The sequence below is a fragment of the Sciscionella marina DSM 45152 genome, assembly GCF_000379465.1.
In the GTDB taxonomy this organism is placed as follows: Bacteria; Actinomycetota; Actinomycetes; order Mycobacteriales; family Pseudonocardiaceae; genus Sciscionella; species Sciscionella marina.
Genome location: NZ_KB905465.1, coordinates 56,930 through 114,600 on the forward strand (window position 1 = coordinate 56,930; position 57,671 = coordinate 114,600).

A 57,671-nucleotide genomic window follows, 5' to 3' on the forward strand; every position below is an offset into this window, starting at 1 on the left:
GTAGAACAACACCTCGATGAACAGCGTCCAGGCCACGGCCACGTACGAATCCAGCGGTTTGAGGGTGAAGTTGTAGAAGAACAGGTTGGCGAACACCTTCGACGGCGTCACCGGTTCCGGATTCCCGGTGACCAACGGCGAGAAACCGAGGAACACGGCCACGAGCGCGAGCACGAACGCGGCGATGAACAACGGATAGATCCGGAAGAACCGGTTCACCGCGAACCGCGCCCCACCCATCCGGATCGCGATCGGGGTGACCACGAGCCCGCTGGTCAGGAAGAAGGCGGGAACCGAGATCCCGCCGGGGCCCTGATCGCCGAAACCGAGCGGGACGAACAGCCAGTGATCCAGCCAGTCGAGCAGGCCGAGATGCAGTCCCCTGCCATGCAGGAACACCCATTCCAGGTGGGAGTACACGATCAGGATCGCCGCGATCGCGCGCATGATGTCGATGAACGCGACCCGTTTCTTCTCCTCGACCGGTCTGACGCGTCTGCGCAGCCAGCCGGGCATGCGAAAGCTCCACGTCGATTCGGCACTCGCGGGCTCGGCGCTGACGGGTTCCGCGCCATCGAGTTCCGCACCGTCGGGTGCTGCACTGGCTGGTTCAGTGCTCGCTGGTTCCGGACTGGCCGATTCCTCGACGGCTTGTCCTTCGGCGGCTTGTTCCTCGGCCGGCGCCGGCTCGGGTTCGGTGATGCGCTCGATCACCGCGGTCTCGGCACTGTCGGGTTCGGCGCGACTCCGCTCGGGCACCGCGTCGATGGGTGCCGTTTCGGCCGGGTCCGGCGCCGCGTGCCGTCCCCGTTGGCGCTCTCCCGCGCGCGCTCGCGGTGGTGACACCACGCCGACTCCAGCCCTTCACGATCCCGCCCGATAACCGGATTCCGCAGGACACAGTACCTCGTCACGCGGTCATCCCGCGCCGAAACCCGGAACAGCACGATCGGTCACCGGGCGAGCGCGATCAGCCCGAAAACCGGGCGGAACCACTCAGTCATACCTTCACCCGGACACGGAGCCGGGTCTGGCAGCGCGGGCAGAAGTAGGACGAGCGGTTCATGAACGGCTCCCTGCGGATCACCGTTCCACAACGAGAACAGTGTTCACCATCACGGCCATAGACCGAGAGCGAACGGTCGAAGTAGCCGGACTGGCCGTTGACGTTGACATAGAGCGCGTCGAAGGAGGTACCGCCGGCGCCCAGTGCCTCGCGCATCACCGCGGTCGCCGCCTCGAGTACCGCGCCGACCTGGGCGGACCGCAACCGTTCCGTCGGCCGCGACCAGTGCAACCGAGCCCGCCAAAGCGCCTCATCGGCGTAGATGTTGCCGATCCCGGACACCAAAGACTGGTCGAGCAGCGCGCGTTTGAGCTCGGTGCGTTTACGGCGCATCGCGGCGATCACGGCCTCCGGTATGAACCCCGGTTCGAGCGGATCGGCCGCGATGTGCGCGATCGGCTCGGGAACCCCATCGAGAAGTTCCTCGACCGAGAGCCCGCCGAAGGTGCGTTGGTCGACGAATCGCAGCTCGGGTCCTTCGTCGGCGAACCGGACCCGTACCCGCAGGTGCGCCTCTGCCGGTGCGTCCGGCGGCTGGATGAGCAGCTGCCCACTCATGCCGAGATGACCGAGCACCGCCTCGCCCGCGCTGGTCGGCAGCCACAAGTATTTGCCCCTGCGCCGGGCCTCGAGGAATCGGGTGCCCTGCAGCCGCGCGCCGAAATCGCCGGCGCCGGGCACATGCCTGCGCACGGCACGCGGATGCAGCACCTCGACGGCGGCGATCTCCCTGCCGAGTACATGCGCCTCGAGGCCGGTTCGGACGACCTCGACCTCGGGAAGTTCGGGCACTCGATCTTCTTCCGCTGAGTCTTGTCCGGCTGGGGTTTCTCCCGCTCAGCCTTCTTCGCCGTCGCCGGTGCCGAACTCGGCGGACAACGTGCGCCAGGCCGCCTCCGCCGCCTTCTGCTCGGCTTCCTTCTTCGTCTTGCCGATCCCGTTGCCGTGTGCGGTGGAGCGCACGAACACGGTCGCGGTGAACTCCTTGCGGTGGTCGGGCCCGTCCTCGGCGATCTGATATTCGGGCACGCCGAGCCCGTTGGCCGCGGTGAGTTCCTGCAGGCTGGTCTTCCAGTCGAGGCCCGCCCCCAGATTGGGTGCCTCGGCGAGCAGCGGATCGAACAGCCGGTGCACGCATCCGGTTGCGGTCTCGATCCCGTTCTGCAGATACACCGCGCCGATCATGGCTTCGAGGCCGTCGGCGAGAATGCTCGCCTTGTCCCGGCCTCCGGTGAGTTCCTCGCCCTTGCCGAGCAACAGGTGCGCACCGAGTCCACCGGGGCCGAGCTCGCGGGCCACCGAGGCGAGTGCGTGCATGTTCACCACGCTCGCCCGCAGTTTCGCGAGCTGGCCCTCCGGCAGATCCGGATGAGTGCGGTACAGGTGGTCGGTGACGACGAGACCGAGTACGGAGTCCCCGAGGAACTCCAACCGCTCGTTCGGCGGCAGACCACCGTGCTCGTACGCGTAGGAACGGTGCGTGAGCGCGAGCGTGAGCAGATCGTCGTCAATCGCCACGCCGAGCGCTTCGAGCAGTGGCCCCCGATCCGGGGACGCATTGCCCTGCTGGCGATCCGGCACGAGCGATGCCCTGGTCAGTTGGCGGGTTCGACGACCCGCCGACCGTCGTACTGGCCGCACGACGGGCAGGCGACGTGCTGGAGCTTCGGCTGACGGCAGGCGCGGTTCGAGCAAGCCACGAGGTTCGGCGCAGTCGTCTTCCACTGCGAACGGCGCGTACGCGTGTTCGAGCGCGACATCTTCCGCTTCGGGACGGCCACGAGGTTTCTCCTTGAGTCTGAGAACTAGTCTTGGTTCTGCTCGGGGCCACCGAAACGCTCGCGCAGCGCGGCCCACCGAGGATCAATTCTCTCATGCGTGTGTCCGGGCTCGAGATCGGCCCACTTCCTGCCGCAGTCCACGCACAGACCGGGGCAGTCCGGGGAGCACAGCGGCGCCTGGGGCAGCGCGAGCACCAGGGCGTCCCGCACGATCGGCTCCAGGTCGGCGAAGTCGTCGACCAGCCGGAACACCTCGTCGGACTCGGTGGTCTCCTCGGTGGTGCTCTCCGGGTACGCGAACAGCTCCATGATCTCGGCACCCGTCTCGCCGTGCACCGGATCCAGGCAGCGCATGCAGGCACCCGTGTAGTCCACGCTCGCTGTCCCACTCACCAGCACACCCTCCACGACCGCCTCGGCGAGCAAGTCCAGCCGGACGGGAGTGTTCTCGGCGATGGTGACCACATCCGGCACACCGAGCTCCATCCCGATCGGAGCCTCGTACTCATAGGTCCTGGACGTGCCGGGACGCCTGCCGAGCATGCGGGTGTCGAGCACCCACGGGTTCACCGAACCACGGCGCGTTTGCTGCTGCGACACTGTCATCCCTCGATCGGCACGGCTGCTTGTCGACCCCCGCCGTACAGGTTACGCGAGGTAATCGTGGAACGCGAAGAGAGTTCCTAGGCCGTGTAGTCGAAGGGCACGTCCAGGTCGTTGTGCTGCTGACGCTGCGGTTCCTGGTACTGCTCCTGGTACTGCTGTTGCTGATACTGCTGCTGGTACTGGGGCGACGGCTGCGGGGGCATCCCCTGCGGCCGCAGATGTGCCCGGCCGTTGTCGATGGTGCGCATCGTGTGGTGCAGCAGGTCCTCGAACTCGGCAAGTTTGGTGTCCACGTACACATCGCAGTCCGCGCGCACGCGATCGGTCTCGGCGTGCGCCGCCTCGACGATGCGCGTGCCCTCGGCTTGCGAGGCGCGCACCACCTCGGACTGGGAGACGAGCCGGTCCTGTTCGGCCTGCCCGGCAGCGACGGCCTGCTCGTAGCTGGCCTGGCCGGCGTCGCTGAGCCGCTCGTACTCGGCCCGGCCCGCCTCGATGGTCTGGTTCGCCTCCGTCTGCGCGGCCTCGAGCATCTCCTCGACCTTGCGCTGGGCTTCGGCGAGCGTCCGCTCGGCTTCCTCACGCGCGTTCCCGGTCGTCTCCTCGGCCTCGAGATTGGCCTTGGAGATCGTCTGCTCGGACTCGTGCTCGGCGGTGGCCACGATCTCATCCCGGCGATCGAGCACGTCCTGGGCGTCGTCGAGCTCGCTCGGCAGTGCATCCCGCACATCGTCGAGCAGCTCGAGCACATCGCCTCTCGGCACGACACAGTTCGCCGTCATCGGGACGCCGCGCGATTCCTCGAGGATGGTTACGACCTCATCGAGGGCTTCGAACACCCGGTACACGATCCACACTCCTGACCCAACGTCACCGCGTCGTTGTTTCCCCGACAGTGTGACTCGCGGATGCGGTCATTTCCCGGATGCCGAGCGCCCTGGCGTGTCCCCTACGTGCTCAGGCGCCCACATTGACGAGCGAGAACGACTTGTAGTGATCGTCTGTGTAGAAGTACTCGGAACCTTTTCCGGTGACGAACCGTCGCGCACCCCGGTCATCACTACCCGGAGTCTTCACGGTGAATTCGTGGTAGTACCCGGAATCACATTTCGGCAGAATTCCCTCACGGTTGCTGAACACCGTGCCGTCCTGCGGATACGGGTACGGCCCGCCCTTCTTGATCAGGTTCACCGTGTCGGTCGCCTCCTTCGGCAGCGTGGAGAGGTCGACCTTCTTGTAGCTCGAGGTGTCCCCGCAGTTCGGCTGTGCGGCGACGGTGTGACCGGTGTGCGTGGCCAGGCCCGGATCTCCGACGGCGGGTCCGGCGCAGCCGAGCAGCGCGGCGAACGCGAAGACACCGGCGAGCACCGGGGCGAGGAAGCGGTTGCGAATGTGGCCTGTGTTCGGTGTGCGCATGACCGGTGACCATAACCGCCCCAGGTGTCCTCGGGCTTTCCTCGCGGTGAAAGATTCTCCGCGTGAGTGACGACGAAGGAACCACCATCCGCAGGGCACGGCGCGCCGACGTCCCCGCGATCGTCGCGATGCTGTCCGACGACTTCCTCGGCGCGAAGCGGGAGTACGCCACCGACGATCCGCGCTACCTCGAGGCCTTCGATCGGATCGACACCGACCCGAGCGAGCTGCTCGTCGTGGCTGAGTCCGGTGGCGAACCGGTCGGCACATTACAGCTGAGCTGGCTGCTCGGACTGTCCAGGGGCGGAGCGCTGCGTGCGCAGATCGAAGCCGTCCGGGTGCGCTCCGATCAACGCGGGAACCGGCTCGGCGAGCGCCTCGTGCGCTGGGCGCTGGACACCGCCCGTACCGAAGGTGCGGTACTCGTACAGCTGACCTCGGACCTGAAACGTGCCGATGCGCACCGATTCTACGAGCGGCTCGGTTTCGCACACACTCACACCGGGATGAAGCTCACCCTCGGCTGAGTCAGCCCTGCGCGAGCCGCTCCAGTAGCAGCTCGTGCACGATGGGCGGGAGCAGCCCGTCCACCGGTCCCCCGTGCGCGGCGACCTCCTTGACCAGCGAGGAGGACAGGAAGGAGTAGCGCGGGCTGGTGGGCAGGAACAGCGTCTCGACCCCGGTGAGCCCGTGGTTCATCTGCGCCATCTGCAGCTCGTAGTCGAAATCCCCCGCCGCGCGGATCCCCTTGACGATCACGGGGGCCTGCTCGGCCCGGCAGTAGTCGACGAGCAGACCCTCATAGGAGTCGGCGCGCACATTGCCGAACTCCTCGCTGACCTGCGCGATCATCGCCAGGCGTTGGTCAGGAGTGAACAGGGTGCGCTTGTTCTTGTTGATTCCCACCGCGACGATGACCTCGTCGAACAGACCGCTGGCCCGTTCGATCACGTCGAGGTGCCCGTTGGTGATCGGATCGTAGGAACCTGGACAGACCGCTCTGCGCATGGCTGTGCAGCCTAACGGCCCGTGAACACCACCTGATGCACGGTGGTCTCCCCGTAGCGGCGTGCCCGCCCCGGTTCGAGCCCGTGCGGCCAGTCCGGTTCCGGGGCGCGAGCGGATGTCTCGAGCACGAGCACAGCGTCCTCGGCCAGCCAGCCTTCGGTCAGTTCCCGAAGCACGGTACTCAGCTGGGCGGCGGCGATGGCGTACGGCGGATCGGCGAGCACCAGGTCGAACGGGTCCGCCGGGGGCGTGGCGAGCACGGTCTCCGCTTTGCCGCGCACCACCCGTGAGCCGGTGAGGCCGAGCTCGGCGAGGTTGGCGCGCAGTACCCCGGCCGCCCGGCCGTCGGATTCAACGAACACGGCCTCGTGCGCACCACGGGAAAGTGCCTCGATACCGAGGGCGCCGGATCCGGCGTAGAGGTCGAGCACCCGGCCGGCCACTCGATCGTCGGATTCGAGCGCGGAGAACAGCGCCTCGCGAACCCGTTCCGCGGTCGGCCGCGTCCCCTTCGGCGGCACCCTGATCCGCCTGCCACCGACGCTGCCTGCGACGATCCTGGTCACCGCGCCTCCCGGCCGCGCGAATGCGGGTGCGCTGTCACGAGTTCGGAGTTTACGCGTCACCCGGACAGCCATATTCACCGACCAGGGGCGGACGTACGCGCGCACGCGACGTAAGCTCGAACGTCTGAGATTACCGGCCGGGGAGGCACGGCGGATGATCTCAGGCGTTCAGGAGCGGGTAGCTAGCGGAGCGATGGGTGTCCAGAACGACGACGGATGAGGGCCTGGCAGCGCAGGCCGCCGAGATCGCGATCGAGCAGCGCCACGTCGACCGGGTGTACGCCAGGGTCACCGAGCTGCGCACGCACGCGGAATCCATGCGAGACAAGGGTTTCGCGGTCGCGGACGGTGCACGCAACGAGGACGAGCTCGAAGCGGGACAGATGCTGCTACAGCGCGACATCATGGTCGCGCACGCCTCCAAGGTGCTGCAGTCGCTCGACGCAGAGCACGAGGGACTGGTGTTCGGCAGGCTGGACCTCGTCGATGGGGAGACCATTTACGTCGGACGGCTCGGCATCCGCGACGAGGAGTACAACAACCTGGTCACCGACTGGCGCGCCCCCGCGTCGGCCGCTTTCTACCAGGCCACCGCTGACCAGCCGATGGATGTGATCCGCCGCAGGGTGATCCGCTCGAGCGGGGGCACGGTCACCGATATCGACGACGACCTGCTCATGCCCGATCACCTCGGCGAGGGACTGCGGGTGGTCGGCGAGGGCGCGCTGATGGCCTCGCTGTCCCGGGCACGCGGCGAGCGGATGCACAACATCGTGGCCACCATCCAGAAGGAACAGGACGAGGCGATCCGCGCCCCGGCCAAGGGGGTCACCCAGATCACCGGCGGGCCGGGTACCGGGAAGACCGCGGTCGCCCTGCACCGCGCCGCCTACCTGCTCTACCGGGACCGCCGTGCGATGGCCGGTTCGGGACTGCTGGTCATCGGCCCCTCCCCGGTGTTCACCAACTACATCTCCCGCGTGCTGCCCTCGATCGGCGAGGACTCCGCGGAGCTGCGTTCGCTCGGCGAGGTGCTCGACGGGGTCCGCGCCGCTCGGCAGGACGAGGCGGAACTGGCCACGCTCAAGGGCGAGGAACGGATGCGCAAGGTGCTGCGCTCCGCGGTGCGGCTGGCCCCGGAGGACGCTCCCGGGGAACTGCGCACCACCTACAAGGGCCAGGTGCTGCGCCTCGAGGGGCGCGAGCTGGCCAGGCTGCGCCGCAAGGTGCACGCGCGCGGCGGACTGCCGAACGCATCCCGGGTGATCGCCGCGGAGATGCTGCTGGAAGCCTTGTGGGGCAAAGCTTCCACGCTCGCCGAGAGCTCTGGTGGTGAACTGTCCTTCGATCGCGCGCAGTTCCTCGACGACATGGCGGAGCGGCTCGATTTCCACCGCTTCGTGGTCCGGTTCTGGGTGCTCGCTTCTCCCGCCGATGTGCTGCGCGGGCTCGCCGATGAGCGCAAGCTCGCCCGCGCGGCGGGCAAGACCCTCACCGCGTCCGAGGTCCGGATACTCGCCGCCTCGTTCGCCGGGGTCGAGGAACAGGGGTTCACGGTCTCGGATATCCCGCTGCTCGATGAACTGCGGGTGCTGCTCGGTCATCCGCGCAAGCGCTCGGGCCGCAGCGCCGGGCTGTCGATGCCCCAGGTCTACGAGGAGTACGCGCATGTGGTCGTAGACGAGGCCCAGGACCTGTCCCCGATGCAGTGGCGCATGGTCGGGCGGCGTGGCCGGTTCGCGAGCTGGACGATCGTCGGCGACCCGGTGCAGTCCTCCCGGGCGCGCCCGGAGGAATCGGTCGCCGCGATGCGGACCGCGCTCGAACGCCAGAGCGCGTGGCGTGATTTCACGCTCGCCACGAACTACCGCAACTCCGCCGAGATCTTCGGCCTCGCCGCGCGCGTAATCGCCCCGTACACCGACAGCGCGCTGCTTCCGGACGCGGTGCGGGCCACCGGAATCGAACCGCGCATCCATTCCGGAGCCGCGCCGGAGGATGTGCGCGCGGCGGTGACCGAACTGCTCGATTCGGTGGCGGGCACGGTCGGCGTGATCACCGCGATGGACCGGGTCACCGAGGCCACCGGCTGGCTGGACGGGTTCACCGATGACCGGATCCGCGTGGTGGGCAGCCTGGACGCGAAGGGGCTCGAATACGACGCGGTCGTGCTTTACGAACCGGATGAGCTCATCGCCGAATCGGCCGCCGGACGACGCGGGCTCTACGTCGCGCTGACCCGGGCGACCCAGGAATTGATCGTGCTGACCAGCGGAATGAACTGGCTTCCGGATTGATTATCGCACTCAATTCGTTCCGGCACGAGGAATCATCTCCTTACAGAGCTGCTCTGTTTTTCAGGTTATCATCGGCCGGTAATGAGCGAATTCGCTGAATATAGACCGGTCGACTGTTGGCATGTCATCGCCCCTGCTGGCACACCGAACAGGGACGCGCGACGCGATGATCGTCGCGGAAGCGCCGACATCACCGATCCTGCCGAACGATGCGTCGTCCTCACTCGGATCCGCATCCAGTATATCGATCCTCGGTACCGGGAACAGTATTCGCGAAAATCTGTGGATAACCGGACGCACTGTGGACTATTTGGCATACACTCGCGCTACAACGTGCACCTCCTGGTCAGAGCAGCTTTACACGCACAATCACCATTGCCGATCAACTTACCTGGCTTTCACTACCGGGCGCTGTTATCGTGTGCTTCATGAACTCTGGGGAAAGCAATATTTCGCTGGTCGAAGCGATCTGTGTATGTGACCGTGAGCAGGCACGGCTGGACGCCGCGATTGTGGATCACGTATATGCCTTATATCACGAGCAGAAAGGGCGTACCGGTGAGTGTCCGCATACCTCGGTGACCGAAGAGCTTCGGTTGGCGCGGAATGTTTCGCGTGGCCAATCGATCGACACCGTGAAGACCGCGATATTCCTGCGGGAACGTATGCCCGGGCTCGTGCGATGTATGCGAGCAGGCCTGGTGGGGTTGGTTCACGCATCGAAGGTGCGGAAAGCCTTCGGATCCTTACCCGGTGATCTTGTGGACCTGGTGGATACCCGGATCGTCGAACGCCTCCGGGGGAAGGGACGGCCCCGAGATTGGACTGGTTATCTGCGGCGGTTGGCAGACGGGCTGGAGCCAGAGGCAAAAGCCATTCGCATCGCGGCAGCGCGCACCGCGAGACGCGTGTCGTTTCGAGATCGAGCGAACGGTACCGGTAACTTGTCCGCGCGCTTACCGAGCGAAGACCTCGCCGCTTGCGAAACACGAGTCGAGGCGATCACCCGATCTCTGCGCCGGGCTGGTGATCCGCGCACGCTGGATCAGTTGCGCGCCGACGTGGTCACCGACCTCCTCACCGGCCACGACCGGCACACTGGGGTACAGGCGGTGGTGAACGTGCACGTACCACTCGGTGTCGCCCTCGAAATCAGCGACGAGCACTGCCGCGTCAACGGTTACGGTGAGATTCCCGCGCACACGGCGCAGGCAATGCTGGCCGATCCGCGAAACGCGGTACGCAAGATCCTCACCGACCCTGATACCGGCGTGATACGGGGCCTCGGACGACACTGCTACCGGCCCAGTGCTCGGCAGCGCGACTACGTTCGATTACGTGACCAACGGTGCCGGGCTCACGGATGCTGTCGGCCCATCACCGAAATCGACCACATACAAGAACACGCCTCCAACGACAACACGAGTCCTGACAACCTCCAAGGGCTCTGCCGCCTGGACCACAGAATGAAATCGGTCCCCGGTTGGCACCATGCGCTCAACCATCGCACCGGCGAGCTCGAAATCACAACACCATCCGGACATACCTATCGCAACTGAGGACGAGGACTGAACGATTGGGCGCCTCGGTGTTCGATGGCGAACCCCACCGGCCTCACCCATAATGACCCGATGAATTTGCGCACCCTTGCCCGCGAGGAACGCACCGATCTCGCGGCGTTCCTGGAGACACTGAGCCCCGAGGACTGGGAGACCCCGAGCCTGTGCGAAGGTTGGCGGGTTCGGGACGTGATCGCGCACGCGATCAGTTTCGACGAGATCGGCCTGCGCGGGCACGTGGAACGGTTCGCGCGTGGGCGGCTGAATCCGAACCGTATCAACGCCATCGGACATGCCGAGTACGCCGGGCGCGAACCCGAGGAGCTGATCGCTATCCTGCGCAGCAACCTCGATCCGAGTGGGTTTCCTGCGGCCTTCGGCGGGATGATCGGCTTCGCCGACGGGCTCATCCACCACCAGGACATCCGGCGCCCGCTCGGCAGGCCGCGCGAGATTCCCGCCGAACGACTGCGGCCCGCGCTCTCAGTCGCCCTGTTCGCCCCGGTACTGCTCGGCGTGCTGCGGGTGCGCGGGCTGCGCATGGAAGCAGCCGATCTCGACTGGTCCTTCGGACGCGGGCCGGTCGTGCGCGGACCCGGCGAGGCGCTGCTGCTGACCATCGCGGGCCGCTCCGGAGTGGTCGAGGAACTCGAAGGGGAAGGCCAGCCGATACTCGCCGCGCGTGTGGGTTGATCCCAGTCCTGGGCCGGGCGCAGGCAGTTTTCGGTCGTGCTTGCCTGTCTGGTTCTCAATCTGGTCCTCGGCCAGGGGGCAGCATCGCTCCGGTCGCTCTGGATGTGGTGCGGATAGGCGAGGCGCTCTTCCTCCCCTACCTCGCCGTCACCACCTGGCGCAGCAGGGCTGACGGCTTTCTCGAACCCAGTCTCGGCACGGGTGGGTCGCTCGGCCGAACGGTTCCACCAGAGACCGTTCTGCTGGGCCTGCTGGTGGAACCGTCACCGCCCTGAGCTCGGGCGCCCTTTCCGCACTGCTGCACGCGAAACCCGCGATCAGACGCTGGATGAGCCGGACGCGGCCGGTGTGTTCGCCGGGCTCGGGATCCGTGTGCCGAGCGAGCCCGCCCCTGGTTAGCGCGAGGCGCCGCCGTTGAGCGGGAAAACCTGTCCGGTCAGGTGCCCCGCCCGTTCGCTTGCGAGGAATCCGGCGAGTGCGGCCACATCCTCGGGGTGGCCGGCCCGCTTGTTCGCGGTCTCGGCGATGAGCACCGCCTTGCGCTCGGTGGGCAGGCCGGGGCCGAAGAACTCGGTCTCCTCGATCAGCCCCGGGGCGATGGTGTTCACGGTGATCCCTCGTTCGCCGAGCTCCCCTGCCATCTGGGAGGTCCAGGTTTCGATCGCCGCTTTCGCGGCCCCGTAGCCGCTCGCTCCCCGGCGCGCGGCGATCGAGCCGATGCCGATCAGCCGCCCGTTGTCCGCGAGCCGGTCCCGCAATGCCTCGGTGACCAGCACCGTGGTGAGCACATTGGCGGTGAAGTTCGCCGTCCAGGATTCCTTGATCTCGGCCAGGGTGCGCGCAGGTTGCGCACCGAGGTCCGGGTTGCCTCCCGCGCTGTGCACCAGCACGTCGACCCGCTCGGGCAGGTTGGGCAGCGCCGCGGTGATCTGTTCGGGTTCGGCGGCGTCGAATGCGACCCAGTCCGCCCCGATCTCCCGTGCGGCCTTCTCCAATACATCCGCGCGCCTGCCGGTGAGCACGACCCGATGGCCCATGGCGAGTAGTTCTTGCGCGATCGCTTTGCCGATCCCGGTGCCGCCACCGGTCACAATGGAGTTCTTTAGATCTAAACTCATGTCTTCGAAGCTACCATGAGAGGCTCGGCTCATGCAGCAACCGGACACCGCCGCACAGATCCAGCGAGCATGGCAACGTGAACTCCCCGGGGTGCCGACCGGCTCCATCGGCATCATCACCCGGATCTGGCGCGGCGCGAAGCTGCTCTCCGATGAACGCAGGCGCACGCTGTCCCGGCTCGGCATCGACCGGGCGACCTTGGATCTGCTCTCGGTGCTGCGCCGCAGCGGTGCCCCCTATCGGCTCACCACCTCCGAGCTGGCGGCGCGCTCACTGGTCAGCGCGGGGGCGATCACCCAGCGGGTGGCGCGCGCCGAGGCGGCCGGGTTCGTCGAGGTGAGCCGGACCGCGAGCGGGGCACGCACGACCGGGGTGACGCTCACCGCGGAGGGGCATCGCTGGGTGGACCGTTCGGTGACCGAGCTACTCACCGCCGAGGAAACCTTGGTCGAGCATCTGAGCCCCGATGAGCTGGCCGAGCTGGCCCGGCTGCTGGAGTCGTTCCTGACCGGCTTGCACGTCCGCCTCGGTGTCCCGGACACCCCGGAGGCGGGGCATTGAGCGTCGATGGCCATCACCGGACCGGACCAAAGCGCCGCTGCACGCAGTCACCCGCGGGCCGCCGGGCGTTGGGCACAGGAGCATCGGAGCCTTCACTCTGACCTGCGTGAACGGTGAGCTCGGCCACGTCGGTAACGAACCGCCTATTACAACACGATAAACTCCTTCGTCCCCCACGCGGAGCAATCCTGCGCCGCGCACAGAGTCAGAGGGTGGCGAAAGGTGCTGATGGGCGCGATGACCCTCACCGTCGAACCGGAGTCCAGGACAGCCCGGACAGCGGCGCCGAACGAAACGACGAGGACAGCGGCCCGCGCCCAGTACGGGACCACCACCGCGGCGCCGGCGCGCACCCTGCATCAGGTGTTCGCCGCGACCGTGCGCACCCATCCGAACGCGCCCGCGATCGACGACGGCACCCGGGTGCTGAATTACCGGGCGCTCGCCGAGCGGGTGGAGACACTCGCGCACCGGCTCACCGAACACGGCATCGGGCGCGGCGACCGTGTCGGGATCCGGCTGACCTCGGGGAGCGCGGACCTCTACGTCGCTGTCCTCGCGGTGCTCACCTGCGGGGCGGCCTATGTCCCGGTCGATGCCGATGATCCGGCCGAGCGCGCCGAACTGGTGTTCACCGAGGCCGAGGTGTGCGCGGTGCTCACCGATGGGCACGCGCTCGAATCGCGCGGTGAACCGAAGGGTGCGCGCGGGCGACCGGTTCCTGCCGACGACGCCTGGATCATCTTCACCTCGGGATCGACCGGAAAACCCAAGGGTGTCGCGGTCACCCATCGCAGCGCGGCGGCGTTCGTGGACGCCGAGGCGGAGCTGTTCCTCACCGAGGAGCCGCTCGGCCCGGGTGACCGGGTGCTGGCCGGGCTCTCGGTCGCCTTCGACGCCTCCTGCGAGGAGATGTGGCTGGCCTGGCGCAACGGGGCCTGTCTGGTTCCCGCGCCACGTTCGCTGGTGCGCACCGGTGTGGACCTGGGTCCGTGGCTGCTCGAACGCGGGATCACCGCGGTGTCCACGGTTCCCACGCTCGCCGCACTGTGGCCGACCGAGGCGCTCGAAGACGTGCGGCTGCTGATCTTCGGCGGCGAGGCCTGCCCAGCCGAGCTCGGCGAACGGGTCGCGGTCGAGGGTCGCGAGGTGTGGAACACCTACGGTCCGACCGAGGCCACCGTCGTCGCCTGCGCCGCGCAGCTCACCGGGGAGGGCCCGGTGCGGATCGGGCTCCCATTGTGTGGCTGGGAGCTGGCCGTGGTGGATGCCGATGGATACCCGGTCGCCGATGGCGAGACCGGTGAACTGATCATCGGCGGGGTAGGGCTGGCCCGCTATCTCGACGCCGCGAAGGACGCCGAGCGCTTCGCCGCGTTCGACCGGCTCGGCTGGGCCCGGGCCTATCGCAGCAGGGACGTCGTGCGCGCCGATCCCGAGGGGCTGGTGTTCCTCGGCCGGGCCGACGAACAGGTCAAGCTCGGCGGTCGGCGCATCGAACTCGGCGAGATCGACGCCGCTCTCGCCGCCCTTCCCGGGGTCGCGGGTGGCGCTGCCGCAGTACGCACCACCAAGGCGGGTAACCAGGTCCTCGTCGGCTATCTCGCGGGCGAGGTGGACACCGCGGAGGCGAACGCCCGGCTGCGTGAACAGCTGCCCGCCGCTCTCGTCCCGCTGCTCGCGGTCGTCGGTGAGCTGCCGACGCGCACCTCGGGCAAGGTGGACCGGGCCGCGCTCCCCTGGCCGCTGCCCAAGAGCGCGGAACGCGACCAGTTGCACGGCACCGCGGCGATCCTGGCCGAGGCATGGGCCGAGATCCTCGGTGTTCCGGTCGCCGACACCCGCGCGGACTTCTTCGCCTGCGGAGGCGGCAGCCTCACCGCGGCCCAGCTCGTCGCCGTCATCCGGGCCACCCATCCGCAGGTCTCGGTGACCGATATCTACACGAATCCGACTCTCGGCGAGCTCGCCACGCTGCTCGACCGGATGGACGCCACCGAGACCACTCGCGAGGAGGTGCGCCCGACCCGGCGGCGCACCGGTATCGCGCAGGCACTCTGGCTCGCACCGATGTTCGTGCTGCTCGGGCTGCGCTGGACCACGATCGCCGCGGCGCTCGCCAAATTGCTCGCCCTCACCGGGGTGTCCTTCGCGCCGAACCCTCCCCTGTGGGCCCTCGCGCTCGGCTGGCTCGTGCTGTTCAGCCCGCTCGGCCGGATTGCGATCGCCGCGGGCGGTGCACGGCTGCTGTTGCGCGGGGTGCGCGCCGGGAGTTATCCGCGCGGCGGGCGGGTCCACATGCGACTGTGGGCCGCGCAGGAACTGGCGGATTTCTCCGGTGTGGCCGAGGTTTCCACCGCGTCCTGGATGACGCACTATGCGAAGGCGCTCGGCGCGAAGGTCGGTAAGGACGCCGATCTGCACGCCCCGCCCCCGGTCACCGGAATGCTCAAGCTGGGCAAGGGAGCCGCAATCGAGCCGGAGGTGGACCTCGCCGGTTACTGGATCGAGGGCGACACCCTGCACATCGGCAAGACCCGGATCGGCGCGGGTGCCCGGATCGGGGCACGCAGCACGCTGTTCCCCGGCGCGCGGATCGGCAAGAACGCCGAGATCGCCGCGGGCTCCACGGTGCGCGCCGCGGTGCCCGCAGGGCAGCGCTGGGCCGGGTCCCCCGCGGCGCGCGACACCACCGACGCGATCTCCTGGCCGTCGAGCCGTCCGCCGCGCTCACGGTTCTGGACGACGGTGTACGGGTCGAGTTCGCTGCTGCTCGGCGCGCTCCCGCTGCTCGCGACGCTGCCCGCCGTGCTGTTGTTCGCCGCGGTCTTGCGCGGGACGGACTCGCTCTCGGCGGCGATCGGGCCGGCGCTGCTCGCCGTTCCGGCGGCCACCATCGCGTACTTCCTGACGTTCGCGGTACTGATCCTGGTGCTGGTGCGCGCGCTCGGGATCGGCATGCGCGAGGGGCATCATCCGGTGCACAGCCGCAATGCCTGGCAGGTGTGGGCGACCGAGCGGCTGATGGACATGGCGCGTATCGCCCTTTTCCCCTTGTACGCCAGCCTGTTCACTCCGGTGTGGCTGCGGCTGCTCGGCGCCCGCATCGGCCGCGGGGTCGAGGCGTCGACCGTGCTCGCGCTGCCCAGGATGACCAAGGTGACCGATGGGGCGTTCCTCGCCGACGACACCATGGTCGCCACCTACGAACTCGGCGGCGGCTGGCTGCACGTAGCACCCGCGCGCATCGGAAAGCAGGCGTTCCTTGGCAACTCGGGGATGACCGGGCCAGGTCGCTCGGTCCCCAAACGCGGGCTCGTCGGGGTGCTCTCGGCGACCCCGCGCAAGACCAAGAAGGGCGCCTCGTACCTGGGCATGCCACCCATGCCGCTGCGCCGCGCGGCACAGGAGGCGGATACGGCGCGCACCTATTCCCCACCGCCGCGGCTCAAGCTCGCCAGGGCACTCGTCGAGCTGTGCCGGATCATCCCGGTCATGGCGGGCACCGCGCTCACCGTCGGCGTGTTCGCCGCGCTGTACGCGCTGTGGGACAGGGCCGGCTTCCTCACCGCCGCCGTGGTGTCGGGTCTCGTGCTGTTCGCGGCCGGGGTGCTGGCCTCGGTGCTGGCGATCCTGGCGAAATGGGCGCTCATCGGGCGGTTCCGGTCCGGGACCCGGCCGCTGTGGAGCGGGTTCGTGTGGCGCGCCGAACTCGCGGACACCTTCGTCGAGGTGCTCGCGGTGCCTTGGCTGATCGGCTATTCGAGCGGCACCCCGCTGCTGACCGCCTGGCTGCGCGGGATGGGCGCGCGCATCGGCCGCGGGGTGTGGTCGGAGACCTACTGGCTGCCCGAGTCCGATCTGGTGCACCTCGGCGACGGGGCTACCATCAACCGCGGCTGCGTGGTGCAAACCCACCTGTTCCACGACCGGATCATGAGCATGGACGAGGTGCGGCTCGACGAGGGCGCGACGCTCGGCCAGCACGGGATCGTGCTGCCCGGCGCGAGCATCGGTGCGCGCACCACCGTGGGCCCCGGCTCGCTGGTCACCCGCGGGGACGCGGTGCCATCGGACGGGCGCTGGCTCGGCAATCCGATCGCGGTGTGGCCGCAGAAGACCGGAAAGATCACCGCCAAAGAGTCACGAAAGGGCAGCCGGCGTCGAAAGTGATGGCGATCGATTCCTACATTCCCGAACACGGCGACGACGGTTTCCACGTACAGCACTACGAACTCGAACTCGACTACCGGGTCGGGCCGAACCTGCTCTCGGCGAACGCGCGGCTCTCCGCGATCGCGGCGCGCCCGCTTTCCCGGTTCGCGCTCGATCTCGCCGGGCTGCGGGCGCGCCGGGTGCGGGTGAACGGGCGCGCGGTGAAGTTCGGGCATTCCGGGACAAAGCTGCGGATCACCCTGCCCGCACCGATCGCCGCGGACACCCCGTTCACCGTCGAGGTCCGCTACAGCGGCAATCCCCGCCCGCTCGGCGGAACCTGGGGTGACATCGGGTGGGACGAACTCACCGATGGGGCGCTCGTGGCCAGCCAGCCGATCGGCGCGCCGACCTGGTTTCCGTGCAACGACCACCCCTCGGACAAGGCAAGCTACCGGATCGGCATCACCACGGATTCGCCGTACACCGTCGCGGCGACCGGGAACCTGGTCAGCAAACGGCGCTCGGCGAGCAAGACCAGCTGGGTCTTCGACCGCCCCGAACCGACCGCCAGCTACCTCGTTGGTGTCCACATAGGACAGTACAGCGAACTCCTCCTCGCCGAGAAACCGGTGCAGCGGGCGGTTTTTCCCGAGCGGCTGCGCGCGCCGCTGCGTCAGGACCTCGGCAGGCACGCAGAGATCATGAGCACTCTGCAGAAGTTCCTCGGCCCGTATCCTTTCGACGAGTACGTGGTCGTGGTCACCGAGGACGAACTGGACGACCCCATCGAGGCACAGGGGCTCTCGGTGTTCGGCGCCAACCACATCGACGGCAGCGGGGCGCAGGAACGGCTCATCGCGCACGAGCTCGCGCACCAGTGGTTCGGCAACAGCCTCACCGTCGCCGACTGGCGGCACATCTGGCTCAACGAGGGGTTCGCCACCTACGCGGAATGGCTGTGGTCGCAGGCCTGCGGCGGGCCGAGCACCGAGGAGCTCGCGCGCCAGTGGCACAGCCACCTCGACGCGGGTGACCAGGACCTGATCCTCGCCGACCCCGGGGTGGAGCGGATGTTCGACGAGCGGGTGTACAAGCGCGGAGCGCTCACCCTGCACGCCCTGCGCGCGGAGCTCGGCGAGGACTCCTTCTTCGGCCTGCTGCGCGAATGGTGCGCGCGCTACCGGCACGCCACGGTGACCACCGAGCAGTTCCGCTCCCTTGCCGCGCAGTTCACCTCCCGCCCCCTGGACGGCCTCTTCGACCGCTGGCTTTACCGGGCACCGCTGCCGTGACGGCCGACCCCCGAGCCGTGCGGAACTTTCTTTGCAGAACCAGTTCTGCATGGTTTGTGCTGCAGAGGATCCTCTGCAGAGAAATCCCCGTATGACCGGCGGCGCCGAGGCCTATCGCAGCCGCGAGCCGCTCGCCGCCCGGATGAGCATTTACCAGTGGCAGCGCGAACCGTGGATCTTCCCGGGCTCGCCATCGCCGAACTGACCGGGTTCAGGGGAATCGTGGCGGATATCGGCTGCGGCATCGGCGGCTGTACCGATCGCCTCCGGACGCGGCGGCCGGACCTTCGAGTGCTTCCACTCGACCGCGCCCCCGTGATGGCCCCCGAAGCACTCGCCGACATCCGGTATCTCAAGCTGCCCGGCCAATCGGTGGACGCCGCACTCGCCATGCACATGCTGTACCACCTCGAGTATCCCTGCGCGGCGATCGGCGAGCCGCGCAGGGTGCTCCGCCCGGGTGCCACGCTGTTGGCGAGCACGAACGGAGCGGGCGACAAAGCCGAGATCGCCGGGCTGTGGACCGCGGCCCTGCGCGACCTGCTCGGCACCGAACCGGAACCGTTCACAAACCCGGCCGCCGGATTCACCCTCGAACACGGACACCTGTTCCAACCGCATTTCGCCGGGATCGAGCCGCGAGTTCGCCAGGGAGACTGTGGTGCCCGAACCCGGCCCGGTGATCGCGTTCCTGGACAACGCGCGGGTTCGCCGAACAGCAGCTGCCGGACGGGAACGGCTGGCGGGACTTCCTGGATCGCGCCGCCACACTGGCGTGTTCCCGGGTCGAGGAGACCGGGGCGTTCCGCCTCACCAACCGGTTCCGCCTGTTCGTATGCCGGTGAACCGTCCGCCGGTGAACCGTGTCTCTCCGGCGCCGGACGTGGCAGACTGCGCGCATGCCTGCGATCGACGCGTGGATGCAGCACCCGAGCCTTCGGCTCATCAATCACGAGATGCTCGCCTCCCTGCGGCGCTGGACGGGACTGGAGAAGTTCACCGAGGATCCCCCGGTCGCCACCACCATCGCGGCGATGGACGCGGGCGGGGTGCAACTCGGGCTCAGCTGTGCCTGGTATGGCCCGGAAGGCGCGCTGGTCAGCAATGACGAGGCCGCCGGGTTCGTCGAGGAGTCCGGCGGGCGGTTGCGTGGCGTCGCCGGGGTGGACATCCGGCGCCCGGTCGCGGCGGTCCGCGAGCTGCGCCGCGCGGTGACCGAGCTACGGTTCATCGCACTGCGGATCGTGCCGTGGCTCTGGGAACTCGAGCCGACCGATCGGCTCTACTACCCGCTCTACACCGCCTGCGCCGAGCTCGGCATCCCGTTGTGCACCCAGGTCGGGCACACCGGCCCGCTCCGTCCGTCCGAAACCGGGCGCCCGATCCCCTATATCGACCGGATCGCGCTCGATTTCCCGGAACTCGACATCGTCTGCGGGCACATCGGCTATCCGTGGACCACCGAGATGATCGCGGTCGCGGACAAGCACGAGCGCGTCTACATCGACACCAGCGCCTACACCGTGCGCCGCTATCCTGCCGAGCTCGTGGACTATCTTCGCGGGCGTGGCCGGAGCAAGGTGCTGTTCGGCACCAACTATCCGATGATCACCCCGGCCAAGGCGCTCGACGGGCTCGGTGAGCTCGGCCTGGGCGAGGAGGCGGCCGAATTGTTCCTCTCCGGCAACGCGAAACGGGTCTTCGGACTCTGAAACCCCGGAGGATCCGAAACCCCTGGAACCCTGAGACTCGCGCAGGGAAATCTCAGCGGCGCCCGGGTTCCGGCCATTCGAACACCAGTTCCTCGCCCGGTACCAGCGAACCCCAGCGCCGCGCCGTCCGCTCGAGTTCTCCCGCTGCGGCGATCACCTCGGCTTCCGGCACGGACGGATCGGGGATGGTGCTCAACACCTCGGCGGCCACCGCACGCACGCGGCGATGCTCGGTGATCCCCTCTTCCACGACCCGTGCGACGACTCCGGGGAGCAATTCGGCACGCTGCAGGCGGTGCGCACGCTCGCGTTTGGCCCGTGCAGAACGCCGAGCGGACTGCGGTGGGCGCCGCCCGGAGAGGTGTTCCATGCTGTCGAACACCGCCCCCGCGGCGACCGCACCCCAGAACCCGCCGTCCTCACCGAGCTCACGCTCGATCAGGAAGTGCACGAGATCATGCGGGATGTGCGCGCTCGCGATCCCCTCGTGCACCCGGTAGCGGACACCGTCGCCGCGTTCGACGAGGCTGTACGCGCGCATTCGGTCCGGAAGCCGTGGAAACCACACCCGCATGCCCTTATGCTCGCAGTGGGCGCAAACCATTTACTCCAGCTCGATGAGCAGGTCACCGCCCTCGACCTGTTGCACGGTGTTGATCGCCAGCCGGCGCACGGTTCCGGTGCGCGGTGCGGTGATCGCGGCTTCCATCTTCATCGCCTCGATGGTGGCCACGGTGGCCCCGGCCTCGACCTGTTCGCCCTCGGCTGCCGAGACCGTGACCACCCCGGCGAACGGGGCGGCGACGTGCCGGTCGTTGCCGCGCTCGGCTTTCTCGGTGACCGGGAGGTCGGAGGCGACGGAGTTGTCCCGAACCTGGATCGGCCGCATCTGCCCGTTGAGCGAGGCCATCACGGTTCGCATACCACGATCATCGGCCTCACCGACGGCTTCGAGTTCGATGAGCAGCCGCACTCCCTGTTCGAGGTCGACCGCGTACTCCTGCCCGGGCCGCAGTCCGTAGAAGAAGTCCTTGCTGGAGAGCACGCTGGTGTCGCCGAACTGCTCGCGATGCGCGCCGAACTCCTTGGCGGGCGCCGGAAAGAGCAACCGGTTGAGGGTGGCACGCGGTTCGCGCTCGAGTCCCTCGGCGTCCTCGGCGGAAAGCGGGGTGACCGGTTTCGCCGCTGCCCTTCCCTCCAATGCCTTGGTACGGAAGGGTTCCGGCCAGCCACCGGGCGGATCGCCGAGTTCTCCGCGCAGGAAACCGATCACCGAGTCCGGGATGTCGAACCGCGCCGGATCCTCCTCGAACCGGGCCGGGTCCACATCCGCGCCGACGAGGTGCAGCGCGAGGTCACCGACCACTTTGGACGATGGGGTGACCTTGACCAGATGGCCGAGCATCCGATCCGCGGCCGCGTACATGGCCTCGACCTGTTCGAACTTGTCGCCGAGGCCGAGTGCGACGGCCTGGGTGCGCAGGTTGGACAGCTGCCCGCCGGGGATCTCGTGGTGGTAGACCCGGCCGGTGGGCGCGGGCAGTCCGGCCTCGAAGGGCGCGTAGATCCGGCGCACGATCTCCCAGTACGGCTCGAAGGAGGTGACCGCGCCGAGATCCAGATCGGTCGGGCGCGCGGAATGGTCGGTGGCGCCCACGATCGCGGACAGCGAGGGTTGCGAGGTGGTTCCGGACAGCGAGGCCGCGGCACCGTCGATGGCATCCGCTCCCGCGTCCACCGCGGCGAGATAGCTGGCCAGCTGCCCGCCGGGGGTGTCGTGCGTGTGAATGTGCACCGGAAGCTCGAATTCCTTGCGCAGCGCGGAAACCAGCGTGCGCGCCGCGGGCGGGCGCAGCAGCCCGGCCATGTCCTTGATGGCGAGCACGTGCGCCCCGGCGGCCACGATCTGCTCGGCCAGCTTCAGATAGTAGTCCAGGGTGTAGATATTCTCCTTGGGATCACTGAGATCCCCGGTGTAGCAGAGCGCGACCTCGGCGAGCTTGTCCGCCTCACCGACCGCTTCGATCGCCGGGCGCATCTGCTCCACGTCGTTGAGCGCGTCGAAGATGCGGAAGATGTCGATCCCGGTTCGCGCCGCCTCGTCCACGAAGGCGTGCGTCACCTCGGTGGGATAGGGCGTGTAGCCGACGGTGTTGCGCCCGCGCAGCAGCATCTGCAGGCAGATGTTCGGCACCGCCTCGCGCAGTTTCGCCAGCCGTTCCCACGGATCCTCGGCGAGGAAGCGCAGCGCGACATCGTAGGTCGCCCCGCCCCAGCACTCCAGGGAGAGCAAACCGGGCAGCAACCGAGCCACGTGCGGGGCGACCGCGAGCAGGTCCTTGCTCCGCACCCTGGTGGCCAGCAGCGACTGGTGGGCGTCGCGGAAGGTGGTGTCGGTGATCCCGATCGTCGAGGATTCCCGCATCCACTGCGCGAATCCTTTCGGGCCAAGGGTTTCCAGTCGCTGCTTGGACCCTTCCTGCGGCGCGGCGGACAGGTCCACCTCGGGCAGTTTCTCCACGGGGTCCACAAAGGACGGACGGGGTCCGTGTGGTTTGTTCACCGTGACGTCGGCGAGATAGGTCAGCAGCCGGGTGCCCCGGTCCGCGGAATGGCGCGCGGTGAGCAGCTGCGGGCGCTGCTCGATGAACGAGGTCGTCACCCGCCCCTCGGCGAAGTCCCGGTCGTCCAGCACCGCCTGCAGGAAGGGGATGTTCGTCGCCACGCCACGGATCCGGAATTCGGCGAGCGCGCGCCGCGCCCGCCCCACCGCGGTCGGGAAGTCCCGGCCACGACAGGTCAGCTTCACCAGCATGGAGTCGAAGTGCGCGCTGATGGCGGTGCCCGCGAAAGCGGTGCCACCGTCGAGCCGGATCCCGGATCCGCCCGGCGAACGGTAGGCCGAGACCATCCCGGTGTCCGGGCGGAACCCGTTCGTCGGGTCCTCGGTGGTGATCCGGCACTGCAGGGCCGCACCACGCAGATAGATCGAATCCTGAGTGAGGCCGAGATCGCGCAGCCTCTCCCCGGCCGCGATGCGCAGCTGGGACTGCACGAGATCGACATCGGTGACCTCTTCGGTGACCGTGTGCTCGACCTGGATGCGCGGATTCATCTCGATGAACACGTGATCGCCACGCTGATCGAGCAGGAATTCCACGGTTCCCGCGCAGGAATACCCGATCGAGCGGGCGAACCGCACCGCGTCCGCACAGATCCGCTCGCGCAGCGCGGGATCCAGGTTCGGCGCGGGCGCGAGCTCGACCACCTTCTGGTGACGGCGCTGCAGCGAACAGTCGCGCTCGTAGAGGTGGATGACCTCACCGGTGCCGTCTCCGAGCACCTGGACCTCGATGTGCCTCGGCTCCACGACGGCCTGTTCGAGGAACACCGCGGGGTCCCCGAAGGCGGATTCGGCCTCGCGCATCGCCGCCTCGATCGCCTCACGCAAAGCCGAGGCCTCGGTGACCCGGCGCATCCCGCGCCCGCCACCGCCCGCGATGGCCTTGACGAACACCGGATAACCGATGTCCTCGGCGGCAGTGAGGAGTTCGTCGACATCGGTGGACGGCGCCGAGGACTGCAGCACCGGGATACCGGCCTCGCGGGCCGCGGCGACCGCACGCGCCTTGTTCCCGGTCAGCTCGAGCACCTCGGCGCTCGGCCCGACGAAGGTGATGCCCGCTTCCCGGCAGGCGAGAGCCAGGTCCGGGTTCTCCGAAAGAAACCCGTAGCCGGGATAGATCGCGTCGGCTCCCGCCTTCTTCGCGGCCGCGACCACTTCCTCCACCGAGAGATAGGCGCGCACCGGATGACCGGGTTCACCGATCTGGTACGACTGGTCGGCCTTGAGCCGGTGCAGCGAATTGCGGTCCTCGTACGGGAAAACCGCGACCGTGCCCGCGCCGAGCTCGTAGGCAGCGCGGAAGGCGCGGATGGCGATCTCGCCGCGGTTGGCGACGAGCACCTTCGAGAACATCATGGACGCCTGCTCCTTACCTGGTGTGGCGGGATGCGGCGTTCATTGTCACAGTATCCGAGCCCACGTTGCCAGGTGCCCAAGAACACACGAAGGCGGCGACCATCCACATACTGGGATGGTCGCCGCCCCGCGCCCGATCTCGGTGAGCTGTTTACTGCGGAAGCGACACGCCGTAGTCCTTCGTGGACAGCGTCGCCGGGTAGAAGCAGGAAGTCGAGCTGTCACCGCCGGTGAGCGTGCCGAGCCCCTTGCCGCCGTCGTAGGCGGGTCCGCCAGAGTCGCCGCCCGCGGAGTGCGCGTTGGTGCAGAACTCGTGGTACACGGTGTACCCCTCGGCCACGAAGGTGTAATCGAGCTCGGTGACCGAACCCGAGGTCACCCCGCTGGTGCGGCCCGCGCGTTTCATGTTCTCGCCGACGGTCGGATCCGTGATCGAGGTGATCTTGGTGCCGTCGTTGATCTCACTGGGCGCGGAACCGGTGTTGTTCTCCACGAGCATGGAGTCCTTGGTGGGGAAGTCGGCGTTGACCACCTTCCCGCCGTTCCAGTCCCCGTTGCCGCCGAGCACCGCACAGTGACCGGCCGAGAGCAGATAGTCCTTGCCGTCCTTGGTGACGTTGAAGCCGTTGGAGCACAAGCTGTTGCCGTTGCTGATCTCGTCCCCGCCCTGGATGAACAGGCTCATGGCGCCACGCTCGTGTTCGACCCGCGCCTTGTCGCCCAGCGAGCGGGCCTTCGCCTGCAGCGCCTGCTTGGCGGCCGCGGGCGTCGCGTCGTAGAGGTGTACGACGACCTGATTGCGCACCGGGTCGATACCCCAGCCCGCCTGGGTGACACCGGGCAGCCGGTCGAAGCTGGTCTTTGCCGCGGTGAGCTGGGCCATGGTGTGCTTGACCAGTGTCGGCACCGCGCCCGCGGCCCGCACCTTGGCCTCGTCGGCCTTGTTCACCACACCGACGACCGCCTTGCCCCCGGCGTCGAGGTAATGGCCACCGCTTGCCGCGCCGAGCTCGTTCGCGACCGAATTGGCGAGATCCACGGAATTCACCGAAGCCGGTGCCGCCGAGGCCGGTGTACCGAATCCTGCGAGCAATAACGCCGCACCGGCCGAGGCCGCAGCGGCGAGAATTCTTGACCGGGTACCACGCATGGCTCCTCCTGCCCTCTTTGGATACCGCGCCCAAGGCTCGATGCTGCTCGTCACCGAACCGCACGGCAAGAATGCGTCACTCGCGGTTACCGTTAACTCTTCACTTCCGCAGATTCCGTTTCAGCACTTTCCCTGTCGAATTGCGTGGCAGCGCCTCCACGAATTCGACGCGCCGAGGACTTTTGTAATGTGCGATCCGGGAACGCGTCCATTGGATCAATTCCTCCGCGCCGAGGTCCGCACCCGGGTTGAGTGCGACCACGGCCTTCACCGATTCACCCCAGCGTTCGTCGGCCACCCCGATGACCGCGACCTCGGCCACCGATTCGTGCGCGGCGATCGCGTTCTCCACCTCCGGGGAGTACACGTTCTCCCCGCCGGTGATGATCATGTCCTTGAGCCGGTCGGAGATGGTCACGAAGCCGTCCTCGTCGACCCAGCCGATGTCCCCGCTGCGCAGCCAGCCGTCCTCGGTGATCGTTTCCGCGGTCGCCTGCTCGTCGTCGAGGTAACCGGCCATGATCTGTTCGCTCGCCAGCCACAGCTCACCAGGCTCCCGCGGCGGGAGGTCCTTGCCGGTGGCCGGATCCACCACGCGCAACCGCACTCCGTCGATCGGGGTTCCCGCCGAGGCGAACCGCTCGGGATGCGCGGAATCGCGGTGTGCCTCGGGTTTGAGCGAGGTCACCACCCCACCCATCTCGGTCATCCCGTAGACGTGGATGAATTTCATCTCGGGCCAGGCGGCCAAGGCCTTGCGCAGCAAGGGATAGGGCATCGGCGAGGCGCCGTAGCCGAGGTACTTCAGCTTGCCGAGCACCGCGACCGCCTGCTCCCCCGCCGCGAACGCGCCCGCCACGATGGCCGGGACGAGAAAGGCATGCGTGGCACCCGCGCTGATCGCCGCGAACAGGGTCGCCGCGTCCGCCTCGCGGGTCAGATAGGTCGGCGCGCCGTTGTGGATGCCGATCTGAATGTAGGAACTGCCGCCGACATGGAACAGCGGCATGGCCACCAGGTTCATATCGCCGCGTTCGAACTTGAAGTCCCCGTTGCCCGAGATCGTGTGCGCGACCAGGCCCCGATGGGTCAACTGCACCCCTTTGGGCTTACCCGTCGTGCCCGAGCTGTAGAGCACGGTGCACACCTCGTCCGGGCCGATCTCCGGGTCCCGGTCCCGCGGCACCGCCGAGGCGAGCAGCGGTTCGTAGGCGTCCTGCGCACCGCCGACGATCACGCGCTCCCCCACCGAGGTCAGCCGGTCGGCGATGCGCTCGATCGCGGGCGCGAGCTCCGCGCCAACGAACAGCAGGCGCGGGCCGGCATGGTTGAGCACGTAGACCAGTTCCTCATCGGCGAGCCGCCAGTTCACGATCGCCGTCGCCGCGCCGAGTCCGGCGGCCGCGAACACGGTCTCCACACAGCCGATGTGGTTCTTGTCCAGGAAAGCGATCCGGTCGCCCCGCCCGATCCCCTTGTCCCGCAGCGCACCGGTCAACCGCCGGATCCGGTCGTGCCAGCCCGCCCAGCTCCAGGTCTGGTCCGCGAACGTGATCGCCGGCTCGTCCGGGGTCTCCCGGGCCCAGTGTTCGAGCCGATCGCCGATCAGGACAGGTGCCGGGGCCTCGCTCATCGCTGTTCCCATCGCCGGTGATCAAGGTGTCGATCAGCCTGGCACACCCCGGCGCGCAACTACAAGCATGTCGGATTGTTTTCCCCGGGCACGCAGGACCCGCGCTGCAGCGGAAACTCTGCAGAAGAACCTTTGCAGAACTTTCTCTGCAAAGGTTCTTCTGCAGAAGCCTCGGCGCCGAGCAGGCGCCGGATCAGGGCCGCGGAATATTGCGCAGGTTCGACTTGGCCATCTCGAGCATCTTGCCGACCCCGCCATCGAGCACGGTCCGGCTGGCCGCCAGCGCGAATCCGCGCACCTGTTCCCCGGTGATCCTCGGCGGGAGCGACAGGGCGTTGGGATCGGTGACCACGTCCACGAGCGAGGGGCCGTTGTGCGCGAACGCGGTGCGCAGGGCGTCCCCCATCTCGCCGGGCTGCTCCACGCGCTGGGCGTGGAGACCGAGCGCGGTGGCCACGGCGGCGTAGTTCACCTCCGGCGTATCGGTCTGATACGAGGGCAGTCCGTCGACCAGCATCTCGAGCTTGACCATGCCGAGTGAGGAGTTGTTGAACACCACGATGTTCACCGGGATCCGCTGCTGGGCGACGGTGATGAGTTCACCCATCAACATGCCGAGGCCGCCGTCCCCGGAGAGGGAGACGACCTGGCGGCCCGGATAAGCGAGCTGGGCGCCGATGGCGTGCGGCAGTGCGTTGGCCATGCTGCCGTGGATGAACGAGCCGATCACCCGCCGCCGCCCGTTCGGGGTGAGGTAGCGCGCGGCCCACACGTTGCACATCCCGGTGTCCACGGTGAACACCGCATCGTCCGCGGCGATGTCGTCGAGCACGTCCGCGGCGTACTCCGGGTGGATCGGCAGATGGTTCTCGATGTCTCTGGTGTAGGCGTCCACCACCTTCTCCAGGGAGCGGTGATGGCGGCGCAACATGTCGTCCAGGAAGGCACGGTCCTGCTTGCGATCCAGCAGCGGCTGCACGGCCTCGAGGGTGGCACGCACATCCCCGTGCACGGCGAGATCGAGCGCGGTGCGCCTGCCCAGCCGCGCGGCGTTGTTGTCCACCTGAATGGTGCGCGCCTGGGGTAGGAAAGAGTCGTAGGGGAAGTCGGTGCCGAGCAGCAGCAACAGGTCGGCCTCGTGCATGGCGTGGTGCGCGGCGCCGTAGCCGAGCAGGCCGGACATGCCGACGTCGTAGGGATTGTCGAACTGGATCCATTCCTTGCCGCGCAGCGAGTGCCCGATCGGCGCGTGCACGGTCTCGGCGAGCCGGATCACCTCGTTGTGCGCGCCCCGCACACCCGCGCCGCAGAACAGGGTGACCTTCTCGGCGGCGTTGATGGCATCGGCGAGCGCGCGCACCTGCTCCTCGGTGGGGTGCACGATCCCGCTCGGCGGGCAGTAGCCGCCGGTACCGGTCGGATTGGTGGCGGGCTGATCGGCCACATCACCGGGGAACACGAGCACGGAGACCGAGGAGGTCGCCACGGCGTGCTGGATGGCCACCCGGACCAGGCGCGGCGCCTGGCTCGGATCGCTGATCATCTCGCAGTACTCGCTGGCGTCCACGAAGGTGCGCTCCGGGTGGGTCTCCTGGAAGAACCCGGTGCCGATCTGGCCGCTGGGGATGTGCGAGGCGAGCGCGAGCACCGGGGCACCGGTGCGGTTGGCGTCGTAGACCCCCTGAATGAGGTGGGTGTTCCCCGGGCCGCAGGAACCGGCGCACACCGCGAGCCTGCCGGTCAGCTGTGCCTCGGCGGCCGCGGCGAAGGCACCCGCCTCCTCATTGCGCACGTGTACCCATTCGATGGCATCGGTTCGACGGATCGCGTCGACGACCGGATTGAGACTGTCCCCGACGACCCCGTACACCCGGCGCACTCCGGCCTGGGCCAGGATCTCGACGAACTGCTCGGCCAAGGTTTTCGCCATTTCGGACTCCCCTTGCACATCATGATCATCAGGTGTCTGACCACCCGCACGTTACGCGGTGGGTACGGTACCGGCAGCGTGCGGAGCCCGCCGACGTGCCAGGGGTCACCACCCTCTGGCGGCATGGTTCATACTGTGGTTAGGCTGTCCTAATAATCTTGCAGGGAGACGTATGGCCTCCGGTTCGGAACTGCTACGCGAAAACGTTGCAGGGCAACGTAAACTGCTCGCCGCCTCCTCGACCCTGGCCGCTGTGCATCAGGGCGGCGAGGCGCTGGTGCCGGTGCTGATCGGCGTGATCATCGATTCGGCGATCGCCTCCGGATCGGCGAGTGCCCTGCTGGTCTGGGTGCTCGTGCTCGCCGCGGACTTCGCCGTGCTCTCCATCGCGTACCGGTTTTCCGCGCGGTTCGCCGAACGGGCCAATCAGCGCGCCGCGCACGAGCTGCGTATGCGGGTCACCGAACGGGTGCTGGACCCGCGCGGTGGTGCCGAATCGGCCCGGTTGCCCGGTGAACTGGTGAACATCGCGACCGGAGACGCGCGCAGGGTCGGGAAGCTGCAGTTCGCCATCCCGTACGGGCTCTGCGCCTCCCTGGCCGGGGTACTGGTCAGCGCGATCGCCCTGCTGCGGTTGTCCATCCCACTCGGGCTGACCGTGCTGCTCGGTGCCCCGCTGATCGTGTTCGGCGCACAGCTGATCGGCAAACCACTCGAGCGGCGAAGCGATGCCGAACAGGACGAGGCCGCCTTCGCCAGCGGAGTCGCCGCGGACCTCGTCTCCGGGTTGCGCGTGCTCAAGGGCATCGGCGCGGAACGCCCCGCGAACGCCCGCTACCACGCGCGCAGCCGTTCCTCGCTCACCGCGACGCTGCGCGCGGCACGGGCCCAGGCCTGGCACGACGCGACGATCCTGATCCTCACCGGGCTGTTCATCGCCGCGGTCGCGCTCGTCGGGGTGCTGCTGGCCATGCACGGTTCGCTGGGCATCGGCGGACTGGTCGCGGCAATCGGGCTCGCCCAGTATCTGCTCGGCCCGTTCCAGGCGTTCGGCAGGCTCAACGGGCTGCTCGCCCAGGCGCGCGCCTCCGCGGGACGGATCGCCGCGGTGCTCGACACCCCGCACGCGGTACCGGGTGGTGAGCGCGCCCCGGCCGAGCCCGTGCGCGGTGCGCTCAGCCTCCGCGCGGTGCGCTGCGGCCGGCTTTCCGGGGTGGACATCGAGGTTCCGGCGGGTGCCCTGCTCGGGATCGTGTGCCGGGAACCGGACGCCGCGGCCACGCTCGCCGAACTGTCCGGCCGCGCCCGTGATCCCGAGTCCGGGCAGGTGTACCTGGACGGGGTGCCGCTGACCGAGCTGGACCCCGCGCTGCTGCGCACCGGAGTGCTCAGCGCCGCTCATAACGCGGAGCTGTTCTCCGGAACCCTGGCCGAGAACGTGTCCGCCGCGGCGGGCGGGGTCATCGAACCCGCCCTGCGCGCGGCCGGGGCCGAGGAGGTCGCCACCACGCTCGCGCAGGGAACCGCGACCCGGATCGCCGAGCGGGGCGGATCGCTTTCCGGTGGCCAGCGCCAGCGGGTCGCGCTCGCCAGGGCCCTCGCGGCCGAACCACCGGTGCTGATCGTGCACGATCCGACCACCGCGGTGGACACGGTCACCGAAGCGCAGATCGCCCGTTCGCTGCGGGAGTACCGGGAAGGCCGCACCACGATCCTGCTCACCACGAGTCCCGCGCTGCTCGCCGAGACCGAGTCGGTGGTCTTCCTCGCCGACGGCACGGTGACCGCGCACGGCAGCCATGCCCAGCTGGTGCACGAGAACGCCGACTACCGGACGGCGGTGCTGTCATGAGCGAGTTCACGAGCGAATCATCGACACAGAGCGAGTTCACGAGCGAATCGTCGACACAGAGCGAGCTCAGCAGCGTTTCATCGACACAGAGCGAACCCGTCGAGCGCCTCCCCGTCGCCACCGGGAAGCAGACCGCGGGCGCGCTGCGGGAACTGTTGCGCGGCAACCGGTTGCTCGCCGCCGCCGCGCTCGGTGCGCTGCTCGTCTCCACCGCCATCGGCCTCGCGGTCGCGCCGCTGCTCGGCAGCCTGGTCGACCTGGTCGCCGCGCACCGGGCCCCGTCCGCGCTCGTGCTGCCGATCGCCGCGCTGGCCGTGGTCGCCGTGGCGCGCGGGCTCACCAGCGCGCTCGGCGCCATCCTCACCTCACGGCTCGGCGAGACGATGCTGGCCCGGCTGCGTGAACGGTTCGTCGCGCGCACCCTCGATCTGCCGCTGGAGACCGTGGAACGGGCCGGATCGGGTGATCTCACCGCGCGCGTCACCAATGACGTCGCCCTGGTCGGGGAGACGGTGCGCGAGGGGCTGCCGCAGCTGGCGCAGGCGGTGCTGACCATCGTGCTCACCTTCGGCGGGCTCGGCGCGCTCGACTGGCGGTTCCTGCTCGTCGCGCTGATCGCGGTGCCGCTGCAACTGCACACGCTGCGCTGGTATCTGCGCCACGCGGTGCCGCTGTACGCGCGCCAGCGGGTGGCCAGCGGGGACACCCAACAGTCCCTGTTGGACACCGTCGGCGGGGCGAGCACGGTGCGTGCCTTCGGTCTTTCCCGCGGGCACACCGAGAAGGTGGCCGGTGCCTCTTGGTCCGCCGCGGAGCTGATGCTGCGCGGGATGCGGCTGGTCACCCGGTTTTACGGGCGGCTCAATCTCGCCGAGTTCATCGGGCTGGGCGCCATCCTGGTGATGGGTTTCTTCCTGGTCCGCGCCGATGCCGTCACCATCGGCGCCACCACCGCGGCCGCGCTGTACTTCCACAGCCTGTTCAACCCGATCAACGTGGCGCTCGCGCTCGTGGACGACGCGCAGGCCGCGGCCGCCAGCCTCGCCCGGCTCGTCGGCGTGGTGGACATCCCGGAGACCGGGCACGGGGAATCCGGGCGCAGGCCGGGCGGCGGGACCGTGAAAACCTCGGCGCTGCACCATTCCTACGCGGGCGGGCCACCGGTACTGCACGATGTGCACCTGGACATCGCCGAGGGCGAACGGGTCGCGATCGTCGGCGCGAGCGGGGCGGGCAAGACCACGCTCGCCACCATCATCGCCGGAGTGCACACCCCGGCCGGTGGTTCCGTGTTGCTCGGCGGGGTGCCGCTGGAAGAGCTCTCCCCCGAACGGCTGCGCACCAGCGTGGCCCTGATCAGCCAGGAAGTGCACGTGTTCTCCGGAACCCTCGCCGAGGACCTGCGGCTGGCCAAACCCTCGGCCACCGATGCCGAACTGCGCGCGGCACTGGACCGTGTGGGTGCTGCCGACTGGGCGCAGGCGCTCGAACACGGGCTGGACACCGTGGTCGGGGACGGCGCGCACCGGCTCACCACGACCCAGGCCCAGCAGCTGGCACTGGCCAGGCTGCTGCTCGTCGATCCGCCCATCGTGATCCTCGACGAGGCCACCGCGGAAGCGGGCAGCGCCGGATCGCGGGTGCTCGAACGGGCCGCCGAGGCCGCGCTGCACGGGCGGACCGCGCTGATCGTCGCACACCGGCTCACCCAGGCAGCCGCAGCCGACCGGATCATCGTGCTCGACGCGGGCCGGGTGGTGCAGACCGGTTCGCATGCCGAACTGTCCACAGGCGACGGCCCATACGCGAAGCTGTGGGCCGCCTGGTCGGACAACCGGAATTGAGCCGCGTCCGGCGGGAATTCGCGCTACCGTGCCCATCATGAACGAGGACGGCTACTTCGACGCGCAGGTCGCGGCGAACTACGACCGAACCAATGCGACGATGTTCGCCCCCGGTGCGGTGACACCGGCCGTCGAGTTCCTCACCGGGTTCGCCGGAGACGGGCGCGCCCTCGAACTGGGCAGTGGCACCGGCCGCATCGCCCTGCCGCTTTCCCGGCGCGGTGTCCCGGTGCACGGGATCGAGCTGTCCAGGGCGATGACCGCACTGCTGCACGCCAAACCGGGCGGTTCTGCGGTCCAGGTGACCACCGGAGATTTCGCGAACACCCGGGTTCCCGGCACGTTCTCCTTGGCATACCTGGTGTTCAACACGATCAACAACCTCCTGACGCAGCAGGAACAGGTGACGTGTTTTCGCACCGTCGCCGAACACCTCGAGCCGGGCGGCAGCTTCGTCATCGAGGTCGTCGTGCCGGAACTGCGTAAACTTCCGCCCGGGGAACGCATCGTGCCGCTGTACGCGAACCCCACCGAATGGGCCTTCGACGAGTACGACGTGGCCACCCAGTCACTGAGCTCCAACTACGTCGAGGTCACCGAATCCGGCGCCGGCTACCGCTCGATCCCGTTCCGCTACGTGTGGCCGAGCGAACTGGATCTGATGGCCCAGCTCGCCGGAATGCGGCTGCGGGAACGCTGGGCGGACTGGAACCGGGACCCGTTCACCAACGAGAGCACCAAACACGTGTCGGTGTGGGAGAAGCTCAGCTGAGTTCGCCGACGCGGCGGGCCAGCCCGTCGACGATGAGCGCGAGTCCTTCCTCGAACGCCGACTCGTGCTCGATCGGCGGGATATCACCCGCCCGCTCCGCGCTGTCCCCGAGCGCGGTCTCCGCCTGCTCCTCGAGGACACTGCCCACGGTGAACCGACTGGCGGCCAGCATCGCCATCTGAGCGTCCCGCTCCGGCACTCCGGAGACGAGCAGGAACTCCATCTTGTGCCCGAGGCGTTCGAGGTCCGCACCCGCGGGGGAAACCCCGGCGTGCAGCCGGGCACCATCGCGGCGCAGCAGCAGCGTTCGCCGGAAACTGCGGCTGTTCTCGAGGAACCAGGTGCGCCAGTCGTCCGGGGGCTGCGGTAGCGGGACCGCGGCATGCGGGGCCATCGCGACCTCGGCCATGGCGCCGAGCAGTTCCTCCTTCTTCCGGAAGTGCCAGTAGAGCGAGGGCTGCTCGACGCCGAGTCGCTTCGCCAGCCGTCGCGTGCTCACGGCGTCCAGACCGACCTCGTCGAGCAGATCGAGCGCCTCGGCGACGACCGCCTCCCGGGTGAGCTTGACCATAGTGACAACCTATCGCTGATAGGCAAGTCTGTAAAGAAAGCTATCACCGATAGATCGAGGTACCGAAATGACACGGCACGCTCCACTGAACATCCTCGTCTGCGGCGGCGGGATCGCGGGGCCCGCCCTGGCCTACTGGCTCACCAGGACGGGCCACCGAGTGACCGTCGTCGAGCGCTTCCCGGCACTGCGAGCCTCGGGTGCCCAGGTCGATCTGCGCGGGCAGGGCATCGAGGCGATCGACCGCATGGGACTGCTCGACGCGGTCCGCGAGCAGCTGGTGCACGAACCGGGGGTCACCTTCGTCGGCACCCGCGGCAGGGCACGGGGAACCATCCCGGCCAACACGTCCGGGCACGGCAGGCAGACGCTGACCTCCGAGTACGAGATCATGCGCGGCGATCTGGTGCGGATCCTGCACGCGGCGACCGAGAACGACGTGAACTATGTCTTCGGCACCAGCGTAGAGAGCTTCGAACAGGACGAGAACCAGGTCCGCGCGCACTTCGCCGACGGCTCCTCCGGTGAGTACGACCTCTTGGTCGGCGCGGACGGCCAGGGTTCGCGTATCCGCCGGGCGATCCTGCCGCCCGGCGCGCCCGAGCCGTACTGGAAGGTGGGGATCCACACGGCGCACTGGCTCATTCCGCGCACCGGATCGGACAGCGATTTCAAGAACACCTTCCACGCCCCGAACGGCCGGATGATCATGCGCCGCAGCCACAGCGTGGACGACACCCAGGTGTACTTCTTCCTGCGGGAACAATCCGCGGAGGCCTCCGCGATCCACCGCGAACCGGTCGAGGAGCAAAAGCGGTTCTGGGCCGAGCGGTTCCGCGATGCGGGCTGGCAGACCGAACGATTCCTCGACGGTATGACGAAAAGCGAGAGCTTCTACTCCCAGGAAGCCCTGCAGGTGCGCACGGACACCTGGGCAGAAGGGCGTATCGTGCTGCTCGGCGATGCCGCGCACTGCGCCTCCCCGTACAGCGGCATGGGCGCATCCGGTGCCCTGGTCGGCGCCTACGTCCTCGCCGGAGAACTCGACCGGCACACCGATGACCTGCCGACGGCACTGGCGAACTACGACAGCACGCTGCGGCCGTTCGTGAACGAGATCCAGGCCTCCGTGAAACCACGCCTGCTCCGCCTGGGCATGCCCACCAGCCGGCTAGCGATCGACGTTTTCCACGGCCTCACGACACTGGGCTGCGCGCTGCACATTCCCGAGCTCGTGGCCCGGTACTCACTCCAGGACCGGGGCGGAGCCTGGCAGCTTCCCGCGATCCCGGACCTCATCGCGGGATGAAGCGCGACGACCTCGCCGGATCTACCGCGACTGGCGCACCGCCCTCCCGATAGAATACTTGACGAGATCGAAAGTATTAGCAATGCTTGCACTCATGGAAAGTAATCGGGATGCCGAAGAGGCACCGCGACAGGCCGACCGTGCGGCCGCCGCGCCGTACGTCGACTATCCGCCGACACCGGCTTGGTACCCACCGGCCACCGGACTGTGGGCCGCTGCCTTCTGCCTGGTGACCGGCATCCCGTCCGGCAGCGCCCTCAAGGCGGTCGCCCTGGCCGTCTTGGTGGTGGCAGAGCTCGGGTTCGTCGTCTGGTACCGCCGATATCGAGGAGTGCTGCCGCGTGGACGAGCCCCCAAGGAGGTCCGCAAGGTGCTGGCGGCCTTCGTTGTCGGTGCCGTGGTCGTGATCGCTGTCATCGGCGTGACGCTGTGGCTGACCACTCCCCTGCTCGCGGCGATCCTCGCGGCTGCCGTCGTCATACCAGCGATCGCGTGGTACGAGCGGGCGTACGCTGCCGCCGCCGGTCGCACTCGGGCGCGGCTGGCATGAGCCAGTTCGGGCTCGATCCGGTAATCCATGCACCGAAGCGGCTCGCGGCCATGGCCCTGCTCGCCAGCGCCATGGATACTGACTTCGCGTTCGTGCGCGACCACCTGAAGATCAGCGACTCCGACCTGTCCAAGCAGATGGCCGAGCTGGCGAAGGCCGGTTATGTGGATATCCGCAAACAAGGTCGTGGCCCAGGTTCCTCGACCACCTACCGGATCACCAAGAACGGCCGTCGCGCCTACCTCGCACACCGCAAGGCACTGCAGGCAATCCTCACGATGGACGAGGACACCGCTCATCAGTCGCACCCCTAAAGGTTGTCCCTTAATGATCAAGAAGCGGTGGCGGGCAAGGGAATACACGGCCCTCATCGGGTCGGTCGATGTTCAGTGGGTCATGGCGAGGTTACGCATCAGGGCCACACCCCTGGCGGCGTAGCAGACGCCGTCTCGTTTGCGTCGGCAGTTGCGCAGGATGTTCCAGGACCTCATGTGCGCCAGAGTGTGTTCGACGCGGGCACGGACTCGCTTGTGGACGGTGTTGAGGTCGGCCTTCCCCAGGAAGTTCGCTGCTGTCGGTGGGTTTGCGATACGGCATGATGACCTCGCGGTTGCCTGGGTAGCCGCCGTCGGCCATCACCTGGGCGCCCCGGCACTGGTGGTCGACGCACTGGTGGTCGACACCGGAGTCCCGCCAGGCGCGGCAGTCGTTGCGGTTACCCGGCAGCGGCCTCCCAATCGCGACCGTCGGGCGGGTGTTGGCGTCGATGACGACCTGCAGGTTGGTCGAGTACCGGTAGTTCGTCGACGAGGCACTCATGCTCCGATCGTGGGTGTGCACCGAAGTTCCATCCACGATCAGCACCATGTCCGGACTGTTCCTGCGCTTGACCGGCGACAACGCGAGATACGGGCCCAGGTGGTCCACGACCCGCCCAGCAACGGACTTGGAGACATCGAAAAGCAACGCCACCTGCCGCAGCGTGAGGTTGGTGCGGTAGTACACCGCGACCAGCAGCACCCGGTCGTCCAACGACAGGCCCCACCGCCGTCCGGCACCCGTCTGCACGGCACCACCACCCCGCACGATGCCCACCAGCTTGCCAAACTGCTGCACCGACAACCCCCGTGAACGTCGGTATCCACGCCGGCTGGTCAACCCCGATCACCTGCACCAGCCCATGATCCACTATGGCCGCAGGCCCGTGTTTACGGGACACCCCCTAGTCCATTGAGGTGATTCTCAATGCTGCCACGGAAAAACACGCTTCGTCATGGTAGTATAGATGTATGAGCACTGGGGAAATCGGGACAATATTATCGAGCCGGGAACGGGTGGCCCGGTTCGTGGAACAGGGCGCGGTGGTTCGCCGCGCCGAGGCAGAATTGCTGCATCAGGCCGCGCAACTGGAGAAAGACGGTGCGGCGGTCGAGTTCGGCTACGGCGGATCGATGACGCGCATGCTCCAGGACATGCTCCGGATCGGCAAGGCTGAGGCGCGCCGCATGGTCGATCGCGCGCACGCCCTGTTCGGTTCCCTGGGAATCAGCGGGGAACCCATTCCCGCCGATCTGCACAACACCGCGGACACGTATCTGCGCGGGGAACTCGGCGGCGAACACGTGGACCGCATTCGCCGGTTCGCCACCGAACTACCCGTCGATGTACTGACCAACGACGCATGGCCGATCGCGGAAAACGCCCTCGCCGAAATCGCCAGCGATACCGGGCCATACGGATTGACCAGGCCGATCCGGGAGTTCCGTGCTCGCCTCGATCCGGACGGGCAGCCACCCGATGATCGCGAACCCGCCCGACCGGATCGGCAGATCTGGCTGGAACAGTGGCAGAACAACTGGACCATCCGCGGAACCTTGGACTACGAAACCGGGTTGAAACTGCGTAGCGTGTTCGACGCGCTCGGTAAACCCCGCAGCACCGAAGCCAACGGCGGCACACCCGATATGCGCACTAAGGCCGAACGCGACGCCGACGCCCTCGCCGATGTCATCCAGCTCGCCGCAAACCCGGAGAATCTTCCCGGAAACGGTGGCGAACCCTTCGCGATCATGGTGACCATGAGCGAACAGGCACTGCGCGAAGGAATCGGCACCGCCACCACCATGGACGGCACCGAAATCCCCGCCACCCAACTGCGCCGCATCGCCTGCGAGGCGGGAATCATCCCCACGGTTCTCGGTTCAGACGGCGAAGTACTCGACATGGGCTGCCGCGAACGCACCGCACCACCCAAACTCCGCCGCCGACTCATCGCCCGCGACCGCGGCTGCGCACACCCCGACTGCGATCGCCCACCCGCACTGACCGAGGCACACCACATTCAGCACTACGCGGACGGCGGCTACACCATCGAAGAAAACATGGTGCTGCTCTGCCGCCAGCACCACTCCCTCATCCACGGCACCGCATGGCAAGTCCGCATCCGCAACGGAAAACCCGAATTCACTCCACCCGAATACCGAACCCGCCCGGCCGTCAAGCCACCAGGTTTTGACAGGCAAGTAATCACTTGCCTATCATCCGGTCGCGGTGATCATGGCCCGCCGACCGCCCCCGGATAGACGAGGACTCGTATGACAACGACCAAGGCCTACGGAGCACTGGAAAACATCGACGGCCGCCGGGCGCTCCGCTTCGAACTCTCGGTCGCCTACCCGATCGAACGGCTATGGCAAGCCATCAGCGTGCCGTCCGAACTCGAACAGTTCTTTCCGGGCGCCGCCGATTGGACACCCCGTGACCGGCGAGACCATCACGGGCGGCGGGCTGACCATCGAGGTCACAGAGGTCACCGCGCCGCACCGCTTGGCATGGACCTTCGCCGGTCAGCCGCAAAGCTTCGCACTGGTCTCGACGGAGACCGGCTGCCAGCTGATCTTCACCCACGTCATCGATGATCTGCGGGCAGCGCAAACCGCGACCGGCTGGGAGATCTACCTGTCCCGGCTCGGCCCTCATCTCGCCGGTCACCATCTCAGCGACGAGGAAGCACACCGGCCGTGGCGCGAAATTCACGAACTCTATGCCACGCGTTTCGGAGTCGATCCGGCACCGGGCCGGGAGTGGGCGGAGCAGAACCTTCCCGGCCGGGCCTAACGGAGATGACGTTCGGCGATCCGGTCCAGTTCGCGCAGTGTCTCGGTTTCCGGCATCGTCTCCAGGAAGAACGTCGCCCGGTCGATCCCGGCCTCGGTGAGCTCCGCCAGATTCGTCCCGGCCGGCGCGTTGATGACCACCTCGGAACGGCCGCGCGCGGTGAGCTCGCCACGAACCTCACGCACCTGCTGCGGAGTGACGTTGGCCGGCAGCCAGCCGTCGCCGTGCATATAGAGCCGTTCGAGCGCGGACTCGCTCTGCCCGCCGATGTAGATCGGTGGCTGCCGCGCGGGTTTCGGCCACTGGTGGATCGGATCGAAGTCCACGTGCTTCCCATGGAATTCGGCCCCATCGGTGCTCCAGATCCGCTTGAGCGCGGCGAGCTGTTCGTCCAGCAGGGCACCCCTGGTGCGCGGATCGGTGCCGTGGTTGGCCATCTCCTGACGGTGCCATCCCGCGCCGACCCCGAACAGCACGCGCCCGCCGGAGAGCAGGTCGAGCGTGGCCACTTCCTTGGCGGTGTGGATGAGGTCTCGCTGGGTGAGCAGCACGATCCCGGTGCCGAGCAGCAGTGAGCTCGTCGCGGTGGCCGCCGCGGTCAGCGTCAGGAACGGGTCCAGGGTGCGGTAGTACTTGGCGGGCAACGGGGAACCGTCCGGGCCGTCGGTGTCGCCGACCGGAAGATGCGAGTGCTCGGCGAGGAACAGGGCGTCGAAGCCGCGTTCCTCCAGGGCACGCGCGAGCACGTCCGGGCGGATACCGTCATCGGTGACGAACGTCGAGATACCGAATCGCATACCCGTGGCCAACCGCGGTCCCCGCCCGGCTATTCCGTGCTACAAAGCCTCGCGCAGGGATTTGGGCCGCAGGTCAGTCCAGTTGCGCTCCACGTAGTCCAGGCAGGCCTGCCGGGAGTCCGCGCCGAACACGGTCCGCCAGCCCTCCGGGACCTCGGCGAACTCGGGCCACAGCGAGTGCTGTTCCTCCTCGTTGACCAGCACGTAGTAGCGGGCATCGGGGTCTTCGAACGGATTGGTCATCGATATCTCCTATTTTCCGGCGATTCCGGGTTTCGCCTTCTTGACCGCGTCCACGACGCGCTGCAGTTCGGGGGTGGCCAGCTGGTAGCTGAACCGCGGTTCGCCGTTCCAGGCGCCGATCTGGTTCGCCTTGACCGCGGGCAGCTGGCGGAACGTGGGGAACTTCTGTTTCATCTGGTCGGCGGAAAGGGAGAACTTCCGCGAGTCCGCGAGAATCAGATCCGCCGGGTACTTGTCCGCCCGTTCCCAGGAAAGCTGCTCATAGAACTGGTCGGCCCCGCCCGCCCCGCCGAGTAGCTGCATGCCGAGCTGGGTGTAGTAGATGAGGTCGGAGTAGAACTTCGGGTTGGCCACGTACATGCCCTCGTTGTCCCCGTAGACGACCTCGACCCGCAGCCCCTGCTTCTCGCGCAGCGCCGAGCGCAGTTCCTCGCCGGTCTTCTCGAACTCCTCGCGCGCCTTCTTGATGCCCGCGAGGTCCGCGCCGAGCCGCTGGGCGAGTTTGCCGTAGGCTTCGATCACCTTGGGCTGTGGCTTCTTGGACTCCTGGATGGCCAGCACCGGGGCCAGTTTCTCGACCTTGTCCGCGAGCTGGTCCTTGAGGATCCAGCGATCGGCGGGCTTGTCCCCGGCAAGGCCGGTGATGACCAGGTCGGGTTTGAGCGAGGCCACCTTCTCGATGTTGAAATCGTCGTAGCCGTTGCCGACGCTGGTGACCTTGCCGAGGTCGATATTGCCCGCCTGCAGGGACTTGCCGCCATCGTCGTCGCGCTGCGGGCCGAACACGCCCACCGGGTGGATCCCGAAGTCCCACAGCGCGGCCGCGCAGCTGACGTAGGCCACGATCCGTTTCGGCTGCCCGTCACGGCGGATGTGCTTGCCCAGATCGTCGGTGTACTCCCAGCTTCCGGCCCCGGAGCCGGACTGCCCGCTGCCGCAGGCCGCGAGTGCCGTGGCGGCGCCTGCCCCGGCGACCGCGAGGAACCCCCGCCTTCCCATGCGCGTGTTCAGCACTGTTGGTCTTCCCTTCCTGTCCTGCGGCCGTTGTGTTCGGCCGATCCGGGAACCGGTTCGGCGGCGTCGTTGCCGAGTGCCACGACCCGGTTGGCTTCGTCCACGTGCACGATATTCGGCCGGTGTCCGGCGATCTCGTGCTCCTCGAGCTGGGCGAAACTCATGATGATCACCAAATCACCCGGGTGCACCAGATGCGCGGCCGCCCCGTTGATCCCGATGACCCCGCTGGCCGGCGGGCCGGTGATCGCGTAGGTCTCCAGCCGCGCCCCGTTGCTGATGTCGACGACCTGCACGAGCTCCCCATCCACGATTCCGGATGCGGCGAGCAGTTCGGCGTCGATGGTCAGCGAGCCGACGTAGTGCAGGTCGGCCTCGGTCACCGTGGCCCGGTGAATCTTGGCGTACAGCAGGGTTCTGCGCATCATTCCTCCATGGTGGACAGTCGCGCGGCGATCGCGGCCGGACTGGTGACGGTGAACAGTTCGGCGATGGACAGGTGCGCGCCGAACTCCTCCGCGATCGCGGCGCGCAGCCGGACGAGGGACATCGAGTGCCCGCCGAGGGTGAAGAAATCCTGCTCCGGCCCGACCTTGGCGGTCTCCAGCACGGTGCCGAACAGCTCGCACAGCCGCCGCTCCACCGGGCCTTCCGGATTCCGTCCCACGTCCTGCTCCGCGGGCACCGGAAGGGCATCGAGGTCGACCTTTCCGTTGCGGGTCAACGGGATCCGCTCGACCCGGACGATCGGCGAGGGCACCAGATAACCGGGAAGCACCCCGAGCAGCGCAGCGCGGGGATCCTCGGGTTCGCCGACCACGTAACCGATCAGCCGTTCGCCGTGCACGGTGACCGCGGCATCCCGCACGCCGGGAACACCGCGCAGCGCGGCGGCGACCTCTCCCGGTTCGATGCGGAACCCGCGGATCTTGACCTGGTCGTCCGCCCGGCCGAGGTAGCTCAGCTGCCCCTCCGGTGTCCAGCGCGCCAGGTCACCGGTGCGGTACATGCGCTCCCCCGGCGCGCCGAACGGGTCGGCAAGGAACCGTTCCGCGGTGAGCTCGCCGCGCCCCAGATACCCGTGTGCGAGCCCGGCACCGGCCAGGTAGAGCTCCCCACTCACCCCGGGCGGAACCGGGCGCAGCGCGACGTCCAGCACATAGGCCCGCGCCCCGGCGACCGGTCGCCCGATCACCGGCCGTTCGCTGTCTCCCGCCTCGGCGACGAGCGCGTCCACGGTCGCCTCGGTCGGCCCGTACAGGTTGTAGGCGGCCGTTTCGCGCAGCCCGCGCAGCCGCTCCCACAGCGCCGAGGAGACCGCTTCCCCGCCGATACCGACCGCGGTGAGCTCGCCGTCGGCGAGCCCGAGCAGATCCAGCTGCGAAGGGGTCAGCTCGATGAAGTCGAGACCGCGTTCGCGGATCGCCGCGCCGAGCAGTTCCGGGTCCCGCCTGGTGTCCTCGGCGACCACGTGCACCTCGTTGCCGTCGAACAGCCACAGCTGGGGCTGCCAGGAGGCGTCGAAGGCGAACGGCCAGGCATGCCCGGCCCGCAGACGCCGCCCGGCGCGTTCCCTCGCCGGGCGGTGCAGGGTCTCCCGGTGGCTGTGGAACAGGTTCGCCAGCGCCGAATGCGGGATCACCACGCCCTTCGGCGTACCGGTCGATCCGGAGGTGTAGAGCACATAGGCTGGATCCCCGGGCCGCGGTGCCCGCACGAGCGCGTCCGGCCGGTCCGGCCCGTCGAGCTCGATGCGGGGCACCTCCCCGGGAAGGGCGGCGCTCCCGTCGGTGAGCACCAGGACCGGACGGGCGTCCGCGAACACCTGCTCTGTGCGGGCCAGCGGCTGCGCCGGGTCGATCGGCAGATAAGCCGCGCCCGAGGCGAACACCCCGAGAATGGCCTCGTACACCCGGGCGGATCGGGAAAGGGCAAGCGCCACCACGGTTCCCGGCCGCGCACCGGCAGCGGCGAGCCGCCGGGACAACCGGGCGACCCGGTCCTCGAGCGCGGCGAAGCTCAGCGTCCCGTGTTCATCCGAGAGCGCGTTCGACTCCGGATCGCGGTGCGCCGCCTCGGTGAACAGTTCGGCCATCGTGCGCACCGGCGCGGGCGCGGCACCCGTTCCCCAGTCCAGTACCCGGGCACGCTCCTCGGGCAGCAGCACCTCGAGTTCGCGCACCGGTCGGTGCGGATCGGCGAGTACCCCGCGCAGCACGGCGAGGAACCGGGTGGCGAGCCGTTCGACGCTGGGTTCGTCGAACAGGTCCGCGCTGTACTCGATCTCGCCCTCGATGCCCGTGCCGCCGGCGAACTCGACCAGATCGAAGGACAGGTCGAACTTCGCCGCCCGCGCACCGGGATCGGCCCACTCCGCGTCGAAGCCGAGCAGCCGCTCCCGGTCCCGGGAACCGTGATAGACCGCGAGCATGACCCCGAACAGCGGATGCCGGGCCAGCGACCGCGGCGGGTTGAGCAGTTCCACCAGTCGCTCGAAGGGCAGATCCGCGTTCGCGTATGCGGCGAGATCGGTCTCCCGGACCCGGGCGAGCAGTTCGGCGAAACTCGGTGCCCCGGACAGATCGGTGCGCAGCACGAGGGTGTTCACGAAGAACCCGGCCAGCTCATCCAGCGCGTGCTCGGTGCGCCCGGCGATCGGGGTACCGATCGGGATGTCCGCGCCCGCCCCGATCCGGTGCAGCAGCGTGGCCAGCGCCGCGTGCAGCACCATGAACACGCTCGTGTTCGATTCGGTGGCGAGGGCGCGGAGTCCACTATGGACATCGGTGGGCACGGAAAACCGGACCAGCCCGCCGCGACCGCTGGAGCGCACCGGGCGCGGCCAGTCGGTGGGCAGCTCGAGCTCGACCGGGGCACCGGCGAGCGCATCGCGCCAGTGGTCCGCCTGCCGCCGCATGGTCTGTTCGTCGAGCTGTTCCCGTTGCCAGAGCGTGTAATCCACGTACTGCACACCCAGCGGTGTCCATTCCGGAGGCACACCGTCGAGCCGGGACCGGTAGGCGGCTTCCAGATCGCGGCGCAGCGGGGGAAGCGACCAGCCGTCCGCGGCGATGTGGTGCGCGGCCAGCAGCAGCACGCTTTCCCCGCCGAGCCGGAAAACCCAGGCGCGCAACGGAACCTCGGCCTCGATCGCGAAGCAGTGCCCCGCGGCCTCGGCGAGCAGCGCGGGCAGTTCCGCCTGCGCGCAGTCCCGCACCTCGAGACGTACATGCGCGCGTGGATCCTCCTGGTCGAGTACGTACTGGTACGGCGTGCCGCCTTCCTCGAGGATCAGCGTGCGCAGTGCCTCGTGCCGGGTGAGCAGATCGTCCAGTGCCCGCCCGAGCGCGGTCTCGTCCGGTCGCCCGGCCAGCCGCCAGCTCCACGCGATGGTGTAGGTGGAGCTCGGCCCGGAAAGCCGGTCCAGGAACCACAATCGCTGCTGGGCGAAGGAAAGCGGGATCCGTTCCGGGCGCTGCCTTCGGGTGAGCGCCCCGGTCGCGACCCGGCTGCGCCCGATGTGTTCGGCGAGCCGTTCCGGGCTCGGTGCGTCGAACACCGCGCGCAGCCCGATGTCCGCGCCGAACATCGCGCGGATCCGGCTCACCAGCCGGGTGGCGAGCAGTGAGTGCCCGCCGAGGGTGAAGAAGTTGTCCTCCGCGCCGATCCGGTCCAGGCCGAGCACATCCGCGAACAGTTCGCGCAGTGCCGTGACCACGGGGGAATCCGGCCGGTCCAGGCTCGCCGGCGCGGGTACCGGGAGCGCGGAAACGTCGAGTTTCCCGTTCGCTCCCAAGGGAAGCGCGGCGAGCGCGAGGATCGCGTCCGGGAGGAGCGCACCCCGCAGGCGGTCGGCGAGGAACCGGCCGAGCCCTTGGGTGTCCACGGTCTCCGGGGTCACGTAACCGATCAGCCGGTCCCCGTCGGCACGCACCGCGCAGGAGCGCACCTCCGGGTACCGCTCGATGGCCGCGGTGATCTCGCCCGGTTCGATCCGCACCCCGCGCACCTTGAGCTGGTCGTCGGCGCGGCCGAGGTGTTCGAGCACTCCGTCCCGTCCCCTGCGGACCACATCCCCGGTGCGGTACAGGCGAACACCTGTCCCGAACGGGTTCGCCACGAACCGTTCCGCGGTCCGCGCGGGCATACCGAGATAACCGCGTGCGAGGCCGGACCCGGACAGGTACAACTCCCCGCGCACCCCGTCGGGCACCGGCCGCAGCGCCGCGTCGAGCACATAGGCGCCGGTGTTCGCGATCGGGCTGCCGATGCGCGCATCCGCGTCCAGCACCGGGTGCCCGAGGCTGTCCCCGGCGAGCTCGGAGCAGCCGTACAGGTTGACCAGTCGCGCGTGCGGCAGCATCCGGGCGAACCGGGCGGCCAGCGCCGCGCTCAGCGGTTCCCCGCTGGTCACCCAGTCGGTGACGGTGGCGAGCGCGCCTTCCGGTGCGGTGTCCAGCAGCGTGGCGAGCAGGCTCGGCACCACGGTGAGCGCGCGGATCTCCTCCCGTTCGGCGAGTTCGGCGATCGCGAGCGGATCGGCTGCCTGGGCGTCCTCGGCGAGCACCAGCGGGTCCCCGGAGACGAGCGCACCGAGCAGTTCGGTCGAGCCATCGATGAAGGTGAGCGCGCTTTTCGCCAGCCGGGGCCCGATCGGGCGGGCCAGAGCGGCGAGCCGGTTCGCGAGCGCCCGCTGGGTTCCGGCGACCGGTTTCGGCACCCCGGTCGATCCGGAGGTGAACAGCACATAACCGAGCTGATCCGGATGCACCGGGTTCGCGGTCACCGGTCCGCGTTCATCCGGGTGCACGCGGATGATCCCGCTGTCTGCGAGCAGATCCCCGCCATCGGCGCCCACACTCTCAGCGGTGGTGACCAGGATCCGCGCACCGGTGCTCGCCAGCATCTCCCCGACCCGCCGCCGCGGCTGGTTGAGATCCAGCGGCAGATAGGCGGCCCCGAGGCGCAGCACGCCGAGCAGCGCGGTCACCAGCCGCGCGGACCGTGGAAGGGCAAGGGCCACCACGGTTTCCGGGCCTGCTCCGTGTTCGCGCAGCGCCCCGGCGAAGGCCGCGGCCGCGGCGTCGAGTTCCGCGTAGCTCCAGTCCTGACCGGCCACCCGCAACGCGGTCGCCTCCGGTCGTGCGCGCACCTGGTCGGCGAACAGTTCGGCGGCACTGCCCGGGACCGGGGTGGCCGGGGCCGGAGCGGTGAGCCGGGCCCGTTCCGGTGCGCCGAGCAGTTCGTGCTCGGTGATGCGCGCCCGCGGATTCCTGGTGACCGCGTCCAGCAGGGTGCGCAGCCTGGTGAGGAGATCGCGCACGGTCGATTCCTCGAACACCTCGGTGTTGAACTCGGCGTCCACCCGGATGCCGTCCTGTGCCCCGACGAACAGCACGAGATCGGCGCGCGCCGTCCCGGTGTGCACCTCGACCTCGCTCGATTCGAGCCCGGGAAGGCCCGCGCCGACCGCGGAGGTGTCCTGCCAGGCGAGCATGGTCTGGAACAGCGGGTGATAGGCCAGCGAGCGTGCCGGGTTCAGTTCCTCGACCAGCCGCTCGAACGGGACATCCTGATTGGCGTACGCCTCGAGGCCGTCTTCCCGGACCCGGGCGAGCAGTTCGGTGAAGCTCGGTTGCCCGGACAGATCGGTGCGCAGCACGAGGGTGTTCACGAAAAACCCGACGAGTCCTTCGAGCGCGGGTTCGGTGCGCCCGGCGATCGCGGTGCCGATGGGGATGTCGGTTCCCGCGCCGAGCCGGTGCAGCAGCGCGGCGAGCGCGGCGTGCACCACCATGAACAGGCTCGCCCCGTGCTCCTTCGCGAGCAGTTCGGCGGACTCCCGCAGCGCCTGCGGGTAGTACACGGTGAACGAGGAACCACGGTAGGCGCTCACCGGCGGATGCGGGCGATCGGTGGGCAACTCGATGCGTTCGGGCAGCCCGGCGAGCCGGTCCCGCCAGTAACCGAGCTGCGCGGGGAACACCGCATCGGCGAGCTGTTCCCGTTGCCAGAGCGTGTAATCCGCGTACTGCACGGTCAGCGGCGTCCATTGTGGACTCAGCCCGGCCCGGCGCGCCCGGTAGGCCTCCGCCAGATCCGTCCACAGTGGACCCATGGACCAACCGTCGCCCGCGATGTGGTGCAGCACGAGCACGAGCACGTGTTCTCGTTCGGCCACGCGCAGCACATGGGCGCGGACCGGGAGTTCGTGTTCGATGGCGAAGGGAATCCGCGCGAGCTCGTCCACCTGCGCCTCGAGCTCCCCGGCGGGGCGCACATCGAGCACCGGCTCGGTCTCGGTCAGGATCCGTTGCCACGGCATGCCTTCCTGCGCGGGGAACACGGTGCGCAGTGCCTCGTGGCGGTCGAGCACATCGGTGAGCGCACCACGCAGCGCGGTCAGGTCCAGCTCGCCGCGCAACCGGACGGCCAGCGGCATGTTGTAGGTCGCCGAGGCGCCTTCGAGCTGATAGAGGAACCACAACCGTTGCTGCGCATAGGAAAGCGGCAGATGTTCCGGGCGCTCGGGCACCGCACGCAGCACGGGCCGGTCCCCGGATTCCGGTGCGGGCTCGGCGGGGAGCAGCTCGGCCAGCGCGGCGACGCTCGGCGCCTCGAACACCGCGCGGATCGCGATCGGGACGCCCATAGCCTCGCGGATCCGGCCGACGAGCCGGGTGGCGAGCAGCGAATGGCCGCCGAGTTCGAAGAAGTTCTCGTCCGCACCGACCCGGTCCATACCGAGCACCTCGGCGAAGATCGCGCACAGCGTCTCTTCGGCCGGGGTCCGCGGATCCCGGCCGGAGCTCTCCCGCTGCGGTTCGGGAAGGGCGGCGCGGTCGATCTTCCCGCTGGGCAGCAAGGGGAATCGGTCGAGTACCAGGAAGGCCGAGGGAACCAGGTAATCGGGCAGTCGCGCGGCGGTGTGTTCACGCAGCGCGGCCAGCAGCGCCCCGGTATCGCTTCCCCCGGACGGCGTGTTGCTCACCGCCCCGGTCACCTCGATCCGCCGGTACACCGTTTCCGGTCGCGGTTGCGCGGTGAACACCACATCCAGGGTGTCCTCCTCGGCGGGCGCGAAGAACACCCGGTATCCGGCCTGTTCCCCGATCCGCACCAGTTCCTCGGGATCGGTTTCGGGCACCTCGGTGCCGAGCAGTTCGCGGGCGCGGTCGAGGTCTCCTTCGGACAGCGCGGTCTCGGCGCGCCGTTCCGCGGTCAGCCTGCCGTTCGGCACGCCGCGCAGCCGGGCCCTTCGCGGATACACCCCGGCCAGGTCCGCGGTTCCGGTCAGTTCCACTTCCTCGGCCGGGGCCTGCGGCTCACCCTTCTCCAGCACCACATCGTAACGGTGCCTGGTCAGTTCGTTGTGGAACACGCCGCGTTTGGCGAGCACGGTGCACCGGCCGAGCGAGCCGGAATTCTCGGTGAACCGCGCGAAGAATTCCGGATCGAGCACCAGTTCGCCTTCCCCGGACAGTCCGCGTTCCGCCGCGGCGAGCACATCTGCGGCGGTGTCGCCCGCTTCGGCGCGGTGCAGCGCGATCGCGGTGCGGAAGGTGGGCAGGGTGCGCAGATTCCGGATGTCGCCGAGGAAGATCCGCCCCTCGGGGGCCAGGAATTCCAGTGCGTTGCCGAGCACCTGCTCCAGGTAGTTCGCGCTCGGGAAGTACTGTGCGACCGAGTTGATCACGACCGTGTCGAAGTAGCCGCGCGGCATCCCGGAGAGGTCGTGCGCGGCGCGCGCGGCCAGCTCGACCTTCGCGTCCAGCTCGGGACGCTGCGCGAGCGAGGCGCGCAGGTTCGCCACCGCACGCTCGGAAAGGTCGACGCCCCAATAGGATTCGCAGTCCGGGGCGATCATGGACAGGATCAGCCCGGAGCCCACGCCGATCTCGAGCACCCGGCGCGGTTCCAGTGACCGGATCCGTTCGATGGTGGCCGCGTGCCATTCGCGCATCTGCTCGAGCGGAATGGGATCGCCGTCGTAGCTGGAGTTCCATCCGGCGAAGTTCTCTTCCATGCCGCCGGATTCGGCATCGGCGAACACCAGCTCGTGCAGCTCCTGCCATTCGCCGACGAGCTCGGTGTCCTCGGCACCCTTGCCCTCGGCGGGGACGACGTAGCCGGTGAGCCTGCCGTCCTCGGCGGTGACCACGGCGGAGGCGATGCCCGGGTGTTCGGTGAGCACCGTCTCGATCTCGCCCGGTTCCACCCGGAATCCGCGCACCTTCACCTGTTCGTCCGCACGGCCGAGGAAGACCAGCCTGCCGTCCCCGGTCCAGCGCACCACATCCCCGGTGCGGTACATACGCCGTCCCGCTCCGGCGAACGACCCTGCTGCAAAGGGATCCGCGAGGAAGCGCTCGGCGGTCAGGTCGGCGCGCCGGTGATAGCCGCGGGCCAGCCCGAGACCGCCGAGGTACAGTTCGCCCGCGATTCCGGGCGGAACGGGACGCAGTTCGGCGTCGAGAACATAGGCGCGGGCACCTGGATCGGGCACCCCGATCGGCACCACGGAGGCCTCGGCGAGCTCGGCCGGATCGCAGAGCCCGAGGGTGGAGTTCACTGTGGCCTCGGTCGGGCCGTAGGCGTTGAACATCCGCCGCCCGTGTGCCCAGCGCTGCACCAGCCGCGGCGAGATGCGCTCGGTTCCGGCCAGCAGCACGGAATTCTCCGGAAGCGTGCACTCCTCCGGCAGCGCGTCGAGCAGCGCGGGCGGCAGGATCATCATGTCCGTCCGGTGTTCGAGCGCGAACTCGGTCAGTTCCGGCCCGGCGACCCGCCGCCACGCGGGCACGGTGACCAGTCGGCCACCGGAGCACAGGGCGAGCACGAGATCCCAGAAGGCCACGTCGAAGCTCGGCGAGGCGAACTGCAGCACCCGGGTCTCCGGGCCGAGGCCGAACCGCTCGGTCTGGGTGGCGACCAGCTTCGCGACCCCGGAATGAGTCAGCAGCACGCCCTTCGGTCTCCCGGTGGAACCGGATGTGTAGATCAGGTAGGCGAGATTGTCCACCCGCAGCGGGGCCTTCCGGTCCACATCGGACACCGGTTCCGGGGAGGCGGCAGCGCGCGCCGCGGTCAGTTCCGGGCCGTCGAGCATCAGGAACGGCGCGGCATCCGGGAGTTGGGCGGCCAGCTCACTCGTGGTGAGCACGGCAAGCGGGGCGCCGTCGGTGAGCAGCAGCCGCAGCCGCTCCAGCGGATAGTCGGTGTCCACCGGCAGATAGGCCGCGCCCGCGGTGAGCACGGCGAGCTGGGCGATGGTGAGCTCCGCGGTGCGCGGCAGTGCGATCGCGACCACGGTCTCCGGTCCGGCCCCGCGGTCGATGAGCACCCGCGCGAGCCGGTTCACCGCGGCGGAGAGTTCGGCGTAGCTGTGCTTGCCGTCCTCCGTGGCCAGGGCGACCGCATCCGGGCGGGCCCGCACCTGTTCGGCGAACAACTCGGGAAGGGTGCGCTCGGTGATCCGTTCGTCCGCGCCCGTCCAGCGGTGCACCGCCTCGCGTTCGCTCGCGGTGAGCAGATCGATGCCCCCGATGCGGATGTCCGGATCCGCGATGACGGCGCGCAGCACGCTGCCCAGCCGGGCCACGATCAGTTCCACGGTGGCCCGTTCGAACACATCGGTGTTGTATTCGACGACCAGTTCGACGCCGCTGTTTCCGGTATCCCCGCCCTCGTAGACCGAGATCGACAGGTCGAACTTGGCGGCCCCGGTCGTGACGAGCTCGTGCCCGGTTTCCAGTCCGGCGAACTCCGCCTGCGCGCGGGTGTTGTTCTGCCCGGCGAGCATCACCTGGAACAGCGGGTGATACGCCGGGGAACGCTTCGGGTTCAGTTCCTCGACCAGCCGCTCGAAGGGCAGGTCCTGGTTGGCGTACGCGTCCAGGTTCCGTTCCCGCACCTGGCCGAGCAGTTCGCGGAAGGTCGGGTTTCCGGCGGTGTCCACCCGCAGCACCAGGGTGTTCACGAAGAACCCGACGAGCTCGTCGAGCGCGGTATCGGTGCGCCCGGCGATCGGGGAGCCGATCGGGATGTCGGTGCCCGCGCCGAGCCGGGTCAGCAGCGCGGCGAGCCCGGCATGCACCACCATGAACACGCTCGCCCCGGACTCGTTCGCCAGCGCGGCGAGCCCGTCGCGCAGTTCGGCGTCCCAGTCGTGGGTGAACAGCTCACCGCGGAACGAGGCGCGCGCGGGATGGGCGCGGTCGGTGGGCAGCGCGATCCGGTCCGGGATTCCGCTCAGTGCCCTGCGCCAGTGTTCGAGCTGGCGATGTCCCTCGCTCTCCGGGTCCGCGAGGTCCCCAAGCAGTTCCCGTTGCCACAGCGCGTAATCCACGTATTGGACCGGAAGCGGGGACCAGTCCGGGGCGGCACCGGCCCGGCGCGCCGAATAGGCCTCGGCGAGATCGCGCCACAGCGGGGCCATCGACCACCCATCCGAGACAATGTGGTGGAACAGCAGCACCAGCACGTGTTCCCGGGGGCCGCGGCGCAACAGATCGAAGCGCATCGGCAGCTCGGTGCCGAGCTCGAACGGCTCGCGCACCAGATCGCGCAGCGTCTCGGCCAGTCGCCGGTCCTCGATCTCCCTGATGTGCAGATCCTGAGTGTGCAAGGGAATCTCGGCGTGTCCGAGCACTCGCTGCCATGGCATGCCGTCCTCGGTCTCGAACACGGTGCGCAGCACCTCGTGGCGGTCGAGCACATCGGCGAGCGCGGAACGCAGCGCGTCCACGTCGAGTTCCCCGCGCAACCGCAGCACGAGTGGGACCGAGTAGGTCGCCGAGGGGCCTTCGTACCGTTGCAGGAACCACAACCGCAGCTGGGCGAAGGAAAGCGGCGGATGCTCCGGGCGGGCCATCGCGCGGACCGCCGGTCGCTGTACGGCGGGACGCTCACCGTCGAGCAGCGCGGCCAGCCCGGCGATGGTCGGGTTCGCGAACACGGTGCGCAGCTCGATGTTCGCGCCGCCACCGCGGCGCAGCCTGGCCACCAGCCGGGTGGCGAGCAGCGAATGCCCGCCGAGTGCGAAGAAGTCGTCGTCCACGCCGACCGAATCGAGTCCGAGCAGTTCGGTGAACAGGCCGTGCAGCAGCCGCTCCTGCTCGGTGCGCGGTTCCCGGGTGGAGACGGTGATCTCCGGGGCGGGCAGCGCGGGCTTGTCCAGCTTCCCGTTCGCGGTGACCGGGAACTTCTCCAGCGTGACGATCGCCGCGGGCACCATGTACGCGGGCAGGGATTCCGCGAGGAATCCGCGCAGCGCCTCGGGATCGGTCTCCCCTTCGGGGACCACGTAGCCGATCAGCCGCTCCGCGCGCGGCACCACGACCGCCTGCGCCACGTCCGGATGCCCGGCGAGACAGCTGGCGATCTCCCCCGGTTCGATCCGCTGGCCGCGCAGCTTGATCTGGTCATCGCTGCGGCCGAGGTATTCCAAGGCACCGTCGGTGCGGCGGCGCACCACATCCCCGGTGCGATACATCCGCTGTCCCGGCATGTTCGGATCGGCGAGGAACCGTTCCGCGGTGAGCCCGGCGCGGCGCAGATAACCGCGCGCCAGCTGGGCACCGGCCAGGTACAGCTCACCGGCCACCCCGCTCGGCACCGGGCGCAGCCGCTCGTCGAGCACATAGGTGGCGGTGTTCCACACCGGATGGCCGATCGGCACACTGGACTGCCCGGGAACACAGGCCCAGGCGGTGACATCCACGGCGGCCTCGGTCGGCCCGTACAGGTTGTGCAGCCTCACTTCCGGCAGCCGCTCGAGTAGCGCCTCGGCGAGTTCGTTCGGCAGCGCCTCACCCGAGCAGAACACCAGGCGCAGGGTGTCCAGCCCGGCCGGTTCCGCGGCGAGGAATTCGCGCAGCATGGAGGGAACGAAGTGGGTGACGGTCACCCCGGCCTCGTCGATGAGCGTCGCGAGGTAGTCGGGGTCGCCGTGCCGCCCGTCCTCGGCGAGCACCTCCACCGCCCCGTTCGCGAGCGGCAGCAGCAGTTCCCAGACCGAGACGTCGAAGGTGGCGGGCGTTTTCTGCAGTACCCGGTCGGCAGGGGTGAACCGGTACTCGTGTTGCATCCACTCCAGGCGATTCACGATGGCCCCGTGTGAGACCACGACTCCCTTGGGCCGCCCCGTGGAACCCGAGGTGTAGATGACATAGGCGGGATGCTCGGGGCGCAGTCCGGTCTCCGGCGGGGTCGCGGGGAACCGGTCCAGTTCGTGTTCGAGGGCGGCCAGTTCTGCCACGTCGAGCACGCACACCGGTTCCGCCTCGGCGAGCACCGATTCGGTGCGCTCGGCCGGATGCCGCGGATCCAGCGGCAGGTACGCCGCGCCCGCCTTGAGCACGGCGAGGATCGCGAACACCAGCTGCGGTGAGCGGGGCAGCGCGAGCGCCACGATCTTCTCCGGTCCCGCCCCGCGCTCGATGAGCAGCCGGGCGAGCCGATTGGTGTACTCGTGCAGTTCGGTGTAGCGGTACTCGCGATCACCGGACACCAGCGCTACCGAATCGGTAACCCCTGGCGCGGCAAGCAGTTCCGGCAGAGTGCCGTGTTCGATCCGCTGTGTGGCACCGGTTTCGGCGGTGGCCAGTGCGGCGCGCGCGCCCGCGTCGAGCAGTTCCAGTTCACCGATGCGGGTTTCCGGTTCCGCGCACACGGCCGCGAGCAGATCGTGCAGCCGCCGCACGATCAGTTCCACGCTCGAGCGGTCGAACACATCGGTGTTGAACTCGACGAGCCCGCGCAGCCCGCCGTCCTCGGGTTCCGAGATGGAGATCCACAGATCGAACTTCGCCGTGCTGGTGGACGCGGTCAGTTCCGCGGTGTCCAGGCCGGGGATCGACACGCCCGCGTCCGGGGTGTTCTGCCAGGCCAGCATCACCTGGAACAGCGGGTGGTGTGCGAGGCTCCTGGTCGGGTTCAGCTCCTCGACCAGCCGCTCGAACGGAACCTCCTGATGCGCGAGGGCATCCAGGTCCCGTTCCCGCACCCGGTCCAGCAGTTCGGTGAACCGCGGGTCCCCGGATGTGTCGGCGCGCAGCACGAGGGTGTTCACGAAGAACCCGACCAGACCGTCCAGGGCAACATCGCCGCGCCCGGCTACCGGGGAACCGATCGGGATGTCGGTGCCCGCGCCGAGCCGGGTCAGCAGCGCGGCGAGCCCGGCGTGCACGACCATGAACACGCTCGCCGAGCGGGCGCGGGCGAGTTCACCGAGCGCGGTGTGCAGGCGCGCGTCCCAGCCGAAGGTGAACAGCTCGCCCGCATAGCTTGCGTGCGCCGGATGCGGGCGATCGAGTGGCAGTTCGATGCGGTCCGGAAGCCCGGCGAGCGCGGCACGCCAATAGTCCAGCTGGGCTGTCGCCATCGTCTTCGGGGCCATGGTGTCCGGTTCCGTTGCGGCGCCGAGCAGTTCGCGCTGCCAGAGCGTGTAGTCCACGTACTGCACCGGAAGCAGTCCCCAAGCCGGCGGGGAACCGGCCAGCCGCGCGGTGTACGCGGTCGCCAGGTCCTGCCACAGCGGACCGAGCGACCAGCCGTCGGTGGCGATGTGGTGGAACACCAGCACGAGCACGTGTTCGGCTTCGTCGCGGTGCAGCAGCACACCACGGAACGGGATCGCCGCGGCGAGATCGAACCGGGTCCGCACGATCTCGTCGATCGCGGGCTGCACCGCGTCCGCGGACACCGAGCGCTCTTCGAGCTCGATATCGGCCTCGTCCACCACGTGCTGGAACGCGACCCCGTCCTCCTCGGCGAACACGGTGCGCAGCGCCTCGTGCCTGGCGAACAGGTCGCCGATCGCGGACTGCAGCGCGGCGTGGTCCACCGCCCCGGAAAGGCGCATCACGAGCGGCACGTTGTAGGTCGGCGAGGGGCCCTCGAGCTTGTGCAGGAACCACAACCGTTGCTGGGCATAGGAAAGCGGCGGCCGTGCCGGGCGGACCGGGGAGCGGCGCAGCGCCCGGCGCACCTGACCGGCCCCGGCGCGGGCCTGCTGAGCGAGCCCGGCGACGGTCGGTTCCTTGAACACGGTGCGGATGTCGAGCTCCACCGCGGCATTCGCGCGCGCCCGCATGATCAGCCGGGTGGCCAGCAGCGAATGCCCGCCGAGCGCGAAGAAGTCCTCGTCGACGCCGACCTCGTCCAGACCGAGCACCTCGGCCATGGCCGAGCACAGCGCGCGCTCCAGATCGTCGCGCGGACCGCGGCCGGTTCCGCTGCGCCGCTGCGGTTCGGGCAGCGCCGCATAGTCGATCTTTCCGCTGCGCAGCACCGGAAGTTCGGGAAGCGCCACCACCGAGGAGGGCACCATGAAGGCGGGCAGTTTGCCCTTCGCGTATTCACGCAGGGCGGTCTCCTGGGGCCGGCTGCCTTGCGCGGCGACGATATAGGCCGCCAGATAGGTGCCACCGCGCCGGTCCTCGCGCGCCTGCACCACGACCCGGTCGATCTCCGGATGCTCGGCGAACACCGATTCGATCTCGCCCGGCTCCACCCGGAACCCGCGGATCTTGATCTGTTTGTCCGCCCTGCCGAGGAAGTCCAGCCGTCCGTCCGGCAACCAGCGCACCACATCGCCGGTGCGGTACATCCGCTCCCCCGGCGTGCCGAACGGGTCGGCCGCGAAAGGATCCGCGAGAAACCGTTCCGCGGACAGCGCGCCGCGCCGCAGGTATCCGCGCGCCAGTCCGCTGCCCGCCAGGTAGAGCTCCCCCGGAACCCCGGCGGGAACCGGGCGCAGCCGCGCATCGAGCACATAGGCGCGGGTTCCCGGGTCCGGATGACCGATCGGGACGAGCTCGGCGCCGGGCGCGCATTCCCCGAGCGTGGAGTTCACGGTCGCCTCGGTGGGCCCATAGGCGTTGAACATCCGCTGCCTGCCCGCGTATCGGGCGACCAGTTCCGGGGCGACCCGCTCGGTGCCGGCGAGCAGGGTGGCGCCCTCGGGCAGCGTGCAGTCCGGCGGCAGCGCGGCGAGCAGCGCGGGCGGGAGGATCAGGAAATTGGCCGCGTGCCGGGCGGCGTACTCGGTCAGTTCCGGTCCGGCGACCCTGCGGTGCTCGGGAACCACGATGAGCGTGCCACCGGAACCGAGGCCGAGGCACAGGTCCCAGAAGGCCACGTCGAAGCTCGGCGAGGCGAACTGCAACACCCGGGAGTGCGTGCCGACACCGAAGCGTTCCTGTTGGGTGGCAAGGAGTTTCGCCACCCCGGAGTGCGTGACGACCACGCCCTTGGGGCGCCCGGTCGTCCCGGATGTGTAGATCAGATAGGCGGCGTTGTCCGGGGTGATCGCGTGCCGCGGCGCGGTGGTCGGTGCGGACTCCAGTTCGGCGCGCACCTCCGGCGATTCGAGCTCGAGGACCGGGACATCCGCGGTTCCCGCGAGTGCCCCGTTTCCGGTGATCACGCAGGCGGGCGCGGCATCGGCGAGCAGATAGGCCACCCGGTCGGCCGGATAGGCCACGTCGACCGGCAGATACGCCGCCCCGGCCTTGAGCACCGCGAGTTCGGCGATGATCAGTTCGGCCGAACGGGGCAGCGCGATCGCGACCGCGTCCTCCTCAGTGACCCCTCGCGCGCGCAACAGGTGCGCCAGCGCGTTCGCCCGCGCGTCGAGCTCCACATAGGACAGTTCTACGCAGTTCGATTCGCTGGCTTCGAAGATCAGCGCGGTGGCCTCGCCGCGTTCGGCGACCTGGCGCTCGAACAGATCCGGGAGCGTGACCGGCGGGATCCGGCACGCGGTGTCGTTCCAGGTCTGCAGTATCCGGGTGCGCTCGGCAGCGGAGAGCAGCGGGAGTTCGTCCACCCGGGTCCGCGGTTCCGCCCGTGCCCCGGCGAGCAATTGCTCCAGGTGGTCCAGCGGCGCTGCGGCGTTCATTGCACCGGCATCCGTTCCGGGCAGTGGGGCCGCGCGGTACTCCAGGCCGACCCGGTCACCGTCCACTCGGAACACGAAGTCCAGATCGCGTTGGGTGGCAAGGGAGAACTCGATCCCGTGCAACCGCTCGGTCAGTTCGGCGAAGCTCACCGAACCGGGAACCTCGAACTCGCGGTTGCCGTCGAGCAGTACCTCCCCCGCGGCCGCGTAGTGCGAGAGCAGCGCGAGAATCCCGGCGCGCACATCCGTTCCCGGCAGGGTCCGCTGTGGACTCCCCGCCTCGGTCGCCTCGGTCATCGGCCACTCGCCTTCGCCGGTTCCCTGGACAGGGCCGCGAGCAGCGAGTCGCGGATCTCCCCCACCCGCACGGCGGTGTTGGACAGCAGCGAGGAAGTGATCCCGTGCGTGTGCTCGGTTCCGCCCTGCAGGTAGAGCCCGGCGCGTACTCGGGGCGTGGTGCGCAGCCGGTAGTCCCGCTCCACCCGCAGCCGGTCCTGCTCATCGCGGGCGCAGTAGGGCTCGAGCTCGCCGAGCAGCGGGCTCGGGTCCGCGGGCCGGTACCCGGTCGCGTACACGACCGCGTCCGCCTCCAGTTCGGTGTGTTCCCCGGTGACCAGGGAGCGGATCGTGACCCGCACCCCGTCCTCGGTCTCGTGCACCCCCTGGGCCTCGGCGAGATTGCACACTCGCAGCCGCTGCTTGCCCAGCACCCGCTCCTGGTACATCCGCCGGTAGAGGTCCTCGATCAGCTCCAGGTCCACCGCCGAGTAGTTGGTGTTCCCGTGGTAGTCCAGCAGCCGGTTCTTCACCGTCTCCGGGGCGTCGTAGAAGGCGTCCACCGCGTCCGGGTCGAAGATCCGGTTCGCGAACGGGCTGTCGTCCGAGGGACTGTAGCCGTAGCGGGCGAACACCGCGCACACCTCGGCCCCGGGGAACTGATCGTGCAGATACGCGGTGACCTCCGCCCCGCTCTGCCCGGCGCCGATCACCACGAACCGCTTCGGCTCGGTGCCCGCGAGCGATTCGACCCGCCCGCGCAGATCGCGGTTGTGCCAGACGCGCGGGGATTCGGCGATCCCGCTCGGCAGGTTCGGCACCAGACCGGTCCCGAACACCACGTGACGCGCCCGGTAACTGCCCGCATCGGTGTGCACTTCGACACACCGGAC

General features: G+C 68.8%; 38 protein-coding genes and 2 pseudogenes (2 of these 40 running past the window's edge). 17 read left to right on the forward strand and 23 right to left on the reverse strand.

The annotated features are described in order from the left end of the window. The 7 genes from A37U_RS47825 to A37U_RS0140860 all read right to left on the reverse strand — a co-directional run. Positions 1-846, reverse strand: partial view of an acyltransferase family protein gene (locus tag A37U_RS47825; RefSeq protein WP_157183363.1) — the 5' portion only. It extends 630 nt beyond the left edge of the window; the window shows 846 of its 1,476 coding nt (coding positions 1-846); it begins with the start codon at positions 844-846; the stop codon falls past the left edge of the window. Positions 847-1,000: 154 nt separating this feature from the next. Continuing rightward, positions 1,001-1,858: a bifunctional DNA-formamidopyrimidine glycosylase/DNA-(apurinic or apyrimidinic site) lyase gene (mutM, locus tag A37U_RS0140840; RefSeq protein WP_020502436.1), complete on the reverse strand. Its 858-nt coding sequence runs from the start codon at positions 1,856-1,858 to the stop codon at positions 1,001-1,003. Positions 1,859-1,903: 45 nt separating this feature from the next. Then, positions 1,904-2,647 carry a ribonuclease III gene (gene rnc, locus A37U_RS0140845; protein WP_020502437.1) on the reverse strand — a complete coding sequence of 248 codons (744 nt, stop codon included), beginning with the start codon at positions 2,645-2,647 and terminating at the stop codon, positions 1,904-1,906. A 14-nt stretch (positions 2,648-2,661) separates the two neighbouring features. Beyond that, a complete protein-coding gene (rpmF, locus tag A37U_RS50850; RefSeq protein WP_082469130.1) occupies positions 2,662-2,847 on the reverse strand; it encodes a 50S ribosomal protein L32 in 186 nt (61 codons plus the stop codon). 24 nt (positions 2,848-2,871) lie between these two features. Continuing rightward, on the reverse strand, positions 2,872-3,447 hold the full coding sequence (locus A37U_RS0140850) for a YceD family protein (protein WP_020502438.1): 576 nt from the start codon (positions 3,445-3,447) through the stop codon (positions 2,872-2,874). A gap of 83 nt (positions 3,448-3,530) precedes the next feature. Next, positions 3,531-4,301, reverse strand: a complete 771-nt coding sequence (locus A37U_RS47830) for a DivIVA domain-containing protein (protein ID WP_240437833.1) — start codon at positions 4,299-4,301, stop codon at positions 3,531-3,533. 109 nt (positions 4,302-4,410) lie between these two features. Beyond that, positions 4,411-4,869 (reverse strand): guanyl-specific ribonuclease, encoded by a 459-nt coding sequence (locus A37U_RS0140860; RefSeq protein ID WP_020502440.1) that lies wholly within the window; start codon positions 4,867-4,869, stop codon positions 4,411-4,413. Positions 4,870-4,931: 62 nt separating this feature from the next. Between A37U_RS0140860 and A37U_RS0140865 the strand changes: the two genes are divergently transcribed. Next, positions 4,932-5,396, forward strand: coding sequence for a GNAT family N-acetyltransferase (locus A37U_RS0140865; RefSeq protein WP_020502441.1), 465 nt, complete (start codon positions 4,932-4,934; stop codon positions 5,394-5,396). A 1-nt stretch (position 5,397) separates the two neighbouring features. Here the strand turns inward: A37U_RS0140865 and coaD are convergent, their stop codons facing one another. Both coaD and rsmD read right to left on the reverse strand, forming a co-directional pair. Next, positions 5,398-5,877 (reverse strand): pantetheine-phosphate adenylyltransferase, encoded by a 480-nt coding sequence (gene coaD, locus A37U_RS0140870; RefSeq protein ID WP_020502442.1) that lies wholly within the window; start codon positions 5,875-5,877, stop codon positions 5,398-5,400. A gap of 11 nt (positions 5,878-5,888) precedes the next feature. Further along, entirely contained in the window at positions 5,889-6,443 is a 555-nt protein-coding gene (gene rsmD / locus A37U_RS0140875; RefSeq protein WP_020502443.1) for a 16S rRNA (guanine(966)-N(2))-methyltransferase RsmD, read from the reverse strand. A 197-nt stretch (positions 6,444-6,640) separates the two neighbouring features. Between rsmD and A37U_RS0140880 the strand changes: the two genes are divergently transcribed. The 3 genes from A37U_RS0140880 (at position 6,641) to A37U_RS0140890 (ending at position 10,992) form a co-directional block, all read left to right on the forward strand. Then, positions 6,641-8,740, forward strand: coding sequence for a HelD family protein (locus tag A37U_RS0140880; RefSeq protein WP_020502444.1), 2,100 nt, complete (start codon positions 6,641-6,643; stop codon positions 8,738-8,740). Positions 8,741-9,168: 428 nt separating this feature from the next. Continuing rightward, a complete protein-coding gene (locus A37U_RS50855; protein WP_083934277.1) occupies positions 9,169-10,299 on the forward strand; it encodes an HNH endonuclease signature motif containing protein in 1,131 nt (376 codons plus the stop codon). A gap of 72 nt (positions 10,300-10,371) precedes the next feature. Continuing rightward, positions 10,372-10,992, forward strand: coding sequence for a maleylpyruvate isomerase family mycothiol-dependent enzyme (locus A37U_RS0140890; protein ID WP_026198160.1), 621 nt, complete (start codon positions 10,372-10,374; stop codon positions 10,990-10,992). A gap of 395 nt (positions 10,993-11,387) precedes the next feature. Here the strand turns inward: A37U_RS0140890 and A37U_RS0140895 are convergent, their stop codons facing one another. Then, entirely contained in the window at positions 11,388-12,110 is a 723-nt protein-coding gene (locus A37U_RS0140895; protein ID WP_040590144.1) for an SDR family NAD(P)-dependent oxidoreductase, read from the reverse strand. 31 nt (positions 12,111-12,141) lie between these two features. Between A37U_RS0140895 and A37U_RS0140900 the strand changes: the two genes are divergently transcribed. From A37U_RS0140900 to A37U_RS0140920, 5 genes and pseudogenes are all read left to right on the forward strand, one after another. Next, positions 12,142-12,672: a MarR family winged helix-turn-helix transcriptional regulator gene (locus A37U_RS0140900; RefSeq protein WP_020502448.1), complete on the forward strand. Its 531-nt coding sequence runs from the start codon at positions 12,142-12,144 to the stop codon at positions 12,670-12,672. A 237-nt stretch (positions 12,673-12,909) separates the two neighbouring features. After that, a complete protein-coding gene (locus A37U_RS0140905) occupies positions 12,910-16,845 on the forward strand; it encodes a Pls/PosA family non-ribosomal peptide synthetase (RefSeq protein ID WP_051111869.1) in 3,936 nt (1,311 codons plus the stop codon). Then, positions 16,845-18,122, forward strand: coding sequence for a M1 family metallopeptidase (locus A37U_RS0140910; RefSeq protein ID WP_020502450.1), 1,278 nt, complete (start codon positions 16,845-16,847; stop codon positions 18,120-18,122). Before A37U_RS0140905 ends, A37U_RS0140910 begins: the two co-directional genes overlap by 1 nt. A gap of 222 nt (positions 18,123-18,344) precedes the next feature. Further along, positions 18,345-18,584 (forward strand): annotated as a pseudogene (locus tag A37U_RS55275) (methyltransferase domain-containing protein); the annotation flags it as partial. A 437-nt stretch (positions 18,585-19,021) separates the two neighbouring features. After that, positions 19,022-19,834: an amidohydrolase family protein gene (locus A37U_RS0140920; protein ID WP_020502452.1), complete on the forward strand. Its 813-nt coding sequence runs from the start codon at positions 19,022-19,024 to the stop codon at positions 19,832-19,834. A gap of 52 nt (positions 19,835-19,886) precedes the next feature. On the opposite strand, the gene A37U_RS48990 is transcribed toward A37U_RS0140920, so the two are convergent. The 5 genes from A37U_RS48990 to A37U_RS0140945 all read right to left on the reverse strand — a co-directional run bounded on the left by A37U_RS48990 (position 19,887) and on the right by A37U_RS0140945 (position 28,529). Then, on the reverse strand, positions 19,887-20,408 hold the full coding sequence (locus A37U_RS48990) for a hypothetical protein (RefSeq protein ID WP_020502453.1): 522 nt from the start codon (positions 20,406-20,408) through the stop codon (positions 19,887-19,889). 30 nt (positions 20,409-20,438) lie between these two features. Further along, a complete protein-coding gene (locus tag A37U_RS0140930; RefSeq protein WP_026198162.1) occupies positions 20,439-23,813 on the reverse strand; it encodes a pyruvate carboxylase in 3,375 nt (1,124 codons plus the stop codon). A gap of 154 nt (positions 23,814-23,967) precedes the next feature. Continuing rightward, complete coding sequence (locus A37U_RS47840) at positions 23,968-24,966, reverse strand: S1 family peptidase (RefSeq protein WP_040590145.1); 999 nt, start codon at positions 24,964-24,966, stop codon at positions 23,968-23,970. A 100-nt stretch (positions 24,967-25,066) separates the two neighbouring features. Then, positions 25,067-26,599, reverse strand: coding sequence for a long-chain-fatty-acid--CoA ligase (locus A37U_RS0140940; protein WP_020502456.1), 1,533 nt, complete (start codon positions 26,597-26,599; stop codon positions 25,067-25,069). A 193-nt stretch (positions 26,600-26,792) separates the two neighbouring features. Next, positions 26,793-28,529 carry a pyruvate dehydrogenase gene (locus A37U_RS0140945; RefSeq protein ID WP_020502457.1) on the reverse strand — a complete coding sequence of 579 codons (1,737 nt, stop codon included), beginning with the start codon at positions 28,527-28,529 and terminating at the stop codon, positions 26,793-26,795. 172 nt (positions 28,530-28,701) lie between these two features. Between A37U_RS0140945 and A37U_RS0140950 the strand changes: the two genes are divergently transcribed. Genes A37U_RS0140950 through A37U_RS0140960 form a run of 3 tightly spaced genes read left to right on the forward strand, consistent with a single transcriptional unit; the run spans position 28,702 to position 32,997 of the window. Beyond that, positions 28,702-30,381 carry an ABC transporter ATP-binding protein gene (locus A37U_RS0140950; RefSeq protein ID WP_020502458.1) on the forward strand — a complete coding sequence of 560 codons (1,680 nt, stop codon included), beginning with the start codon at positions 28,702-28,704 and terminating at the stop codon, positions 30,379-30,381. Further along, positions 30,378-32,225, forward strand: a complete 1,848-nt coding sequence (locus A37U_RS0140955) for an ABC transporter ATP-binding protein (RefSeq protein WP_020502459.1) — start codon at positions 30,378-30,380, stop codon at positions 32,223-32,225. The genes A37U_RS0140950 and A37U_RS0140955 overlap by 4 nt, the downstream gene beginning before the upstream one ends. 37 nt (positions 32,226-32,262) lie before the next feature. Beyond that, entirely contained in the window at positions 32,263-32,997 is a 735-nt protein-coding gene (locus A37U_RS0140960; RefSeq protein ID WP_020502460.1) for a class I SAM-dependent DNA methyltransferase, read from the forward strand. Here the strand turns inward: A37U_RS0140960 and A37U_RS0140965 are convergent. Next, positions 32,990-33,568: a TetR/AcrR family transcriptional regulator C-terminal domain-containing protein gene (locus A37U_RS0140965; RefSeq protein WP_020502461.1), complete on the reverse strand. Its 579-nt coding sequence runs from the start codon at positions 33,566-33,568 to the stop codon at positions 32,990-32,992. The genes A37U_RS0140960 and A37U_RS0140965 overlap by 8 nt on opposite strands. 67 nt (positions 33,569-33,635) lie before the next feature. Between A37U_RS0140965 and A37U_RS0140970 the strand changes: the two genes are divergently transcribed. From A37U_RS0140970 to A37U_RS0140980, 3 genes are all read left to right on the forward strand, one after another. Next, positions 33,636-34,877 carry an FAD-dependent oxidoreductase gene (locus tag A37U_RS0140970; RefSeq protein WP_020502462.1) on the forward strand — a complete coding sequence of 414 codons (1,242 nt, stop codon included), beginning with the start codon at positions 33,636-33,638 and terminating at the stop codon, positions 34,875-34,877. Positions 34,878-34,971: 94 nt separating this feature from the next. Further along, a complete protein-coding gene (locus tag A37U_RS47845; protein ID WP_040590163.1) occupies positions 34,972-35,427 on the forward strand; it encodes a hypothetical protein in 456 nt (151 codons plus the stop codon). Then, positions 35,424-35,741, forward strand: a complete 318-nt coding sequence (locus tag A37U_RS0140980; protein WP_020502464.1) for a transcriptional regulator — start codon at positions 35,424-35,426, stop codon at positions 35,739-35,741. Before A37U_RS47845 ends, A37U_RS0140980 begins: the two co-directional genes overlap by 4 nt. Positions 35,742-35,813: 72 nt before the next feature. On the opposite strand, the pseudogene A37U_RS47850 reads toward A37U_RS0140980, so the two are convergent. Next, positions 35,814-36,604, reverse strand: a pseudogene (locus A37U_RS47850) (transposase family protein). 112 nt (positions 36,605-36,716) lie between these two features. On the opposite strand from A37U_RS47850, the gene A37U_RS0140990 reads away from it, so the two are divergent. Beyond that, positions 36,717-38,009, forward strand: coding sequence for an HNH endonuclease signature motif containing protein (locus A37U_RS0140990; RefSeq protein WP_083934278.1), 1,293 nt, complete (start codon positions 36,717-36,719; stop codon positions 38,007-38,009). A gap of 175 nt (positions 38,010-38,184) precedes the next feature. Then, the gene (locus tag A37U_RS47855; RefSeq protein WP_020502466.1) at positions 38,185-38,544 is read left to right on the forward strand and encodes an SRPBCC family protein; all 360 of its coding nucleotides are present in this window, start codon (positions 38,185-38,187) and stop codon (positions 38,542-38,544) included. Here the strand turns inward: A37U_RS47855 and A37U_RS0141000 are convergent. The 6 genes in view from A37U_RS0141000 to A37U_RS0141025 are tightly spaced (at most 39 nt apart) and all read right to left on the reverse strand, a layout consistent with a single transcriptional unit that may run on beyond the window. Further along, complete coding sequence (locus A37U_RS0141000; protein ID WP_020502467.1) at positions 38,541-39,341, reverse strand: TIGR03619 family F420-dependent LLM class oxidoreductase; 801 nt, start codon at positions 39,339-39,341, stop codon at positions 38,541-38,543. The two genes, A37U_RS47855 and A37U_RS0141000, sit on opposite strands and share 4 nt — an antisense overlap. A 39-nt stretch (positions 39,342-39,380) precedes the next feature. After that, the gene (locus A37U_RS0141005) at positions 39,381-39,584 is read right to left on the reverse strand and encodes an MbtH family protein (RefSeq protein WP_020502468.1); all 204 of its coding nucleotides are present in this window, start codon (positions 39,582-39,584) and stop codon (positions 39,381-39,383) included. 9 nt (positions 39,585-39,593) lie between these two features. Further along, positions 39,594-40,598, reverse strand: a complete 1,005-nt coding sequence (locus tag A37U_RS0141010; RefSeq protein ID WP_020502469.1) for an ABC transporter substrate-binding protein — start codon at positions 40,596-40,598, stop codon at positions 39,594-39,596. Further along, positions 40,592-41,023 (reverse strand): aspartate 1-decarboxylase, encoded by a 432-nt coding sequence (panD, locus tag A37U_RS0141015; protein WP_020502470.1) that lies wholly within the window; start codon positions 41,021-41,023, stop codon positions 40,592-40,594. The genes A37U_RS0141010 and panD overlap by 7 nt, the downstream gene beginning before the upstream one ends. Further along, on the reverse strand, positions 41,023-56,799 hold the full coding sequence (locus A37U_RS0141020; protein WP_020502471.1) for a non-ribosomal peptide synthetase: 15,777 nt from the start codon (positions 56,797-56,799) through the stop codon (positions 41,023-41,025). The genes panD and A37U_RS0141020 overlap by 1 nt, the downstream gene beginning before the upstream one ends. Continuing rightward, positions 56,796-57,671, reverse strand: the 3' portion of a protein-coding gene (locus A37U_RS0141025) for a lysine N(6)-hydroxylase/L-ornithine N(5)-oxygenase family protein (protein ID WP_020502472.1). It continues 477 nt past the right edge of the window; the window shows 876 of its 1,353 coding nt (coding positions 478-1,353); the start codon falls outside the window, past its right edge — the gene reads right to left on this strand; its stop codon occupies positions 56,796-56,798. The genes A37U_RS0141020 and A37U_RS0141025 overlap by 4 nt, the downstream gene beginning before the upstream one ends.

Excerpts from the sequence above, each read along its gene's own strand:
- A37U_RS0140860 (WP_020502440.1), bottom strand. The coding sequence starts at position 4,869 with ATGCGCACACCGAACACAGGCCACATTCGCAACCGCTTCCTCGCCCCG.
- coaD (WP_020502442.1), bottom strand. The coding sequence starts at position 5,877 with ATGCGCAGAGCGGTCTGTCCAGGTTCCTACGATCCGATCACCAACGGG.
- A37U_RS50855 (WP_083934277.1), top strand. The coding sequence starts at position 9,169 with ATGAACTCTGGGGAAAGCAATATTTCGCTGGTCGAAGCGATCTGTGTA.
- A37U_RS0140890 (WP_026198160.1), top strand. The coding sequence starts at position 10,372 with ATGAATTTGCGCACCCTTGCCCGCGAGGAACGCACCGATCTCGCGGCG.
- A37U_RS0140895 (WP_040590144.1), bottom strand. The coding sequence starts at position 12,110 with ATGAGTTTAGATCTAAAGAACTCCATTGTGACCGGTGGCGGCACCGGG.
- A37U_RS0140900 (WP_020502448.1), top strand. The coding sequence starts at position 12,142 with ATGCAGCAACCGGACACCGCCGCACAGATCCAGCGAGCATGGCAACGT.
- A37U_RS0140905 (WP_051111869.1), top strand. The coding sequence starts at position 12,910 with ATGACCCTCACCGTCGAACCGGAGTCCAGGACAGCCCGGACAGCGGCG.
- A37U_RS0140910 (WP_020502450.1), top strand. The coding sequence starts at position 16,845 with ATGGCGATCGATTCCTACATTCCCGAACACGGCGACGACGGTTTCCAC.
- A37U_RS0140920 (WP_020502452.1), top strand. The coding sequence starts at position 19,022 with ATGCCTGCGATCGACGCGTGGATGCAGCACCCGAGCCTTCGGCTCATC.
- A37U_RS48990 (WP_020502453.1), bottom strand. The coding sequence starts at position 20,408 with ATGCGGGTGTGGTTTCCACGGCTTCCGGACCGAATGCGCGCGTACAGC.
- A37U_RS0140930 (WP_026198162.1), bottom strand. The coding sequence starts at position 23,813 with ATGTTCTCGAAGGTGCTCGTCGCCAACCGCGGCGAGATCGCCATCCGC.
- A37U_RS47840 (WP_040590145.1), bottom strand. The coding sequence starts at position 24,966 with ATGCGTGGTACCCGGTCAAGAATTCTCGCCGCTGCGGCCTCGGCCGGT.
- A37U_RS0140940 (WP_020502456.1), bottom strand. The coding sequence starts at position 26,599 with ATGAGCGAGGCCCCGGCACCTGTCCTGATCGGCGATCGGCTCGAACAC.
- A37U_RS0140945 (WP_020502457.1), bottom strand. The coding sequence starts at position 28,529 with ATGGCGAAAACCTTGGCCGAGCAGTTCGTCGAGATCCTGGCCCAGGCC.
- A37U_RS0140950 (WP_020502458.1), top strand. The coding sequence starts at position 28,702 with ATGGCCTCCGGTTCGGAACTGCTACGCGAAAACGTTGCAGGGCAACGT.
- A37U_RS0140955 (WP_020502459.1), top strand. The coding sequence starts at position 30,378 with ATGAGCGAGTTCACGAGCGAATCATCGACACAGAGCGAGTTCACGAGC.
- A37U_RS0140960 (WP_020502460.1), top strand. The coding sequence starts at position 32,263 with ATGAACGAGGACGGCTACTTCGACGCGCAGGTCGCGGCGAACTACGAC.
- A37U_RS0140965 (WP_020502461.1), bottom strand. The coding sequence starts at position 33,568 with ATGGTCAAGCTCACCCGGGAGGCGGTCGTCGCCGAGGCGCTCGATCTG.
- A37U_RS0140970 (WP_020502462.1), top strand. The coding sequence starts at position 33,636 with ATGACACGGCACGCTCCACTGAACATCCTCGTCTGCGGCGGCGGGATC.
- A37U_RS47845 (WP_040590163.1), top strand. The coding sequence starts at position 34,972 with ATGGAAAGTAATCGGGATGCCGAAGAGGCACCGCGACAGGCCGACCGT.
- A37U_RS0140980 (WP_020502464.1), top strand. The coding sequence starts at position 35,424 with ATGAGCCAGTTCGGGCTCGATCCGGTAATCCATGCACCGAAGCGGCTC.
- A37U_RS0140990 (WP_083934278.1), top strand. The coding sequence starts at position 36,717 with ATGAGCACTGGGGAAATCGGGACAATATTATCGAGCCGGGAACGGGTG.
- A37U_RS0141000 (WP_020502467.1), bottom strand. The coding sequence starts at position 39,341 with ATGCGATTCGGTATCTCGACGTTCGTCACCGATGACGGTATCCGCCCG.
- A37U_RS0141005 (WP_020502468.1), bottom strand. The coding sequence starts at position 39,584 with ATGACCAATCCGTTCGAAGACCCCGATGCCCGCTACTACGTGCTGGTC.
- panD (WP_020502470.1), bottom strand. The coding sequence starts at position 41,023 with ATGCGCAGAACCCTGCTGTACGCCAAGATTCACCGGGCCACGGTGACC.
- A37U_RS0141020 (WP_020502471.1), bottom strand. The coding sequence starts at position 56,799 with ATGACCGAGGCGACCGAGGCGGGGAGTCCACAGCGGACCCTGCCGGGA.